We start from the raw sequence: 57350 nt of genomic DNA on the forward strand, positions 1-57350 counted from the left end.
CCGGCGATGGCCGAGAATGACCGGGATCGCCCGAGCCGCTGCACCATTTGATGAATCAACAAGGACCTCCGTTATGAACATCCTTCGTTCCGCGTTGCTGGCGCTTGCGATTGCCAGCGGCCTCGTCGCCGCGCCTGCCGCGTTCGCGAAACCGCCCGTGCCGCCCGCCGTCGCGCCCACGGTGGCCGTCGGTCCGCAGTACGATACGACGCACGTGTGCGTGGCACCGGAAGACTTCGACCGCTTCACCGACAGCTTCGTCGCGACATTCGGCGGCAGCAAGTCGAAGCAGGGCGTGTTCCAGGTCACGCCGACACCGAGCCAGACGATGTCGCAGCTCGTGTTGACGCCCGTCGGCACGATCTCGGTGTTCGGCTTCAAGACACCGATCCCGTATCCGTTCTGCGCGGAGCGCACCGGCTATCTCGTCACGGACATGGACGTCGCGGTGAAGTCGGCGCGCGAGCACGGCGCCGACGTGATCGTCGACACGTTCCCGGATCCCATCGGCCGCGATGCGGTCATTGCATGGGCGGGCGGCGTGAAGATGCAGCTCTACTGGCACACGCAGGTGCCGAACTACGACGCGCTGCAGACGATCCCCGAGAACCGCGTCTACGTGTCGCCGCAAAGCGTACGCAAGTTCGTGCACGACTTCGTCAAGTTCTCGAAGGGCAAGGTGGTGTCGGACAACCCGAAGGCGCCGGGCGTCGAGATCGGCCGGCCGGACGACACGTACCGCCGCATCCGCATCGAGTCGGGCTTCGGCAAGATGACCGTGCTCGTGACCGACGGCCATCTGCCTTACCCGTTCGGGCGCGAGATGACCGGCTACGAAGTGCCCGATCTCGTCGCGACGCTGAAGAAGGCCGAAGCCGCGGGCGCGACCGTGCTCGTGCCGCCGTTCGCGGCGGATGGGCGCGACGCTGCACTCGTGCAGTTCCCGGGCGGCTATGTCGCCGAGATCCACGCGAGCGTGGCGCGATGAAGCACGAAGACACGATCCTTGCCGCGGTGGCCGGCTTCGTCGATACGCTGAGCTTCGTCGCGCTGTTCGGGCTGTTCACCGCACACGTGACCGGCAACTTCGTGCTGATCGGCGCGGGCATCGCGGGCTTCGGCCAGGGTGTCGTGCTGAAGCTCAGCGTGTTTCCCGCGTTCGTGTGCGGCGTGATCGCGGCGAGCCTGATCGCGCGGTCGATGTCCGGGCGACCCGCGTGGCAAGGTGCGCGCGCGCTGCACGCGGTGCAGGCCGTGCTGCTGCTCGGCTTCTGCGCGGCCGGCGTGTGGGCGACGCCCGTCACGCAGCCCGACGCCTTGCCGGCGCTCGTGGCCGGCATCGTCGGCACGTTCGCGATGGGCGTCCAGAACGCGCATCCGCGCGTGATTTCGCGCGCGGGCGGCGTGCCGAATACGGTGATGACCGGCAACGTGACGCAAGCGATCCTCGACGTCGTCGACCTGCTGTCGGCCGGCACGTCCGACTCCGCGCGCGCGGCGGCACGGGCGCGCTTCGGCAAGATGCTGCCGGCGATCGTCGCGTTCGCGCTCGGCGCGGCGGGCGGTGCGCTCGGGTTCCGCCATGTCGGATTCCTGGCGCTGCTCGTACCCGTCGGTGCGCTTGCGATGCTTGCACTGTGTGCGGCGCAATCGGCCGGGCCCGCCGCGCAGGAACGCGCATGATCGCGCGGGCGCGGGGGCGGCAAGGGAGGCGCCACGGCCGCCGCTTCGAGCGGGCCGCGCGCGTATCGATCGTCGCGGGCCTGCTGCTCGCGGGCACCGACGCGGCGTTCGCGGAAACGGCCGCGACATCCACGTCGACATCGACATCCGGTGACGCAACCGCCTCGACCTGCACGGCGAAGCGGCCGACGGTACTGTTCAACCGCTGGCAGGAAGACTGGTCGGTGCTGGCGAATCCGTGCGTGCCGCGCGCGCCGCTCGACGGGCTCAAATACGTTCCGCTCGGCAATGATCCGGCATCCTATCTATCGCTCGGCGTGAACCTGCGAGAGCGGCTGGAGACCAACGACGCGCCGCTGTTCGGGATCGGCTCCGCGCAATCGGACACCTACCTGATCCAGCGCGTCGAAGTGCATGCCGATGCGCATCTGGGCCAGCACTGGCAGTTCTTCGTGCAGTTGCAGGACGACCGCGCATTCGGCAAGAACACGATCTCGCCGGTCGACAGGAATCCGCTCGATCTCGAACAGGCATTCGCGACCTACACGGGCGCGCTCGGCGGCGGCACGTTCAAGTTCCGCGTCGGCCGGCAGGAAATGGCATTCGACTTGCAGCGCTTCATTGCCACGCGCGACGGTCCGAACGTGCGGCAAGCGTTCGATGCTGTGTGGGCCGACTACGAATATCGAAAGTGGCGCTTCATCGCGTATGCGACGCAGCCCGTGCAGAACCGCACGGTGTCAGCGTTCGATGACGTGTCGAACCGCGACCTCACGTTCAGCGGCGTGCGCTTCGAGCGGCAGTCGGTCGGGCCGGGCGACCTGTCGGGCTACTGGTCGCGCTACAACCGCAGCGACGCGCGTTTCCTCGATGCGAGCGGCCCCGAGCATCGCGACGTGTGGGACCTGCGCTACACGGGCACGCAGGGCCGCTTCGACTGGGATTTCGAGACGATGCTGCAGACGGGGACGGTCGGAAACGACACGATCGGTGCGTGGGCCGTCGCCTCGATCGCCGGCTACAAGCTCGATGCGCCGTGGTCGCCGCGCATCGCGCTGCAGTTCGATGCGGCATCGGGCGACCGGCATCCACACGACGGCCGCGTCGGCACCTTCAATCCGCTGTTTCCGAACGGCTATTACTTCACGCTGGCCGGCTATACGGGCTATTCGAACCTGATCCACGTGAAGCCGTCGGTGACGCTGAAGCCGTCGCCGAACCTGTCGCTGCTCGGTGCGCTCGGCTTCCAGTGGCGTGAGACGACCGGCGACGCCGTCTATCAGCAGCCGAACGTCGCGGTGCCCGGCACGGCAGGCAAGGGCGGCCTGTGGACGGGGATGTACGTGCAGCTGCGCGCGGACTGGACGATCGCCGCGAACCTGATCGGTTCGGTCGAGGCCGTGCACTTCCAGGTCGGCGACGCGATCCGGCAGGCGGGAGGGCACAACGCGGACTACGCCGGCGTCGAGCTGAAGTACGGTTGGTGACGCCGCCGAGCGGCAACCGCGCGCGTATCAAAAAGGGCGGCCCGCGGGGCCGCCCTTCGTTCGTCCGGGCCGGCAGCGCGGCCGGCCCCGTTCGCCGCGATGCCGTTACAGGTTCGGCGACAGCGCGAGCGCGTTCGTCAGGTCGCCCATCGGCTGCGCGCCGTTCGCCTTCAGTGCGTCGTCGCGCTGCTGCAGGCCCGCGAGGCGCGGCAGCGAGAAGCGACGTGTGATGAAGCGCAGGATCGAACCCGTGTCGTACTGCGTATGGTCCACGAAACCCTTCTTCGCGAACGGCGACACGATCAGCGCCGGAATGCGGGTGCCGGGGCCCCAGCGATCGCCGCTCGGTGGTGCGGCGTGATCCCAGAAGCCGCCGTTTTCGTCGTACGTGACGACCACGACCATGTTCTTCCACTGCGGGCTGGCCTGCAGGTGCGCGATCACGTCCGCGATGTGCTGATCGCCGGAGGTGACGTCCGTATACCCCGGGTGCTCGTTCAGGTTGCCCTGCGGCTTGTAGAACGTGACTTGCGGCAGCGTGCCCGCGTCGATCGCCTTGATGAATTCCGCGCCGTTCGCGCCGCCGTCGAGCAGGTGCTGCGCGCGGCTCGCGGTGCCCGGTGCCTGGTTCGCGTAGTAGTTGAACGGCTGATGGTGCGGCTGGAAGTTCGGCGTCGAGAGGTCGGCGCCGTAGATCACGTTCGACGTGCCGTTCTGGCTCGCCTGCAGTGCCTGGCCCCATGCGCCGCTGTACCATGCCCACGACACGTTGGCATTGGTCATCAGGTCGCCGATGTTGGTCGCCGTCTGTGGCGGCATCGTCGAGGGATTGGCCGGGTCGGCGAGCAGCGGGTCGCCGCCCGTGGCGGCCTTGTTGCCGCTCGGCTGGTACGCCGGCTGCATCGTGTTGACACCGTAGAAGTCCGGCGTCAGTGCGCCGTCGTTGACGAACTTCGGCGGGCCGCTCAGCGCGGATGCCGGAGAGTTCGCGGCGACCGCCAGCGACTTGCCGTCGGCGTTCAGGACTGCGATCTTGCCGGCCGCCGGGCTCTTGTCGGCGTTCGCGTAGAACGGCGCGCACGCGCAGATCAGGTACTGGTGGTTCAGGAACGAGCCGCCGAACGCGCCCATGAAGAAGTTGTCGGCGAGAACGTATTGCTGCGCGATCTTCCACAGCGGCAGCTTCGACGGATCGGGCGTGTAGTGGCCCATGGTCAGGCCGCCCGCATCGGTCCATGCGGCATACATGTCGTTCTTGCCGCCGTCGATCTGCATCTGGTCCTGGTAGAAGCGGTGCACGATGTCGCGCGTCGCGATGCTCATCGACTGGTTGAAGCCGTTGGGATCGTCGATCGCGAACGGGGCGTTCGGCAGGTTCGCCGTCATCGCTTCGGTGACCGCGGGCGTGATGCCGGTTGCCGTCAGACCACCCCAGATCTTCGGCAGCGTCGCCATCGTCGAGCCGTCGCGATCCTTCTGCACCGAGTTCGCAGCCGTTGCGTTCTGCAGACCGTTCGCGCCCGGGAAGTTGCCGTAGAGGTTGTCGAAGCTGCGGTTTTCCGCGTAGATCACGACGACGTTCTTCACGGCCGACAGGCCTTGCTGCGTGACATCGTCGCCGCCGCAGGCGGTCAGGCTGAGCGCGGCCGCGAGGGCGATCGGCGTGTAGCGAATCCAGGCGTGCTTCTTCATGCGATGTTCTCTCTCTTTCGTCGTTTGTCGCGTGTGGGAACCGGGTGGGCGTCGGGCCGGAGCAGGAACCACGGGGCACCGACCGGCTGCGCGCATTATCTGGAACCCGTTTGACAGCCGGGTGTAGGGGCGCTTTCAATTGACTGTCGGTCGAACGTCATGCACCGGTCACGGAACTGACATAAGCTCCGGCCGATTGCCCACCGCTACAAGAAGAACGACGATGCACAGCCTTCTGAAGTCCCTCGCGTTCGCGCGATCGTTGGTCCCCGCCGCGGCGACGCTCGCGCTGATGGGCGGGCTCGCGCCGCTCGCCGGTTGCGACGCGCGGCCCGGCGCGAACGCGCAGGCGGTCTCCGTCGTGTCGGCGGCGCAAGCCGCCCCGGCCGCGCCGGCGGTCGCGCCGGCCAGCCAGCCGCAGACGCGCGCGCAGGTATTCGAGGGCGTGAAGCAGATGACGGCGCTCGGCAAGCAGTTGTTCTTCGATCCGTCGTTGTCCGGCTCCGGCAAGCTCGCATGCGCATCGTGTCATAGCGTCGAGCACGCGTTCGGCCCGCCGAACGCGCTGTCGGTGCAACTCGGCGGCGACGACATGCATCGCATGGGCTTTCGCGCGGTGCCGTCGCTGAAATACGTGCGCGGCATTCCGCCATTCACCGAGCACTTCCACGATTCGCCCGACGAAGGCGACGAAAGCATCGACGCGGGCCCGACCGGCGGATTGACCTGGGACGGTCGCGTCGACACGCGCGATGCACAGGCGCGCATTCCCCTCACGTCGCCATTCGAGATGAGCAGCTCGCCGGCGCGGGTCGCGCAGGCGGTGCGTGCCGCGCCCTATGCCGACGCGTTCCGCCAGGCGTTTGGCGATCGGGTCCTCGGCGACGACCAGGCGACTTTCGGTGCGGTGCTGCGTGCGCTCGACGCATTCCAGCAGCAGCCGGCATTGTTCGATCCGTACACGAGCAAGTACGACGCGTATCTGGCCGGCCACGCGCAGCTCACGCCCGCCGAGTTGCACGGGCTGCAACTGTTCAACGACGAGAAGAAGGGCAACTGCGCGAGCTGTCACGTGAGCCAGCGCACGCTCGAAGGCGGCCCGCCGCAGTTCAGCGATTTCGGTTTGATCGCGATCGCGGTGCCGCGCAACCGCTCGCTGCCGGTCAATCGCGATCCGCGCTTCCACGATCTCGGCGCGTGCGGCCCCGAGCGCACAGACCTGAAGGGCCGCGACGAATTCTGCGGGCTGTTCCGGACACCGTCTCTGCGCAACGTCGCGTTGCGCAAGACGTTCTTCCACAACGGCGTATACCACTCGCTCGAGGACGTGATGCGCTTCTACGTCGAGCGCGACATCCATCCGGAGAAGTTCTATCCGGTCGTGCACGGCAAGGTGCAGGTGTACGACGACCTGCCGAAGCGCTACTGGCCGAACATCAATCGCGAGCCGCCGTTCGACCGCAAGCGCGGCGATGCCCCCGCGCTGAACGCGGCCGAGATCAAGGACGTGATCGCGTTCCTGAACACGCTGACCGACGGATATCAACCGGCGGCCACGTCGGTCGCGCGCTAGAACACGGGCCTTGCGGCACGCATGCTATGCTCGCTGGCTGACGGGCGTGGTGCGTGCCGGAGCGCCGGCCGTGCGCCACGCCGTTCGATCGAACATCCAAGGAGAACAACACATGTCGATGCGTGCATCCCTTTCCGTCGTCACGCGCATGCTGGCCGGCGCCGCGTGCGCAGCCGCGATGCTGCCCGCCCATGCGCAAAGCAACCTCGGCTTCCTGAACGACACGCCGCTGACCTACTTCAGCAAGACCGACCGCGCGTCGCTGGCCAAGGCCGTCGTGCAGGTGCGCGACGAAGGCAAGGACGGCGAGACCACCACGTGGCAGAGCAGCGGTCGCGGCACGCAGATCGACGCGAAGCTCACGCCGTCGACGTCCGAGAACGACGGCAAGACCTGCCGCGAAATCGCCACCGACATTTCCGCGAAGGGCCAGACGATGACGCTCAAGCCCGTCTATTGCAAGACCGCCGCGGGCAAGTGGCAGCTGCAGAAGCGCTGAGCGCACGAGCAATGAAGCGCAGCGGTGCGCCGCGCACGGTATCGTGCGGCGTCGTGATTCTCGACGGGGCAGGTCGCGTGTTCCTCGCGCACGCGACGGACACCACGCACTGGGACATCCCGAAGGGGCAGGGCGAGCCGGGCGAAACGCCGGCCGACGCGGCGCTGCGGGAGCTACGCGAGGAAACCGGCATCGAACTCGCGGCGGCGCGGCTGCTCGATCTCGGCCGCTTCGCATACCGTCACGACAAGGACCTGCACCTGTTCGCGGTGCGGGTCGCGGACGACGAGATCGATCCCGCGCACTGCACGTGCACGTCGCTGTTCCCGAGCCGTCGCGACGGCTCGCCGATTCCCGAGATGGACGCGTATCGCTGGACCGCGCCCGGCGACGTCGACGCGTATGCGAGCCGCAGCCTCGCGCGGCTGTTTCGCACGACGCTGTCGCTCGCGGATCTGCACCGGCGGCTGGCGGGGGCGTGAGCGCAGCCACTTCGATTCCGACGATCCCGCGCATGCAATAAAAAAACCGGCTCGAAGGCCGGTTTTTTATCGTCACGCGACGCCGGTTCGGAGCCGCGCGCCGCGCATGGAGCACGCCGTCAGGCCGGCTTGCCCCAGCTGTCGCGCAGCCCGACGATCCGGTTGAAAACGGGCTTGCCCGGTTTCGAATCGACGCGGTCGGCGACGAAATAGCCGTGACGCTCGAACTGGAGGCGCGTTTCCGGCGCGACGTCGCCGGCGCCCGGTTCGACATAGGCCTGCGTGACCTTCTTCGAATCCGGGTTCAGCGCCTCGAGGAAGTTCGCACCGCCGGCGTCCGGATGCGGCTCCTTGAACAGCCGGTCGTAGATCCGCACTTCGGCCGCCTGCGCATGCTTCACGCTGACCCAGTGGATGTTGCCCTTGACCTTGTAGTTGTTCGCGCCTTCGGTGCCCGACTTGCTGTCCGGGAAGTAGTTGCAGTGCACGGCCGTCACGTTGCCGTCGGCGTCCTTGTCGAAGCCCGTGCACTCGATCACGTAGCCGTAGCGCAGGCGCACCTTGTTGCCCGGGAACAGGCGGAAATAGCCCTTCGGCGGGTTCTCGACGAAGTCCTCGCGTTCGATCCACAGCTCGCGCGAGATCGGGAACGTGCGCACGCCGCGCTCCGGGTGATGCGGATGCACGGGGGCCGTGCACGCTTCCTCGAGGTCTTCCGGGTAGTTGTCGATCACGAGCTTCAGCGGATCGAGCACGGCGACCGAGCGCGGCGCCTTGTCGTCGAGGTCGTCGCGCAGCGCGCCTTCGAACACGCTCATGTCGATCCACGAATCGACCTTCGTCACGCCGATCCGCTCGCAGAACAGGTGGATGCTTTCCGGCGTGAAGCCGCGACGGCGGATCCCGACGATCGTCGGCATGCGCGGGTCGTCCCAGCCTTCGACGTGGCCTTCGGTGACGAGCTGCAGCAGCTTGCGCTTGCTGGTGATCGCGTACGTGAGGTTCAGGCGCGAGAATTCGATCTGTTGCGGCAGCGGACGCGTGAACATGCCGGCGTCCGCGAGCTCGTTCAGCACCCAGTCGTACAGCGGGCGGTGATCCTCGAACTCGAGCGTGCACAGCGAGTGCGTGATGCCTTCGAGCGCATCCGAGATGCAGTGCGTGTAGTCGTACATCGGATACACGCACCATGCGTCGCCGGTGCGGTAGTGATGCGCGTAGCGGATCCGGTAGATCACCGGGTCGCGCATGTTCATGTTCGGCGAAGCCATGTCGATCTTCGCGCGCAGCACGTGCTCGCCTTCCTTGAACTCGCCGGCCTTCATCCGGCGGAACAGGTCGAGGTTTTCCTCGGGCGAACGATCGCGGAACGGCGAGGGCTTGCCGCCTTCGGTCAGCGAGCCGCGGTTCGCGCGCATTTCCTCGGCGCTCTGGCTGTCGACGTACGCCTTGCCGCGCTGGATCAGCAACTCGGCGAATTCGTACAGCTTGTCGTAGTAATCGCTCGCGAAATACTGGTGATCGACCGCGTCCTTGCGCCAGTCGAAGCCGAGCCAGCGGACCGCGTCGACGATCGAGTCGACGTATTCGACGCTTTCCTTTTCCGGGTTCGTGTCGTCGAAGCGCAGGTGGCACACGCCGCCGTAGTCGCGCGCGACGCTGAAGTTCAGGCAGATGCTCTTGGCATGGCCGATGTGCAGATAGCCGTTCGGCTCGGGCGGAAAGCGCGTCTCGACGCGGCCGCTCCATTTGCCGGTGCGGTTGTCGTCGTCGATGATGTTGCGGATGAAGTTGGAAGCCGCGGGGGCGTCGTTGCGTTCGGTGCTCATGCGGTTGGCGTCAGGTTGTGTCGGCGCGTCGCGCCGGTTTAATCCCGTAATTCTACCTGAGCGGGGTCCGTCCCGCGCGGGTTGCGCCACCGGGCGGGGCATTCACGGTGCGGAACCGCAATATCTCGATTGTGTGTCGGCTGTAACACGACGTAAATCGGATTGCCCGGCGCATTCGGCGTTTCCTATGATGGCTTTACCGATTCAATGCCGCCATTCGTATTTTTTGCTGGCGGGAGGACACCAACAATCATGATGAAGAAGACCACTTTTCTCGTTCGTACCGCGGTAATCGTCGCGGCCCTGTCGCAACTCGGCGCATGCGCGATGACGCATACGCAGCGTAACGCCGGTATCGGCGCGGCCGCGGGCGGCGCGCTCGGCTACCTGATCACGGGCGGCCCGGTCGGCACGGTTGCCGGCGCCGCGGCAGGCGGCCTGGTTGGCGCCGGCGTGCGCTGATCGAAGCCGGCGCGCGTGAGCGCCGGCCGGCCGTGACGGCGTTGCCGCCTCACGGCCCGTTCTTGCTTCGCACATCCATTCCGCGATTCGACAGGCAGCATCAGGGAGGAGCGGGTGTGCGACACTTCGTCGACGTCACATAACATAACCACTTCGTTCGTCGACGAACCATTCATGAGCGATTCTCTCGTTTTCGTGCTGCCGGGCTACGGCAACTCCGGCCCGCTTCACTGGCAAAGCCGCTGGGAGCGCGCCGACGCGCGCTTCGTGCGCGTCGCGATGCCCGACTGGGACCGTGCGTTCCGCAACGGCTGGTGTCTCGCGCTCGACCGCGCGGTCGAGGCCGCACCGAGCCCCGTGACGATCGCCGCGCACAGCCTCGGCACGTTGACCACCGCGTGGTGGGCGACCCGCTACGCGCGGCCGGCCGCGCTCGCGAAGGTGCGCGGCGCGTTGCTCGTCGCGTTGCCCGATCCGGCCGGGCCGGCGTTTCCGGCCGACGCGCACGGTTTCGGGCCGGTGCCGCATGAGCGGCTGCCGTTTCCGACCTGCGTGGTGGCAAGCAGCGACGATCCGTACGGCTCGATCGCGTTCGCGCGCGGCTGCGCGCACGCGTGGGGCAGCGCTTTCCATGACCTCGGCCCGCGCGGCCACATCAACGCGGACAGCGGGCTCGGCGACTGGCACGACGCGCGAGGCTGGCTCGATGCGCTAGCGGCTAACCGCTAACCGGCGGTCCATCGATCCCGCGAGCGTCCGCCTGCGCCCGGGTAAGCCGCCGCGTGCACCCGGAGGCGCCGCGGCGCGCTCGTCCGGGTCGGTTCAGATCGCCTGCTTCGCCTTCAGCGCCGCAATGCGCGCCTCGTCGTAGCCGAGCATGTCGCGCAGTACGTCTTCCGTCTGCGCGCCGAGCAGCGGCGGGGCGGTGCGCGCGTCGGGCGGCGTCGCGCTCATCCGGATCGGATTGCGCACGAGCTTCACGTCCGCGCCGCACGGGTGCGGCAGCGACACCTGCATCCCGCGCGCGACCACCTGCTCGTTGTCGAACACCTCATCGAGTTCGTTGATCGGCCCGCACGGCACGCCGGCCGCTTCGAGCGCGCCGATCCAGTCGGCCTTGCCGCGCGTCTTCACCATCTCCGCGAGGATTGGCACCAGCGTGTCGCGATGGCGCACGCGCGACGGGTTGGTCGCGAACCGTTCGTCGTCGGCCAGCTCGGGCCGGCCGCCGGCCTCGACGAACTTGCGGAACTGCCCGTCGTTGCCGACCGCGACGATGATCCAGCCGTCGCTCGTCTGGAACGTCTGGTACGGCACGATGTTCGGGTGCGCGTTGCCCCAGCGCACCGGCGGCTTGCCGCTCGCGAGGAAGTTGGTGTTCATGTTCGCGAGCAGCGCGACCTGCACGTCGAGCAGTGCCATGTCGATGTACTGGCCTTCGCCCGTGCGGTCGCGGTGCGCGAGCGCGGCGAGCACCGCGATCGTCGAGTAGAGGCCCGTCGCGAGATCGGCGATCGCGACGCCGGCCTTCTGCGGGCCGCCGCCCGGCTCGCTGTCGCGCTCGCCGGTGATGCTCATGAAACCGCCGATTCCCTGGACGATGAAGTCGTAGCCCGCGCGGTGCGCGTACGGCCCCGTCTGGCCGAAGCCCGTGACCGAGCAGTAGACGAGATCGGGCTTCACCGCACGCAGCGATTCGTAATCGAGCCCGTACTTCTTCAACTGCCCGACCTTGTAGTTCTCGAGCACGACGTCGCTCTGTGCCGCCAGCTCGCGCACGATCTGCTGGCCTTCCGGCGTCGCGATGTCGACCGTCACCGAGCGCTTGTTGCGGTTCGCCGCGAGGTAGTACGCGGCCTCCGCCGTATCGGCGCCGTACGCATCCTTCAGGTACGGCGGCCCCCAGTGGCGTGTGTCGTCGCCGGCGCCGGGGCGCTCGACCTTGATCACGTCCGCGCCGAAGTCGGCGAGCGTCTGCGCGCACCACGGGCCCGCGAGCACGCGGGTCAGGTCAAGCACGCGGATATGGCTCAGGGCACCCATCGTCGAATCGTCTCCTTTCATGGCTCGCCCGGCCGGGGCAAGGCGGATTGGCATGCCGAGCATCTTAAGGCGAATCGGCCGCATGGGTGGCCCAAGCCGGTCGTCCGCCGCGCCGGGCCGCTGCCGTCTGGGGCGCCGATCTGTATCGTATAATCGATCGTTTACGATATTTGCCCGCCGTGCGTCCGCGAGGACGGCCGGCGTTTGAAGCCGTCTCAGCCAGACATTCCCCGCACGCCATGAAAGCTGCCGAAATCCGCGAGAAATTTCTCAAATTCTTCGAATCGAAGGGCCACACGATCGTCCGCTCGTCGAGCCTCGTGCCCGGTAACGACCCCACGCTGATGTTCACGAACTCGGGCATGGTCCAGTTCAAGGACGTGTTCCTCGGCACGGACCCGCGTCCGTACTCGCGCGCCACCACGGCGCAGCGCAGCGTGCGCGCGGGCGGCAAGCACAACGACCTCGAGAACGTCGGCTACACGGCGCGCCACCACACGTTCTTCGAGATGCTCGGCAACTTCTCGTTCGGCGACTACTTCAAGCACGACGCGATCAAGTTCGCGTGGGAGCTGCTGACCACGGTCTACCAGCTGCCGAAGGAAAAGCTGTGGGTCACCGTCTACCAGGAAGACGACGAAGCCTACGACATCTGGGCGAAGGAAGTCGGCGTGCCGACCGAGCGGATCATCCGCATCGGCGACAACAAGGGCGCGCGCTACGCGTCGGACAACTTCTGGACGATGGGCGACACCGGCCCGTGCGGCCCGTGCACGGAAATCTTCTACGACCACGGCCCGGACGTGTGGGGCGGCCCGCCGGGGTCGCCTGAAGAAGACGGCGACCGCTACATCGAGATCTGGAACCTCGTGTTCATGCAGTTCAACCGCGACGCGCAGGGCAACATGACGCGCCTGCCGAAGCAGTCGGTCGACACCGGCATGGGCCTCGAGCGTCTCGCCGCGGTGCTGCAGCACGTGCACAGCAACTACGAGATCGACCTGTTCCAGAACCTGATCAAGGCCGCCGCGCGCGTGACCGAGATCAGCGACCTGAACAACAACTCGCTGAAGGTGATCGCCGATCACATCCGCGCGTGCTCGTTCCTGATCGTCGACGGCGTGATCCCCGGCAACGAAGGCCGCGGCTACGTGCTGCGCCGCATCGTGCGCCGCGCGATCCGCCATGGCTACAAGCTCGGTCGCAAGGGCTCGTTCTTCCACAAGCTGGTGGCCGACCTCGTCGCCGAGATGGGCGCCGCGTATCCGGAACTGAAGGAAGCCGAACAGCGCGTGACGGACGTGCTGCGCCAGGAAGAAGAGCGCTTCTTCGAGACGATCGAGCACGGGATGTCGATCCTCGAGGCCGCGCTGGCGGATGTCGAGGCGAAGGGCGGCAAGGTGCTCGACGGCGAACTCGCGTTCAAGCTGCACGACACGTACGGCTTCCCGCTCGACCTCACGGCCGACGTGTGCCGCGAGCGCGGGATGACGGTCGACGAGCCGGCATTCGACGACGCGATGGCGCGCCAGCGCGAACAGGCGCGCGCGGCCGGCAAGTTCAAGGCCACGCAGGGCCTCGAATACTCGGGCGCGAAGACCACGTTCCACGGCTACGAGGAAATCGCGTTCGACGACGCGAAGGTCGTCGCGCTGTACGTCGACGGTTCGGCCGTCAACGAAGTGAAGCACGGCCAGGATGCGGTCGTCGTGCTCGACCACACGCCGTTCTACGCGGAATCGGGCGGCCAGGTCGGCGACCAGGGCGTGCTCGCGAACGCCGCGACGCGCTTCGCGGTGGCCGACACGCTGAAGGTGCAGGCCGACGTGATCGGCCATCACGGCACGCTCGAACAGGGCACGCTGAAGATCGGCGACGTGCTGCGCGCGGAAATCGACGCGCACCGCCGCGCGCGCACGCAGCGCAACCACTCGGCCACCCACCTGATGCACAAGGCGCTGCGCGAAGTGCTCGGCGCGCACGTGCAACAGAAGGGTTCGCTCGTCGACGCGGAGAAAACCCGCTTCGACTTCGCGCACAACGCGCCGATGACCGACGACGAAATCCGTCGCGTCGAGCAGATCGTCAACGACGAAATCCTCGCGAACGCGCCGGGCATCGTGCGCGTGATGCCGTACGACGAAGCGGTGAAGGGCGGCGCGATGGCGCTGTTCGGCGAGAAGTACGGAGACGAAGTGCGCGTGCTCGACCTCGGCTTCTCGCGCGAACTGTGCGGCGGCACGCACGTGCATCGCACCGGCGACATCGGCTTCTTCAAGATCGTCGTCGAAGGCGGCGTCGCGGCCGGCATCCGCCGCGTCGAGGCGATCACCGGCGACAACGCCGTGCGCTACGTGCAGGAGCTCGACGCCCGCGTGAACGAAGCCGCAGCCGCGCTGAAGGCGCAGCCGTCGGAACTCACGCAGCGTATCGCGCAGGTGCAGGACCAGGTGAAGTCGCTCGAGAAGGAGCTGGGCGCGCTGAAGTCGAAGCTCGCGTCGAGCCAGGGCGACGAACTCGCGCAGCAGGCCGTCGAAATCGGCGGCGTGTACGTGCTCGCGGCGACGCTCGACGGCGCCGACGCGAAGACGCTGCGCGAGACGGTCGACAAGCTGAAGGACAAGCTGAAGAGCGCGGCGATCGTGCTGGCGGCCGTCGAAGGCGGCAAGGTCAGCCTGATCGCGGGCGTCACGCCGGATGCGAGCAAGAAGGTCAAGGCCGGCGAGCTCGTGAACTTCGTCGCACAGCAGGTGGGCGGCAAGGGCGGTGGCCGTCCGGACATGGCGCAGGCAGGCGGCACGGAACCGGCGAACCTGCCGGGCGCGCTGGCAGGCGTCAAGGGCTGGGTCGAAGAGCGTCTTTGATCGGTATGGTTGATGACGCGGTGCGGTCGCACTAACCACGCCGCATCACACATCGCTTCGCATCAAAAACGACCCGATCGGCACGTTGTGCCGGTCGGGTCGTTTTGCGTTTACGGCGCTTGGGCAGTTGTTGCTTAATGTTTGCAATTCTTGACAGGAGGGGGGCAGCCTCAGTCAGCATCGCCCGCTTGCGGACCAGTGGCGTGGTGAATCACCAGATGGCCTACCGCGAAATTTACATTCACTCGAAGCTGATGCTTATCGATGATGTCTTCGTCACGGTGGGCAGTGCGAACATGAATCAGCGCAGTATGTCCGTCGACAGCGAGATCAACATCGCGGCGACGGGACACGAGTGGGCTTCGAAGCTTCGCGGACGCGTGTTTTCGTTGCTTTCTGGAGGGGCTACTTCAGGTAGTGGCGACCGAGATCGGGTGCCGGTGGTTTTTGATATTTGGGAGGGGCGAATGAAAGACAATCGCGATATCCAAAAAGCTGGCACCGAAAATTTGCAAGGGTTCATTTTGCCGTTCATCGATCGCCGTGCCGAGACGGTGTTGCACGCTCAGATCGATGTGCCGTCGTCAACCAACGCTTCCACGACTGTGTGATCGAGGCCATCTGATGTCGATAATAGCTGTTCTCAGAATTGTTCCGATTGCCATATGCCTGTTTGCGATCAATGTGCAGGCAGAGACGTCAACTCCATCGAACATCAAGTCAACTACTGCCATGTCAGATCTTCCGCGCTACGAAAAACTGCCGCTGTTCGATCCGCATCGAAAGAGCTTCACATGTACTTATCAAGCACAGCATGTGCCGCCGATCGATCCGCAGGCGGAGTTGTGGTTTCAGCAAGCGCTTGCGCTCGATGATCCCGACCTGTATTACCAGAAGCGTGACTACGCGAAGATCTATCAGTTGTACGTCCAGGCGGCTGAACGCGGGCATTGGAAGGCCATGCTCAATGTTGCCTCGCTGATTCGGAGTAACTATCCTGGCGTGCCTCAGCACGATTCTGAGATTGCGATTGAATGGATCGAAAAGGCGATGAAGCTGGGTGTGCCGGATGCCTATGACATGATGGGTGTCTATCACCAGAATGGCTTGGTCAAGGGCGGCGATGCGACCACCGCCTATGCGTTCTTCCAGCGTGCGGCAGACATGGGTAGTCCGTCGGCGATGGCATTTCTCGGAGAAAAGCTCGACGCAACGTATGACGATTCCGATGGGGAATTTTGGGGCAATTTGCCGATCGCGACTCAGATGCTTGAGTGCGCTATTGCGCAAGGTTACGGAGACGCCGCCGAAGAGTTGTCTTTTGTTTATGCACGTCCAAGAACGACAGACGCAAAACGACGCGCTCTGACGATGCTTCAAGAAGGGGTAAAGTTGGGAAGCGCAAAATGTGCAACGAAGCTGTCTATTGAATTTGACGGGTTCAATCTGACTAATGGTCGAAATCTTCCGGGCAGCATTGACAAAGCGCGCGCTGATAGGTATCGCGCACTAAAGGCCGCATTGGAGCGTTATCAAGGGCGTATGAGGCTCCCTAATCTTGATAAAGTCTTGCCGCTGCCGCCAGCAGCTCTTCCCAAGTGGGACGGCAATCCCAAAACGTTGCTCGATGCTGCGAAGGCCGTTACACCATCGCCCAAGTCGCAAAAGACCGCAGCGCTTGATGGCCGCGCATTTGTCCCGGATGGATATGCCGTTGCTCGATTGGAAGATGGTAATGGGCTGACCGTCACCGGCGACCAACGTGTACCAAAAACAGGCTACTGGCTGGCGTTGTACGGTTCGTCGGCTGAGTCTGATGCTTGGCTGGCAGCGCGTGCCGGACATCCGGAGCGTTTCGAGGCCGGGGAGCAGTTCGAACTCGCGACTCATGACTGGTTGTCGTCGGATCGCGTGCACTGGCATTACCTTGGCGAGGCTTTCCAGTTGCCGCCGCAACGAGCTGACTTCATTGCTCATCTTGTCGGTGCCGGAATGATGCGGGAAATTCCCGGGCAGCCGTCGCGAGTGCGATGTGCTGGAGAACGGTCATGCCCGGAAACTGGCATATGGGAAGGCCGGATTGCCGAGGCTCATCCCATGGCCAACCTCTATAACCGCTGGGATCAACAAGCTTTCATCGAGCAGGGAAGCCCTTTCCCTGCCCCGAGTGACCGCTTCATCGATATTGCGATGGAAGAGGTCCAATGGACGCATCTGGGTAACCCGAACGACGAAACCGGAATTCCAGGTATCCGCACGATCAGTGTGTAGTCAGAGGAGCGCAGCAACGGCGATGAGACGACGGGCGCGGGGTGAATATGCGGCTGCAGTGGGACGGTTACGTGCGGAGCCTGAGTATCGTCGCGACGTCGCTGGCGCTTTCAACGAACCCCGGTTCCAGGCAAACGCAGTAACTGCGGGTTGCGAGCAGTCGGCACGGCAGGCAATGCTGACTGCTTCAAACCGGCGTCGCCACGCTCGGCTTCACAGCATCCCCCGATTCCCGCGCGGCATCGCCGAGCGCATCGCGCAACGCGGCGAGCGCCGCCGACGCATAACCGTGCCGCCACGCGAGCAGCGTGTCGATCCCTTCGAGTTCCGCAATCGTATGAGCGGCGACGTTGCCGGTCTCGGGCTGAAGCTCGAGCACCGAGCGCGGCGCGACCGCGATGCCCGCACCGGCCGCGACGCACGCGACGATCGCGTGATACGAACCCAGTTCGAGCACGCGCGCGGGCTTCATCCCGTGCGCCGCATACCATCGCTCGACATACTTCCGGTACGTGCAGCCGCGCTCGAACGCGATCAGCGTCGGCAGGATCACGTCGCGCGGCGTGCGCACCGGCGGATGGCCGCGCGGCGTCAGCAGCACCAGATCCTCGCGGAAGATGGGCACCGTCTCGAACGTGTCGGGCAGCGTGTCCGGCTCGGGCGGCCGCGCGAACAGCGCCGCGTCGATCTCGAAGTCGCGCACCTTGTCGATCAGCCAGCCGGTCGTGCCAGTCACGAGCTCCAGCGACACGTCGGGCCACGCATGGTGATAGCGCGCGAGCACGGTCGGCAGCCGGCTCGCGGCCGTGCTTTCCATCGTGCCGAGCCGCAGACGCCCGCGCGGCGTGTCCTCGCGCACCGCATCGCGCGCCTCATCGGCAAGCTCGAGCAGCCGCTCCGCGTACGGCAGCAGCGTGTGCCCGGCCGGCGTCAGCACGAGCCGGCGGCCGTCGCGTACGAACAGCGCCGCGCCGAGTTCCTCCTCGAGCTGCTTGATGCGCGTCGTCACGTTCGATTGCACGCGATTGAGCTTCGCCGCCGCGCGCGTGATGCCGTTCTCGCGCACGACGGCCCGGAAAATCGCCAGTGCCGCCAGGTCCATGATTCTCTCTGTGCGATGGATGGATTCTCGATTATTCATTTTTGGAGAACATTCGGTCAAGCTACGATACGAGCAATCCGATTCCCGTTCCGGCCGTCGCGCAACCCGCGCGGCCCATGCCGCCATGTCCCGTTCCGATGCCCCGAGCGCCGCCGGCGTACACCTGTCCGATGACGCCGACCGTCGCGCCCGCGCGGCCGCGCTTGCCTGCATGATCGGGCTCGCGGTCGCGCTCGGCGTCGGCCGCTTCGCGTTCACGCCGCTGTTGCCGTTGATGCTCGCCGACGGCTCGATCGGCCTGAAGGCCGGCAGCTGGCTCGCGTCGGCGAACTACGCGGGCTATTTCGTCGGCGCGGTCAGCTGTGCTGCGGTGCGCGTCGCGCCGGCGCGGATGGTCCGCTTCGGGCTTGGCGCCACCGTGCTGCTGACCGCCGCGATGGGCATCGGCCATCTGCTGCCCGTGTGGCTGGTGGTGCGCTTCGTCGCGGGCGTCGTCAGCGCATGGACGTTCGTGTTCGTGTCGCAATGGGGGCTGCGGCGGCTCGCCGAGCTGCACGCGCCCGAGTGGAGCGGGGTGATCTACGCGGGGCCCGGGGTCGGCATCGTGCTGACGGGCCTGATCGGCAGCGCACTGGCCGGCCATCGCGCGGCGCCCGGCTGGCTGGGCTTCGCGGCTTTGTCGGCGGTGCTGTCGATCGCGATCTGGCGCACGTTCGGCAGCGCGCCAGTGCCGGCGGTGGCAACCGTATCGTCGGCCGCGCCCGTCCGGCATGCGGCGACAGACGCTGCACCGCACGACGCGCGGCGCCATCGCGCCGACGCCGCATGGCTCGTCGTCCTGTACGGGATGCCGGGCTTCGGCTACATCATCACCGCGACGTTCCTGCCGGTGATCGCGCGCGCCGCGTTGCCGGCCGGCTCGCCGTGGCCGGATCTGTTCTGGCCGATGTTCGGCGCGGCGCTGATCGTCGGCGCGATCGCGGCCGCGCGGCTGCCCGGCCACTGGGACAACCGGCTGCTGCTCGCCGCCGGTTGCGCGACGCAGGCGCTCGGAATCGCGGCGGGAATCGTGTGGCCGAATGCGGCGGGCTTCTCGATCGGCAGCGCGCTGCTCGGCCTGCCGTTCACCGCGATTACGCTGTTTGCGATGCGCGAGGCGCGGCGGCTGCACGGCGAACGCGCGGCCGGGCTGATGGGCTATGCGACCGCGTCGTACGGGGTCGGGCAGATTCTCGGCCCGCTCGTCGCGGCGCCGCTCACCGCGCGCTTCGGGTCGTTCTCGCCGGCGTTGTGCGTCGCGGCGGGTGCCTTGCTCGTCGGTGCCGCCGCCTTCGCGGCGACGGCCGCACGCGGGCGTGCGCAACCGCGCATGCAACCCTGACATCGTGGGGGCCGGATCGTCAGCAATGCGGGCAAACTCGCTAGAATGAAGCCTTTCCCGCGCCGGGCAGGCGTGCGCGGCGGCTTGCCGGCCGCCGTCGGCGCTTGCCAGATCCCCATCGATGACCATCGCCGAATACCGTTTTTGCCCGCGCTGCGCGCGTCCGCTGACCGAGCGCGCCGATTCCGAACACGAGGGCGGGCGCGTGCGCCAGGCCTGCCCGGACGACGAGTGCGGCTACGTCCATTGGAACAACCCGCTGCCGGTGGTGGCGGCGATCGTCGAGCTTGACGGCAAGATCCTGCTCGCCCGCAACGCGGCCTGGCCGGAGGGGATGTTCGCGCTGATCACCGGTTTCCTCGAGAACGGCGAGACGCCCGAGGACGGCATCGCGCGCGAGGTGTTCGAGGAAACCGCGCTGAAGGCCGAGCAGGTCACGCTGGTCGGTGTCTATGAATTCATCCGCAAGAACGAGCTGATCATCGCGTACCACGTGCGCGCATCGGGCACCGTCGCGCTGTCGCCGGAGCTGCTCGAATACCGGCTCGTCGAGCCGCCGTTGCTGCGCCCGTGGCGCGCCGGCACAGGCTATGCGCTGGCCGACTGGATGCGCGCGCGCGGCCTCGATTTCGAATTCGTCGATCGAGCGGGGCAGTGACGGGCCGCGCCGCTCCCGGCACGTCATCCGCCGCGCCGCGCATGGTCGCGACGCGGCAACCCGCCGTTTGTCGGTGTGCCGTCTCGCACGGCCACCGCGCGCCGTCCGCTTCGTCTTCTTCCTCCTGACCGCCATCACCATGTCCGACAAGCCGCAGCCGCGTTCGCGCGACGCCTATCGCCACTTCCTGCCGATCACGACCCGCTGGATGGACAACGACGTCTACGGGCACGTGAACAACGTCGTGTACTACAGCTACTTCGACACCGTCGTGAACGAATACCTGATCCGCGCGGGTGTGCTCGACGTCGAGCACGGGCAGACGATCGGGCTCGTGGTCGAGACGCAGTGCAACTACTTCGCGCCGCTCGTGTTTCCGCAGTCGGTCGATGCGGGGCTGCGCGTCGCGAAGCTCGGCACGTCGAGCGTGCGCTACGAGATCGGGCTGTTCGCGGCAGGGGAGGCCGCGCCGGCCGCACAGGGGCATTTCGTGCACGTGTACGTCGATCGCGGCACGCGCCGCCCGGTGCCGCTGCCCGACGCGCTGCGCGCGGCGCTCGAACCGCTCGCCGGCTGACGGGCGCGTGGCGGTGCACGCGTTCGCGCTCCAGGCGTTCAACGGCCTCAGCTACGGGTTGCTGCTGTTCATGCTGTCGGCCGGCCTCACGCTGATCTTCAGCGTGCAGGGCGTGCTCAACTTCGCGCATTCGAGCTTCTACATGCTCGGCGCATACATCGGATACAGCATCGCGGCCCGCGCGGGTTTCTGGCCCGCGCTCGCGCTCGCGCCGCTCGCGGTCGGGCTGCTCGGCGCCGGCTGCGAGCGCTGGCTGCTGCGCCGCGTTCAGCCGCACGGGCACACGAGCGAGCTGCTGCTGACCTTCGGGCTCGCATACCTGATCGGCGAGGGCGCGAAACTTTTTTGGGGCCTCGCGCCGCTGCCGGCCCCGGTGCCGCCGCTGTTCGACGGTGCGCCCGTGGCCGTGTTCGGCCTCGCGCTGCCGCGCTATCGGCTCTTCATGATGGCGATGTCCACGGCGATGCTGGTCGCGCTCGGCGTGCTGCTGCGCGCGTCGCGCATCGGGCTCGTCGTGCGCGCCGCGCTCACGCACCGCGCGGCCGTCGAGGCGCTCGGCCACGACGTGCCGCGCGTGATGACGGGGCTGTTCGGCGCGGGCACCGCGCTCGCGGCGCTGGCCGGCGTGATCGGTGCGCCGCTCGCGGTGATCGAACCGGCGCTGGCCGAGACCGTCGGATCGATCGTGTTCGCGGTCGTCGTGATCGGCGGGCTCGGCTCGCTCGGCGGCGCGTTCGTCGCGTCGCTCGCGGTCGGCTTCGCGCAGACCTTCGCGGCGGCCAGCGACACGTCGCTGCGCGACCTCGCGCAATGGTCGGGCGTCGCGCTGCCCGACAGCGTCGCTGCCGTGTCGATCGCGCAACTCGCACCGCTGGTCCCGTACCTGCTGCTCGTCGCGGTGCTGGTCGCTCGGCCGCGCGGACTGTTCGGCGAGCGTGTCGATGACTAGCCGCGCACGGGCCGGCGCATTGCGCTGGGTGATGTTCGCCGCGTGCCTGATCCTGCCGGCGTGGCTGTGGCCGCAGGGCGCGGTGCTCGGCTATCTCGCACAGACGGCCGCGCTCGTCGTGCTCGCGCTGTCGTACAACCTGCAGCTCGGCACGACGGGGCTGCTGTCGTTCGGTCATGCTGCGTTCGCGGGCCTTGGCGCATTCGCCGCCGCGCATTGGTTCAATCATGTCGGTGGCCCGCTGCCGCTGTTGCCGCTCGTCGGCGGGGTGGCCGGCGCGGGCTTCGGGTTCGTCGCGGGCCTGCTGGCGACACGCCGCGCGGGCACCGTATTCGCAATGATCACGCTCGGCCTCGGCGAGTGCGTCGCGGCCGCGGCGTGGAGCGTGCCCGCGTGGTTCGGCGGCCTCGGCGGCGTACCGATCGACCGCGCGAGCGGCACGCCGTTGGGCGGCTGGCATTTCGGCGCGGAAACGCAGGCCTATGCCGTGATTGCCGCATGGTGCATCGTCTCTGCGATCGCGATGCACGCGCTGACGCGCACGCCGCTCGCGCGGCTCGCGAACGCGGTGCGCGACAACCCGGCGCGCGTTGCCGCGCTCGGCACCGAGCCGCGTCACGTGCGGCTCGCAATGGTGACCTGCGCGTCGTTCTTCGCGGGCATTGCCGGCACGCTGACGCTGATCGACATAGAGATCGCCACGCCCGACAGCGTGTCGATGGCGCGATCGGCGACCGTGCTGATTGCTGCGGTGATCGGCGGCACCGGCACGTTCTTCGGGCCGGCGGCCGGCGCGGTGGTGTTGACTGCACTGAGCGTCGTCGTCGCGGGCGTGTCGCGCGCATGGGCGCTGTATCTCGGCGTGCTGTTCGTCGCGGTCGTCGCCGCCGCGCCGCGCGGGATCGCGGGCATCGCGCAGACGCTCGCGCGTGCGTCGCGCGGCGACACGCCTCCCGCCGAACGCTGGCGCGTGCTGTGCGGCATCGGCGCATGTGCGTTCTGGGTCGTCGCGATCGTCTGCGCAGCCGAACTCGGCTATGCATGGCGCTTCGCCCAGGATGGCGGCGCGGGCATCGCGTTCGGCGCATGGAGTATCGACGCCGATGCGCCGGCAGGCTGGGCCGTCGCATGCTCGGCGGCCGGCATCGGCACGTTGCTGTGGGGCTGGCGCGCACGGTTCCAGGACCACGGGCACGGCAAGCGGGAGGACAGGCGATGAACGGTAACGCGATCGCGCTGCACGGGATCGTGCAGCGCTTCGGTGCACAGACCGTGCTCGACGGCATCGAGCTGAACGTCCCGGCCGGCGAGCGTCATGCGCTGATCGGGCCGAACGGCGCGGGCAAGTCGACGCTGTTCGGGGTGATCGCCGGCGCGACGCGGCCGACGCGCGGGCGCGTCATGCTGCACGGCGTCGAGCTGCGCGGGCGCGGGCCGGTGGTGGCGAGCCGGCTCGGCATCGGCCGCAGTTTCCAGCAGACGAGCGCGTTCGCGCGATTGAGCGTGTTCGACAACCTGCGCTGCGCGGCGCTGCATGCGCCGGCCGAGCGGCGGCGCTGGTGGAACCGTCTGTGCGAATCCGCGTCGGTCGATCGCGCGGCCGCGCGCGTGCTGAGCGACATCGGTCTCGATGCGCGGCGCGACACGCCGGCCGGCGAACTCGGCTATGCGGAACAGCGCGCGCTCGATCTCGGCATCGCGCTCGCGAGCGGCGCGCGCACGCTGCTGCTCGACGAACCGACGGCCGGCATGAACCGCGATCAGGCGGCGCGGATGATCGCGCTGATTCGTGCGACGACGCAGGGCCGCACGGTGCTGATGATCGAGCACGACATGGACGCGGTGTTCGGCTTCGCCGAGCGCATCACGGTGCTCGTGCGCGGCGCGGTGGTCGCGACCGGCGTGCCCGACGCGATCCGCGCGGACGCGGCCGTGCGCGCCGCCTATCTTGGCGAGGGCGCATGAGCGTGCTGCTCGACATTCGCGGCCTGCGCGCGTGGTACGGGATGCAGCCCGTGCTCGACGGCGTCGATCTCGCGCTCGCGCCGGGCGAGACACTCGCGCTGCTCGGCCGCAACGGCTCGGGACGCTCGACGCTTGCGAAGGCCGTGATGGGGCTCGTCCGCGCTGCGGGCTCGGTGCGCGTCGCCGGCGCCGAATGCGCGGGCGCGCGCACGTTCGAGATCGCGCGGCGCGGTGTCGCTTACGTCGCTGAAAGCCGTGACGTGTTTCCGCTGCTGAGCGTGCGCGACAACCTGCGGCTCGGGCTGCGCGGCGTGCACGGCGCGGCCGAACGCCAGGCGCTCGACCGGTTGCTCGCGCGCTTTCCGCTGCTGGCCGCGCGGGCGGACGTGAAGGCCGGACGGCTGTCGGGCGGCGAGCAGCAGGTGCTCGCGCTGGTGCGCGCGCTCGCCGGCTGCCCGCGCGTGCTGATCGTCGACGAACCGGCCGAAGGGCTCGCGCCGCTCGCGGTCGACGAGGTCGGCGCGTGTCTCGCCGCGCTGCAGGCCGACGGCGTCGCGATCCTGCTGATCGAGCAGCGGCTGCAGCTCGCGCCGCGGCTCGCGCGGCGCGTCGCGGTGATGGGGCGCGGTCGGATCGTTCACGACGGCCTGCTCGACGGGCTCGGCGCCGATGTCGTCAGTGCATGGTTGAGTGCCGGCTGACCGTCCGTCCGCCGATTGTTCGGATAACTCCGCCAGTCAATTCGCGTCGAGCCGCTTTATCGCCGCCGCGCGAACCGCCAAGATTGCCAGCAAGGCTGGTGTGCGCCGCGACAGGCGCGATCGGCACCCATCCATCGAAAGTCTTCCGATTGAGGAATGAAATCATGAGCAAGCTGGCAAGCAAGGTAGCGATCGTCACGGGCGGGTCCAAGGGGATCGGTGCCGCGATCGCGAAGGCGCTGGCCGCCGAAGGCGCGTCGGTCGTGGTCAACTACGCGAGCAGCAAGGCCGGTGCCGATGCGGTCGTGAGCGCGATCGTCGAGGCGGGCGGCCGCGCGGTCGCGGTCGGCGGCGACGTGTCGAAGGCAGCGGACGCACAGCGCATCGTCGACACCGCGATCGAGACCTATGGCCGTCTCGACGTGCTGGTCAACAATTCCGGCGTGTACGAATTCGCGCCGATCGAGGCGATCACCGAAGAGCACTACCGCCGGCAATTCGACACGAACGTGTTCGGCGTGCTGCTGACCACGCAGGCCGCCGTCAAGCATCTCGGCGAAGGCGCGAGCATCATCAACATCAGCTCGGTGGTGACGAGCATCACGCCGCCCGCGAGCGCCGTATACAGCGGCACGAAGGGCGCCGTCGACGCGATCACCGGCGTGCTCGCACTCGAGCTGGGCCCGCGCAGGATCCGCGTGAACGCGATCAACCCGGGCATGATCGTGACCGAAGGCACGCACAGCGCGGGCATCATCGGTTCGGATCTCGAGAAGCAGGTGCGCAGCGAAACGCCGCTCGGCCGCCTCGGCGAGCCGGACGACATCGCGTCGGTCGCCGTGTTCCTCGCATCGGACGACTCCCGCTGGCTGACCGGTGAGCGCCTCGTCGCGAGCGGCGGGCTGCACTGACCGCGCGAGTCGGCGCGCGAGGCTACGCGCTCATCGCGAGCGCGTTCGCGCCGACATGCCAGCGCAGGCTTTCGACGACGAGTGCGTGATCGCATGCGTCGTCGAGCCCTGCGATCGTCATCGCGCCGACGATGCCGCCGCCGGCGAGCCGCAACGGCACGCCGCCGCCGTCGAGCGCATAGTCGACGTCCGACAAACCCTGCGACTGCAACGACCAGCCGGCGCGACGAAAGCGCGCGCCGACCTCGAGCGAACTGATGCCGAAACGGAACACCGTGTTCTGTCGTCGGCGGATCGCGTCGCTGTCGTTCGCGCGGCTGCCGTCCAGCGCGCAATAGAACAGCGGCGCGAATTCGCCGACGATGCCGACCGCGATCGGCAGCCCGCGGCGCACCGCGAGATTGACGGCGATGTCGCCGAGCCGGCGCGCGACGTCGGCATCGAAGTGCGACAGCATCGGAGTCGACGCGGTGTCGCTGAAGGGCGAGGGTGCGAAGCGGGGGAAGGTGGTCGCCATGGCAGTTCCGTGTCGTCGCAAATCCGGTTCACGCACGCGTTCTCGTCCTGCATCTCGCGCGCCAGCCGTCGATCGTTCAGCGCATCGATGCCGTCAGCGCCCGGGTGCCGCGTCGAGCATCCACTCGTGCGCGGGGTCGTTCTTGAACGCCCACGCGCGGCTCGGCCCGGCCATCACGTTCAGGTAATAGAGGTTGTAGCCATGCGGCGCGACCACCGGGTGATAGCCGCGCGGCACCATCACCACGTCGTGGTTCTCGACCGCGCACGCCTCGTCGAGACTGCGGTCGTCCGTGTACACGCGCTGAAACGCGAAACCCTGCGGCGGATCGATCCGGTGGTAATAGGTTTCCTCGAGCGACGTTTCATCCGGCGCCGCGTCGCGATCGTGCTTGTGCGGCGGATAGCTGCTCGAGTGGCTCGCGGGCGTGATCACTTCGACGACGAGCAGCCGGTCGGCGGCCGGGTTGTCGCCCATCAGGATGTCGCACACGTAGCGCGTGTTGGTGCCTTGCCCGCGCACCGCGCGCCGCATCCGTTCGCCGTCGAGGCGTTGCACGCGCTTGTCGCCGCTTGCGTAAGGCGCGGTGCACAGCGCGACTTCCGCATCGCGCGTCGCGACGAGCGTGACGGTCTTGCCGCCCGGCACGTACAGCGCATCCGGTGATACTTCCTCGAACACGCTGTCGCGCTTGCCGAGCGCATCGTAGGTCTCGCCGTCGACTTGCGCGCGCAGCGTGCCCGTGAGCACGACGACGCACAGTTCGCGCGCGCCGGTATCGAGCGTTTCGGTGTCGCCGGCCTTCAGGCGCAGCGCGCGAAAGCCGACGTGTTTCCAGCCGGCCGATTCGGGCGTCACGTTGCAGATTTCGCGGTCGGCGGATGCCTTGACCAGCAGGGGAGAAATCGTCATGGAACGGGGCTCCGCAATGGGGTGACAGCGGGGTGACAGGGCTTACGCGCTCAACCGGTCGACGATCGCGCGCAGCGATTCGTAGCCCTTCTTCGCATACTGATAGCTCGGCGCGACGGCCGGGTCCTGCTCGGCCTCGACCACGAGCCAGCCTTCGTAGCCGGCGTCCTTCAGCGTGCGCAGCGTCGCTTCGTAATCGAGCGCGCCGTCTCCCGGCACCGTGAAGGTGCCGTTGATCACGCCGTTCAGGAAGCTCCAGCCGCCGTTGCGCGCCTGCGTGACGACCTGCGGCCGCACGTCCTTGCAGTGCACGTGCACGACGCGCGACACGTGTTTCGTCAGCAGTGCGACCGGATCGGCCGCGCCGCCGAAATACGCGTGGCCGGTGTCGAACAGCAGGAACACCTTCGCCGGATCGGTCAGCGCCATCAGCCGGTCGACGTCGGCGGGCGATTCGACGTATGCGCCCATGTGGTGATGGTAGGCGAGCTTGATCCCGTAGGTCTCGAGCAGGTGCGCGCCGAATGCGTCGAGGCGTGCCGCATAGCGTCGCCAGGTTTCATCGTCGACGAAACGCGGCCGCTTCGCGACCGGCGTGTCGATGCTGCCCTGGATCGTGCCCGCGCATTCGCCGTACACCACGACCTTCACGTCGTTGAACTGCAGCTTCGTCATGTGCGCGCGGCAGCGCTCGATTTCGGCGGCGAGCGCATCGGCATCGCTCATGCCGGGTTCGACTTCCGCAAGGAAGCCGGAATACCAGCCCGACACGCATACGAGCCCGAATTCGGCGAGCTTCGCCTTCAGCTCGGGGCCCGTTTTCGGAAACTTGTTGCCGAGCTCGAAGCCCGCATAGCCGATTTCGGCGCCTTCCTTCAGCGCCGTCTCGAGCGGCGTCTCGCCGCCGAGCGACGGCAGGTCGTCGTTCATCCACGACAGGGGATTGATACCGATGCGAACGTTCCAGCTCATGACTTGCTTCCTTGGTTCGAATGTTGTTGTCGCGACGCGCAGGATTGAAATGGAACGCGTGTCAATGCCGCTGCCGGGTCTTCGCGTCGAGATACGCGCGATGCGCATCGCCGACGCCGGCGCGTGCGGACACCTGCGGCACCGCGACGTCCCACCATGCGCCGCCGTCCGCGGTCGTGCGCTCGTGCGTCGTGTCGATCACGATGACCTGGCTCGTCTTCGCCGCGCGCGCACGCTTCATTTCGCTGCGCAGCTCGCCGACGTCGCGCACGTGCACGGCTTCGGCGCCCATCGCGCGCGCATGCATCGCGAAGTCGATCGTCGAGCGTTCGCCGCCCTCGGGCACACAGTCGTCGAGCATGTTGTTGAAGCTCGCGCCGCCGCAGTTCAGTTGCAGCCGCTCGATGCAGCCGTAGCCGCGGTTGTCGAGGATCACGACGATGATCTTGCGGCCGAGCATCACGGACGTCGCGAGTTCAGCGTTGAGCATCATGTACGAGCCGTCGCCGACGATCACGATCACTTCGCGCTCGGGCCGCGCGAGCTTCGCGCCGAGGCCGCCCGCGACCTCGTAGCCCATGCACGAGTACGCGTAGTCCATGTGATAGTTGCCCGGCACGCCGCTGCGCCACAGCTTGTGCAGCTCGGCGGGCAGCGTGCCGGCCGCGCACACGACGAGATCGTCGCGCGCGCTGTCGCGCCCCGCATCGGCCGCGGAGTCGCGCACCGCGCCGATCACTTCCGCGTCGTACGGCAGCGTGTCCTTCGGCACGCGCGTGGTCAGCTCGGTCACGCGCGCGTTCCACGCGGCGGCCTGGTCGCGGTTCGCGGCGGTCCACGCCGCATCCGCCTGCCAGCCCGCGAGCGCGGCCGACAGCTGGCCGAGGCCGGTGCGCGCGTCGGCGATCAATTGCCGGCCGCGTTTCTTGCCCGCGTCGAACGGTTGCACGTTCAGGCTCAGCAGCGTCGCGCTGCCGAACAGCGCGTGCGAGCCGGTCGTGAAGTCCTGCAGGCGCGTGCCGACCGCGAACACCACGTCGGCCTGCGCGGCCGCGCGATTCGCGGCGGGCGAGCCCGTCACGCCGATCGAGCCGAGGTTCAGCGGATGGTCCCACGCGAGGCTGCCCTTGCCGGCCTGCGATTCGGCGACCGGCACACCGTGCGTGTCGGCGAACGTGCGCAGCGCGTCCCATGCCTGGCTGTACAGCACGCCGCCGCCGGCGACGATCAGCGGCTTCTTCGCGGCCTTCAGCACGTCCAGCGCGTCCGCGAGTTCGAGCGCGTCGGCGGGTGGCCGGCGCATCCGGATCACCGGCGGCGCGAAGAAATCTTCCGGCCAGTCGTACGCGAAGGTCTGCACGTCCTGCGGCAGCGCGAGGCACACGGGCCCGCACTGCGCGGGGTCGGTCATCACCTGGATCGCCCGCGGCAGCGCGACGAGCAACTGTTCCGGCGACGTGATCCGGTCGAAGTAGCGCGTCACCGGCCGGAAGCAGTCGTTCGCGCTGACGTCGCCCTGTTCGAAATCCTCGACCTGCTGCAGCACCGGGTCGGGCAACCGCGACACGAACACGTCGCCGGGCAGCAGCAACAGCGGCAGCCGGCCGACGTGCGCGAGCGCGGCGGAGGTCAGCATGTTGGTCGCGCCGGGGCCGATGCTCGACGTCGCGGCCATCATCCGCTGGCGGAAATTCGCTTTCGCGAACGCGACGGCCGCATTCGCCATGCCTTGCTCGTTGTGCGCGCGGAACGTCGGCAGCCGGTCCTTTTCGGCGTGCAGCGCCTCGCCGAGCCCGGCCACGTTGCCGTGCCCGAAAATCGCGAACACGCCGCCGCAGTACGGCAGGATTTCGGTGCGGCCGTCCGGCTGGACGACTTCGGCGCGCAGGGCGGCCAGGTAGCGCACGAGCGCCTGGCTGACGGTCAGTCTCACGGTGGTGGTCATCGTCTGTCGATCAGGAGGGGTCGGGTGGTCATCACGGATATCTGCATCAGGCTGCTGCCTCGGCGCGTGCGGCGGCACGGCGGCCGAGCCAGGCGTCGACCAGCTGCGCGAAATTGCCGGCGACTTCGTCGATCAGCGCCTGGTCGTCGATCCGGCCGGCGAGCCAGTGCAGGGACGCGTCGGCCCACAGCGTACGGCCGACCATGAAGCCCTTGACGATCGGGTTGGTGGCCGAGCGGAAGCTGTCGACGAGGTACTGCAGCGGCTGGTTCAGCCCGAGGATCACCGCGCCACGGCAGTACGGATCGCGCTCGGCTACGAGCGTTTCGAGCCGCGCCCAGCCGTCGGCGCTCATCGGCGCGAGCTTCCACCACTCGGGCATCACGCCGAGGTTGTAGAAGCGCGCGACCGTGCGCAGCACCGCATCGTCCTCGGTGCCGGCCGGCGTGACCGCGCGCGGCGGAATGATTTCCAGCAGCAGCTCGTTGCCGCTCGCGCGCGTGGCTTCCCACAGCTCCAGCACGCGCTGCTCCTGTGCGACGCGCAGGTCGACGTCGTCGTCGGGGTGGTAGTGGACGAGACACTTCACGACCTGCTCGGTCGGCCAGTGCGTGAGCGACGAGCCGACCGAGCGCGTATCGTCGAAGCACAGCGGCCGCGAGCCGGGCAGCTCGACCGGGCGGCCGACCCACCAGCCGCGGCCGGTGGCCGACGCGAGCGCCTCGCTGCCGTACGCGCCGCCGTCGATCAGCACGCCGACATGGCCTTCGATATGGCGATCGCGTTCGACCTGTTCGGCCGCGCGCACGAGCAGGCGCTTCAGCGTCTTGATCCGCGCCTCGTCCGCGCCGGCCTGCACCGCGAGTTCGTAGAACTGGCTGCGATGGTCGAATGCCATCACGCACAGGTCGTCCCATTCGCGGCGCGGCACCGTCACGCGATGCAGGTGCGCGAGCGTGCGATCGGCGTCCACCCGCGGATTGCGGCTGCCGCCGAACCAGTGCGCGAGTTCGGCCGGCGTCGGCATCGCGGCGGAACACGCGTGGCGCGACACGACGATCGCGCCGCACGCGTTCGCGATGCGCGTCGATTCCGCCCAGTCGCGCCCGCGCAGCAGCCCGGACAGCAGCCCGGACAGGAACGCGTCGCCCGCGCCGAGCACGTTCAGCACTTCGACGCGTTCGCCGTGGAAGGTCGGTGCATCCTCGATGCGCGCGGGGATGTCGCCCTCGATCACGCAGCAGCCGAGCGCACCGCGCTTGACCACCAGCGCCGCGCCGCTCGCACGACGCACGGCTTGCAGCGATGCGATCAGGTCGTGCGGCACGCCGCCCGCGATCAGGAATTCCTCCTCGGTGCCGACCAGCAGGTCGAACTCGCCGAGCACCTGCTGCAGCTGCCGCGTGACCTGCGCGTCCGGCACGTAGCGGTTCTCGCCCGCGCCGCGCGGTGTCAGCCCCCACAGCACTGGCCGGTAGTCGATGTCGAGAATGCGCACGACACCGTGGCGGCGCGCGTAGCCGAGCGCGGTCAGCGATGCCTCGCGGGTGCCCGGCGTCGACAGATGGGTGCCGGTGATCGCGAGCGCGCGGCAACCGGCGATGAAGTCCTCGCGGATCTCGTCGGCGCGCACGGCCATGTCCGCGCAGTTCTCGCGCACGAACAGCAGCGGGAACGTGTCGCGATCCTTCAGACCGAGCAGCACCAGCGCGGTCAGCCGTTCCGGATCCGTCTGCAGCTGGCTCGTGTCGCAGCCTTCGCGCTCGAGCGTCTCGCGCACGAAGCGGCCCATCTGCTCGTCGCCGACGCGCGAGATCATCGCGGTCTTCAGTCCGAGCCGGGCGACGCCGAACGCGACGTTGCCCGACGAGCCGCCGAGATACATCTGGAAGCTGCGCGCGTCTTCCAGGCGGCTGCCGTACTGTTGCGCGTAAAGGTCCACGGCGACGCGGCCGAGGCAGGCGAGATCGATGGGGCGGTCAGTCGGAAAGTTCAACGGGCTCATATCACGTATCACGCTCGCGGCCGGCGTTCGACCTTGCCGGCGGATTGGGGACCGATCCAGCGACGGATCTTCGTCGCATGTCGCGACACGACGCGAATGCGCCTGCCGCAACGACTCGGGCTACGGAACGGAGTCTAGACTTTTTGGAAATCTAGTTCCCTAGGTGAAATCACGTAGAAATAAATTTCCAAATTTTCGACGAAGTGATCTACAGTTTCATCCGGATGCTTCAGTCCGTTATCGGACTCGGCCCGGCGGCGCGCAACGCGCCGTTTTCCGCCCCCGGAGATGAGGAGACAGAGTGATCATGAAGACCAAGCTGATGGCCGCCGCGGCCGCCGCGATCCTGGCCATGCCGCTCGCGCATGCCGAGAAGATCGGCGTGACGATGGCATCGTTCGACGACACGTTCCTGACGATCCTGCGCAACAGCATCGCCGATTCCGCGAAGAAGGACGGCGCGACCGTGCAGATCGAGGACGGCGGCAACGACGTCGGCAAGCAGTTGAGCCAGGTCCAGAACATGATCGCGCAGAAGGTCGACGCGATCATCGTGAATCCGGTCGATACCGACGCGACGCCGAAGATCACGAAGATGGTGGCCGCCGCGAAGATTCCGCTCGTCTACGTGAACCGCAAGCCGGTCGATTTCGACAAGCTGCCGGCCGGCGTCGCGGTGGTCGCGTCCGACGAGAAGCAGTCGGGCACGCTGCAGGCGCGCCAGGTGTGCAAGCTGCTCGGCGGCAAGGGCGACATTCTCGTGCTGATGGGCGAGCTGTCCAACGAGTCGGCGCGTGCGCGCACCAAGGACATCGAGGACGTGATCGCGACCAGGGACTGTTCCGGCATGAAGATCGTCGACAAGCGCGAAGGCAAGTGGAGCCGCACGCAAGGCCAGGACATCACGATGAACTGGCTGAGCTCCGGCACGAAGTTCGACGCGATCATCTCGAACAACGACGAAATGGCGATCGGCGCGATCAACGCGCTGAAGGCCGCGCGCAAGCTGACGCCGAGGACGGTCGTCGCAGGCATCGACGCGACGCCGGACGGGCTCGCGGCGATGAAGAGCGGCGACCTGAAGGTGTCCGTGTACCAGAACGCGGCCGGGCAGGGTGCGCAGGCCGTCGCGACCGCGCTGAAGCTCGCGAAGAAGCAGCCGGTCGACCGCTACGTGAACGTGCCGTTCGAGCTCGTCACGCCGGAGAACATGAACCAGTACGCGAAGCACTGACCGGTTTTTCCGCTGAACTGCGCGAGCCCGGCGCGTCCGGGTTCGCGTGTGACTTTCGAGGAACGTCCATGTTTACAGCCAGGATGGCGCGCTCGATGGCCAGCGAAAGCGCGCCGGCCGCCTCGTTCGCCGCGTCGGGTTCGTCCGGTGCGTCCGTCGACGATTGCCTGCTCGAGGTGCGCGGCGTCGGCAAGTCGTTTCCCGGCGTCGTCGCGCTCGACGGCGTGCAGTTCCGCGTGCGCCGCGGCACCGTGCATGCGCTGATGGGCGAGAACGGCGCCGGCAAGTCGACGCTGATGAAGATCATCGCCGGCGTCTACACGCCCGACCAGGGCGAGATCCTGATCAACGGCGAGCCGGTCGTGCTGAGCGGTCCGCTCGACGCGCTCGATCGCGGGATCGCGATGATCCACCAGGAACTCAACCTGATGCCGTACATGACGGTCGCGGAGAACATCTGGATCCGCCGCGAACCGAAGAACCGCTTCGGCCTGATCGATCACGCCGAGCTGCGCCGCCGCACCGCCGCGCTGTTCGAGCGGCTGTCGATCGACATCGACCCCGAAGCCGACGTGCGCACGCTGACGGTCGCGAGCCGCCAGATGGTCGAGATCGCGAAGGCGGTGTCGTTCGACTCGGACGTGCTGATCATGGACGAGCCGACCTCCGCGCTGACCGACAAGGAGGTCACGCACCTGTTCCGGATCATTCGCCAGCTGCGCGAGCAGGGCAAGGGCATCGTCTACATCACGCACAAGATGAACGAGCTGTTCGAAATTGCCGACGAGTTCTCGGTGTTCCGCGACGGCAAGTACATCGGCACGCATGCGTCGACCGACGTCACGCGCGACGACATCATCCGGATGATGGTCGGCCGCGAGATCACGCAGATGTTTCCGAAGGAGGAGGTGCCGATCGGCGACGTCGTGCTGGCCGTGAAGAACCTCGGCGTCGACGGTGTGTTCCGCGACGTCAGCTTCGAGCTGCGCGCGGGCGAGATTCTCGGCGTCGCGGGCCTCGTCGGCTCGGGGCGCTCGAACGTCGCGGAGGCGCTGTTCGGCGTCGTGCCGGCCACCTCGGGCGAGATCCGGATCGACGGCAAGCCGGTGCGAATTTCCACGCCCGCGCAGGCGATGAAGCACGGGATGGCGTTCCTCACCGAGGACCGCAAGGACACCGGCTGCTTCCTGAATCTCGACCTCCTCGCGAACATGGAAACGGCGGTGCTCAGCAACCGCTACGTGAAGTTCAATTTCGTGCGGCAGGCGCAGTTGAAGCGCGACTGCGAGGAAATGAGCCGGATGCTGCGCGTGAAGACGCCGGGGCTGCACGAGGAAATCCAGAACCTGTCGGGCGGCAACCAGCAGAAGGTGCTGATCGGCAGATGGTTGCTGACGCAACCGCGCATCCTGATCCTCGACGAGCCGACGCGCGGGATCGACGTCGGCGCGAAGGCCGAGATCCACCGGCTCGTCAGCGCGCTCGCCGCCAAGGGCGTCGCGGTTCTGATGATCTCGTCGGAAATGCCGGAAGTGCTCGGCATGAGCGACCGCGTGATGGTGATGCACGAAGGCCGGATGACCGGCATCGTCGAGCGCAAGGACGCCGACCAGGTCCGCATCATGGACCTGGCGTCGCGCTGAGCCGCAACAAGCATGGAGACAACTGAAATGGGCAACCTGAACCCGGTCGCGGACGCGCAGTCCATGACGATCAAGACGCGGCACGCGAAGTGGCCGCCCGAACTGAGCATCTTCCTCGTGCTGGTGGGCATCAGCCTGTTCTTCGAGGTGATCGGCTGGCTCGTCGTCGGCCAGAGCTTCCTGTTCAACGCGGAGCGGCTCGAGATCATCGTGTTGCAGATGGCCGTGATCGGCATCATCGCGGTTGGCGTGAACCTCGTGATCATCACCAGCGGGATCGACCTGTCGTCGGGGTCGGTCGTCGCCGCGGCGGCCGTCGTGTCGGCCAGCCTCGCACAGGTGTCCGATTTTCCGCGCGCGGTGTTCCCGCACCTGACCGACCTGCCGGTGATCTGGCCGGTGCTGGCCGGCGTGTGCGTCGGCCTGCTGGTCGGCCTCCTGAACGGCTCGCTGATCGCGCTGACGGGGATCCCGCCGTTCATCGCGACGCTCGGCACGATGGTTGCCGCGCGCGGCTTCGCAAAGTGGTTCACCAACGGGATGCCGGTGTCGATGCTGACCGACCAGTTCGCGGCGATCGGCGCGGGCGCGAACCCGGTGATCATCTTCGTCGTGGTGGCGGCGATCTTCCACGTCGTGCTGCGCTACACGCGCTTCGGCAAGTACACGTATGCGATCGGCGCGAACCGCCACGCGGCCGTCGTGTCGGGCATCAACGTGACGCGCCACCTGGTGTTCGTCTATGCGATCGCGGGCCTGCTGAGCGGGATCGCGGGCACCGTGACGGCCGCGCGTGCGATCTCCGGCCAGTCGGGCATGGGCGTGATGTACGAGCTCGACGCGATCGCGGCCGTCGTGATCGGCGGCACGTCGCTGTCGGGCGGTCTCGGGCGCGTGACGGGCACCGTGATCGGCGTGCTGATCCTCGGCGTGATGACGTCGGGCTTCACGTTCATCCGGATCGACGCGTATTACCAGGAGATGGTCAAGGGCGCGATCATCGTCGCGGCCGTGATCGCCGACCAGTATCGCAACAAGAAGTCGCGGCGCTGATCCGCCACGGCCGAATACGCAACCTTCCGGGAAGAAGATGAAGATCGCTCTGGATCCCTACATGATTCGCCACCTGCCGCTCGACCGGCTGCCGCACGCCGTCGCCGAGCTCGGCTACGACCAGATCGAGCTGTCGCCGCGCAGCGACTTTCTCGACTGGTGGGTGATGCCGCGCGCGACGCGCGAGCGCATGGCCGCGTTCCGGCACGCGTTGCGCGCAAGCGGCGTGGGCCTCGCGTCGCTGCAGCCGATGTACCGCTGGGCCAGCCCGTTCGACGACGAGCGGCAGTGGGCCGTGCGCTGCTGGAAGAAGGCGATCGAGGTCGCGCTCGAGATGGAATGCCCGCTGATGGTGTCCGAATTCGGGCGTGGCGCGTCGCCGGAGCGCTCGGTCGGCGAACGGCCGGGCGCGAACCCGAAGGAGCTGTGCGAAGCCGCGTGGTTCCGTTCGATGGACGAGCTGCTGCCGATCCTCGAGCGCGAACGCATCGTGCTGTCGGTCGAGCCGCATCCGGAGGACTGGATCGAGCAGCTGCAGCCGGCGATCGACATCGTCACGAACATCGGCTCGCCATCGCTGAAACTGTCGTACATCGCGCCGCACACGTTCTACTACGGCGACGACATGGCGGCGATGATCGCGGCGGCCGCGCCGATTCTCGCGCACGTGCGCGTGGCCGACACCTTCGATCACCGCAAGAGCAGCCAGCTACGCTACATCGTGAACCCGCCGGGCTCGAACCAGGTCCGCGTGCACCAGCATCTCGACATCGGGCAGGGCGAGATCGACTGGGACATGTTTTTCGGCGCACTCGGCAGCGCCGGTTTCGACGGCGTGATGTCGTCGTGCGTGTTCGCGTGGGAGGACCGCGCGGAAGCATCGTCGCGCTACATGCGCGACACGATCCGGCGCTACGTCGAGCGCCATTTCGAACGGGCGACCGCACGCTGACCCGCCTGGAACCAATGCTGACCGGCGCGGCACGGGCCGCGCCGTTGACGAACGAACGACTGGAGATATCCGGATGACCTTGCAAATCGGCGTGATCGGCTGCGGCGCGATCGGCCAGGACCATATCCGCAGGCTCACACGCACGCTGTCCGGCGCGCGCGTGGTGGCCGTCAACGACATCGATCCGCTGCAGGCGCGCGAAGCGGTGACGAAGTACGGGCTCGACGCGGAAATCTACGGCGACGGCCACGAGGTGGTCGCGGCCGCCGACGTGCAGGCCGTGCTCGTCACGTCGTGGGGGCCGACGCACGAAGCGTTCGTGCTCGACGCGATCGCGCACGGCAAGCCGGTCTTCTGCGAGAAGCCGCTCGCGGTGACGGCCGACGGTTGCATGCGCATCGTCGAGGCCGAGGTCGCGCACGGCAAGCGGCTCGTGCAGGTCGGCTTCATGCGGCCGTACGACGAAGGCTATCGCGCGCTGAAGCGCGTGATCGACGGCGGCGAGATCGGCGCGCCGCTGATGCTGCATTGCGCGCATCGCAACCAGTCGGTCGGCGAGCGCTATACGACCGACATGGCGATCACCGACACGCTGATCCACGAGCTCGACGTGCTGCGCTGGCTGCTCGGCGAGGACTACGCGAGCGCACAGGTCGTCTACCCGAAGAAGACGCGTCATGCGAGCGCGCATCTCGCCGATCCGCAAATCGTGCTGCTCGAAACCGCGAGCGGCGTGCGCATCGACGTCGAGATCTTCGTCAATTGCCAGTACGGCTATGACATCCAGTGCGAGGTGGTCGGCGAGAACGGCATCGCGAAGCTGCCCGATCCGCCCGCGGTCGGGCTCAAGCATGCGGCGCGGCAGTCGGTCGAGATCATGACCGACTGGAAGGAGCGCTTCATCGCGTCGTACGACGTCGAGCTGCAGGCGTTCATCGACGGCGTGCGACAGGGCGCGCTGACCGGCCCGTCCGCATGGGACGGCTATGCGGCGGCGGTCGCGGCCGATGCGTGCGTGCGCGCGCAGCAGAGCGGGGTGGTCGAGCCGATCGCGATGGCCGAACGTCCGACGTTTTATCGCGGCTGAACCGGCTGAACAAGCTGATACCGGGCCGCGTGTTCATGCGGCCACGCTCGCGGCCGCGCGCCGCTTTCCTGATGAACCGACCGACATGACGATGAAGATTGGCTGCGCGCCCTGCTGCTGGGGCGTCGACGATGTGAAGAACCCGCACCTGCCGCCGTGGCGGCGCGTGCTCGCCGAAGCTGCGGAGGCCGGCTATTCGGGCATCGAGCTCGGCCCGTACGGCTACATCCCGCTCGAGCTCGACGTGGTGAGCGCCGAGCTCGAACGGCAGCGCTTGAGCATCACCGCCGGCACGATCTTCGACGACCTGGTGTCGCCGGAGAATCTGCCGAACCTGCTGCGCCAGACACGCGAGATTTGCGCGCTGATCTCGCGCTTGCCGAAGCTGCCGACGCAGCCGGGTCAGCGCCATGCGGCGCCGTACCTGGTCGTGATGGACTGGGGGCACGACGAACGCGACTACGCGGCCGGCCATGCCGATCGTGCGCCGCGCCTGTCCGACGAGCGCTGGGCGCGCATGGTCGATCACATTCGCGAGATCGCGACGATCGCGCGCGACGAATTCGGCGTGCGCGCGGTGATCCATCCGCATGCGGGCGGCTACATCGAGTTCGCGGACGAGATCGACCGGATCGTCGCCGATATCGCCGCCGATACGGTGGGCCTCTGTCTCGACACCGGCCACCTGTACTACTCGGGGATGGATCCCGAGACGTGGCTGCGCCGTCACGCGGCGCGGCTCGACTACGTGCATTTCAAGGATATCGACGCGGCCGTGTACCACGCGGTGATGGGCGAGCACATCGCGTTCTTCGCGGCGTGCGCGCGCGGCGTGATGTGCCCGATCGGCAACGGCGTGCTCGACTACCGTGCGATCCGTCGCGCGCTCGACGACATCGGCTATGCGGGCTACATCACGATCGAACAGGAGCGCGATCCGCGCAATGCCGGCACGAGCCTGCGCGACGTCGCGGCGAGCCGCGCGTTTCTCGCGTCGGCCGGATTCGCGTAATCGGCCTCGGCCCGACATTCTGAACACTGAACACGAACAGGAACAACACAATCATGATCGACGGACAGATTCTGCTCGGACATTCGATTCCCTGGGGCATGGTCGGCGGCGGGCTAGGCAGCCAGATCGGCTACAGCCACCGGTCGGCCGCGTTGCGCGACGGCAGTTTCCGGCTGGTCGCCGGCGCATTCGACATCGATGCCGAGCGCGGCCGGCAGTTCGGCGTGAAGCTCGGCGTCGACGCCGAACGTTGCTATTCCGACTACCGGACGATGTTCGAGGCCGAGGCGAAGCGTGCCGACGGCATTCGCGCGGTGTCGATCGCGACGCCCAACAACACACACTTCGAGATCTGCCGCGCCGCGCTGAACGCCGGGCTGCACGTGGTCTGCGAGAAGCCGCTGTGCTTTACGACCGACGAGGCCGAGACGCTGCAGCGGCTGTCGGTCGAGAAGAACCGCATCGTCGGCGTCGCGTACGGTTATTCAGGTCACCAGATGATCGAGCAGGCGCGCGAGATGATCGCGCGCGGCGATCTCGGCGAGATCCGCATCGTGCAGATGCAGTTCGCGCACGGCTTCCACAGCGAGGGCGTCGAGGCCGCGAGCGCGGCCGCCCGCTGGCGCGTCGACCCGAAGTTCGCGGGCCCGAGCTACGTGCTCGGCGACATCGGCACGCATCCGCTGTACATCTCGGAAGTGATGGCGCCCGAGCTGAAGATCCGCCGTCTGATGTGCTCGCGGCAAAGCTTCGTGAAGAGCCGCGCGCCGCTCGAGGACAACGCGTTCACGATCATGGAATACGACACGGGCGCGATCGGCTACGTCTGGTCGAGCGCGGTGAACGCGGGTTCGATGCACGGGCAGAAGGTGCGCGTGATCGGCTCGAAGGCGAGCGTCGAATGGTGGGACGAACATCCGAACCAGTTGCGCTACGAAATCCAGGGGCAACCCGCGCAGGTGCTCGATCGCGGAATGGGCTATCTGCATCCGCACGCCTTGCGCGAGGACCGCATCGGCGCCGGGCATCCGGAAGGGCTGTTCGAAGCGTGGTCGAACCTGTATGCGCGTTTCGCGCTCGCGATGGACGCGGCCGACCGCGGCGACGCGCAGGCATTGAAGCAGATCCGCTTTCCGGACGTCCACGCGGGCGTCGAAGGCGTGCGCTGGGTCGAGAACTGCGTGCGGTCCGCCGATGCGGGCGGCGTGTGGGTCGACTATCGTTGAGCCATGGACGGCCGATGCGCGGCATCGGCCAGCGGCGGCGGGTGTCGGCGTCCGCGTCGGTAGACGCCCTAATCTTTACGGCACGGCGAGCGCGTTGGAAAATCGTTTCCATTACCGCCGTGGAGCGTGTGCAGGTGATGATCGAGCGCGTGGGAGCGAGCGTGCGGCGCGGTCCGTGCCGCAAACGTGATTAAATTCGCCCTTCATGCATGTGTACAGGTGAGTCCCGGGCGGCGTGCGTCGGTATCGCGCGCGCATCGGGGCCGTCAACTTCGCGCTATCCGATGAGTTCATCCGAGAAACCTCCCGCCACCGTCGAGCAGTTCCTGCAGCATCTGACGCAGGAGTACGACGGCCTCAGCAATCGCCTGAAGGTGATCGCGCGTCACGTGGAAACGCATCGGGACCAGCTTGGCCTGGAAGGCATCCAGTCGCTCGCGGAGGCGTGCGGGGTCCAGCCGTCGGCTGTCGTGCGGTTCGCGAAGCATTTCGGCTTTTCCGGCTTCTCCGAGATGCAGAGATTGTTCCGCGAGGGCCTGGCCCAGCAGATCGCGCCGGGCCGCGCGTACAACCTGCGATTGCGCGACGTGATCGAATCGGGCTCGTCGAGCCTGCAGCCCGAGCAGATTGCCGACGAATTCATCAAGGGCAGCATTGCCGGGATGCAGCAGTTGCGGCAGACGCTCGACCCGCAGGCGCTCGCACAGGCCGTCGACCTGCTCGCCGACACGCAGGCAATCTGGATCGCCGGCTCGCGCCGCGCGTTTCCGATCGCCGTCTATCTCGACTACGCGCTGCAGCACACCGACAAGCGCATCGGCCTGTTCAGCGCGCTCGGCAGCATGCATCTCGGACAGATCCGGTCGGTGCGCGAGGGCGACGTGATGATCGTGATCTCGTTCATGCCGTATGCGGACGAGACGGTGCAGGTCGCGCAGCAGGCCGTGCAGCGCGGCGCGCGCCTGATCGCGATCACCGACAGCCGGATGAGCCCGCTGGCGCGGGAGGCGGAGGTGACGCTGATGGTGCAGGACAGCGCGACGTTCGGATTCCGTGCGCTGACCGCGACGATGGGCCTCGCGCAGAGCCTGTTCGTGGCGCTCGCATATCGGCTCGAGTTGTCGTACCTGCCGACCGCCGACGGCGCGCACGACACGAAGGCCAGCTGACGCCGGCCTTCCGCATGCGTGCCGCCCGCGGGCACATCCTGCGGGCGGTCACATACCGCCGTGCTTACTTCGCGGTCGGCATCGCGAACTCCGCGCCCTTGCCGATGCTCGACGACCAGCGCTGCATCACCGACTTCTGGCGCGTGTAGAAGCGCACGCCTTCCTCGCCGTATGCATGCATGTCGCCGAACAGGCTCTTCTTCCAGCCGCCGAAGCCGTGCCATGCCATCGGCACCGGGATCGGCACGTTGATGCCGACCATGCCGACGTGGATGCGCCGCGCGAATTCGCGTGCGATGCCGCCGTCGCTCGTGAAGCACGACACGCCGTTGCCGAACTCGTGCGCGTTGATCAGGTCGACCGCTTCGCCGAAGTCCTTCACGCGTACGCAGCCGAGCACGGGCCCGAAGATTTCTTCCTTGTAGATGCGCATGTCGGGCGTCACATGATCGAACAGCGTGCCGCCGGTGAAGAAGCCCGCCTCGCGGCCCGGCACGCGCAGCCCGCGCCCGTCGACCACCAGCTGCGCGCCTTCGCTGACGCCTTGCTCGATATAGCCTTCGATGCGCTTGAGCGCTTCGCCGGTGACGATCGGACCCATCTCGACTTCCGGCGACATCCCGTCGCCGATCACCAGCTTGCGTGCGCGCTCGGCGACCGCCGGCACGATCTTGTCGGCCACGTCGCCGACCAGCACCGCGACGCTGATCGCCATGCAGCGTTCGCCCGCCGAGCCGTACGCGGCGCCGATCAGCGCGTCGACCGCCTGCTCGATGTTCGCGTCGGGCATCACGACGAGGTGGTTCTTCGCGCCGCCGAGCGCCTGCACGCGCTTGCCCGACTGCACCGCGCGCTGCTGCACGTAGGCCGCGATCGGCGTCGAGCCGACGAAGCTGACGGCCTGCACGTCCGGATGGTCGAGCAGCGCGTCGACCGCGCCCTTGTCGCCCTGCACGACGTTGAACACGCCGGCGGGCAGGCCGGCCTGCGTGAGCAGGTCGGCCATGAACAGCGCCGCCGACGGGTCGCGTTCGCTCGGCTTCAGCACGAACGTGTTGCCCGTCGCGAGCGCGACCGGGAACATCCAGCACGGCACCATGCACGGGAAGTTGAACGGCGTGATCCCGGCGACGACGCCGAGCGGCTGGCGCATCGTCCAGTTGTCGATGCCGGTGCTGACCTGGTCGGTAAAGTCGCCCTTCAGCAGTTGCGGCACGCCGCATGCGAATTCGATGATGTCGATGCCGCGCGCGACTTCGCCCTGCGCGTCGGAGAACACCTTGCCGTGCTCAGCCGTGATGATCGCCGCGAGCGTGTCGCGGTGTTCGTTCATCAGCTGCAGGAAGCGGTGCAGCACGCGTGCGCGGCGGATCGGCGGCGTGGCGGCCCAGGCCGGGAACGCGGCGTAGGCGGACGCGACGGCCTGCTGCACCTCGTGGTCGCCGGCGAGCGCGACGCGGCGCACCGCGCGGCCGAGCGCCGGATTGAGGACGTCCTGGAAGCGGCCGCTGCGGCCGGCAACGGGCGCGCCGTCGACATAGTGGCCGACGTCGGTGTCGGACGTGTAGGCGGGAACCGGGTTCATCGTGTCTCCTGAGGATGGGGGTGGACGGAACCTAGTCTAGGCAAAGCGGCGGGGCGGGAGAAGGCCGCTCAGCTTGATTCACTGTTCAGAATTCTGAATAATCAGCGAATGAATCAGCAAAATGTCCAGGCGCTCTGGCCGCACATCCATTCGCTGACGGTGCTGGCGGCGGCAGGCAGTTTCACCGCCGCCGCGCAGCGGCTCGGCATCAGCAAGGCCGCGATGAGCCAGCGTATCGCCGATCTCGAGAAGGCGGCCGGCGTGCCGCTGGTGCGGCGCACGACGCGCAGCGTGCGGCTCACCGATGCGGGGCAGACGCTGGTCGACAGCACGCGCGACGCGTTCGAATCGATCGGCCAGCATTTCGCGCGCGTGAAGGACCTGGCCGGGGAACCGCGCGGGCTGCTGCGCGTGACGGCGCCCGTCGCGCTGGGGCGACAGCAGATCGTGCCGCACTTGCCCGATTTCCTGCGGCAGCATCCGGGCGTGCATATCGAACTCGACCTCTCCGACCTGCTGCACTCGCTGACGCAGGAAGGTTTCGACCTCGCGATCCGCCATACGACGACCGCGCCGCAAACCCACGTCGCGTGGAAGCTGTGCGACACGCGTTCGTTGCTCGTCGCGAGCCGGGACTACCTTGACGCGCGGGGCACGCCCCGCCACCCGAGCGAACTCGTCGACCACAGCTGCCTGTGCTACCTGCGCGACAACGAACCGGCGGCCTGGAGCTTCGAGCCGGACGGCCGCCGGCGCCAGCGCGTGAGTGTGCCCGTGCGCGGCAGCTTCGCGGCGAACAACAGCGAGGCGATGCGCGAGGCCGCGCTCGGCGGGCTCGGCATCGCGCTGCTGCCGGATTTCAGCGCGCGCCGCGATCTCGACGCCGGCCGCCTCGTCGCGCTGCTCGACGGCTGGCGACCGTCGGGCGCGTTCGGCGACCACATCTTCGCGATCCGGCCGTACAGCCCGGTCGTGCCGAGCGCGGTGCGCGCGCTCGTGCGGCACCTGCGCGAGCGGCTCGCGGGCGGTTTCACGGGCGCCTGACGGGCGAGGGCGGGCGCGCTGCGGTAAAATCGCCGCTTCCTCCCGCGCCCGTGTGGCGCGTCATTCGAAGGTCGACAGCCGATGCAGATTCACAAGGAAGTGGATGCGCGCGGGCTCAATTGCCCGTTGCCGATCCTGCGCGCCAAGAAAGCGCTCGCCGATATGGAGAGCGGGCAGATCCTCAAGGTGCTCGCGACCGATCCGGGCTCGCAGCGCGATTTCGCCGCGTTCGCGAAGCAGACGGGTAACGAGATCGTCGAAGTGACGACCCAGGACAAGACGTTCGTGTTCCTGATGCGCCGCCGCTGACGGCCCGCATCACGCGCCGCTCGCGGCACCCGCCCAGGCTCATGTTCCATTGGAAAGCGCTCACCTCTGACAATTCTTAAACCTCGTCGCACGGGCGGCTGCGTATACTGACCCGGCCGGTCGTCCGTCTCGGACGGATGCATCGGCCACGGTATGTCATACGAGGCTGGCACGGGGGCCATGCCTGACGCTACCGTCGTACAAACGGGGAGAGGACATGTCCTTCAGACCAGGGACCATTCGAAGTCCGTCCGCAGCGGAATGCATCGCGCCCGCCCGCGCGGCGGGGTTGAGCCGGATCGAGCTCGACCCGCAACAGGATCGCCACGCGCGTGCCGCGCTGGAGGCGTATGCCGATTCGGCGGCGGCCGAGATGCCGTGGCTGGCCGAATCGCTCGACGAACAGCTGCGCGGCGCCGGGCAGGATGACGGCGCGGGCCTCACGTATTGCGGCGCAACGATCGAGCGCGTGTTCGATCTCGCGCAGACATGGGCGGCGAGCCAGCCCGACTATGTGGCGCCGGCGTGGGAGCGCGTGCGCGGCCAGCTGGAGCGGATGCTGGGGCAGCCCGTGCTGGGGCAGCCCATGCTGGGGCAGCCGGAGGCGTTTCCGGTCGCGCGGGTGCGGCGTCTGTCGACCGACGATCCGGCCGAGCCGATGGCCGGCAAGGCCTGCGCCGACTAGGTGCGCGAGCGCGCGACGGGAAGGATTATTCGAATAAAGGACCGTAGTGCGCGCAATTTCTTAGCGTATTTCATACTACTATGATGAAATCGCCGGTTCGTCCGTGCCCCGTTTTTGAGATATTCGCCGGGGTGCCGTGTCGCGCAGGTTGCGCGCTCGGCAAACGACGGCTCGCCGGCCGGTGTCGAAGGCGCGCGGGGTGAGCGCGGGGAGCTGAACTGGACGAATCGATTTCGATTTGCGGGGTGCTATGAGAATTGCTGTACTGGATGACGATCCGGCCCAGACGGATTTCGTCAGTCAAACGCTGACGGCCGCTGGCCACACATGCTATGCGTTCAAGGAAGGCAAGGCCCTGAAGAAGCGCTTGCAGCGCGAGACGTTCGATCTGCTCGTGCTCGACTGGAACGTGCCGGACATGTCCGGCGAGGAAGTGCTCAAGTGGGTGCGTGCGAACCAGACGGAGCACAGCCTGCCCATCATCTTCATGACGAGCCGCGACGACGAGGCGGGGATCACCCAGATCCTCAACGCCGGCGCCGACGATTACGTGGTCAAGCCCGTGTCGGGCCCGATCCTGCGCGCGCGCATCGGCTCGCTGCTGCGCCGCGCGTATCCGGTCAACGCGGAGGCGACCGTTCGCGAGTTCGACCAGTTCCGCTTCGACGTGAATCTGAAGCAGGCGTATGTCGGCGACAAGGCCGTGAGCCTCACGCAGAAGGAATTCGAGCTCGCGCTGCTGCTGTTCCAGCACCTCGACCGACCGCTGTCGCGCGCGCACATTCTCGATCTCGTGTGGAAGCAGGCGACCGACATTCCGTCGCGCACGATGGACACGCACATCTCGATGCTGCGCACGAAGCTCGGCCTGCGGCCGGAAAACGGCTATCGCCTCGCGCCGATCTACGGCTACGGCTACCGGCTCGAGCGGGTCGGCCAGGGAGAACCGGAGTGACCCAGCGAATCACGCAGCGCACGGCGCGCTTGCGCACGGCAGCACTGCATGCGACGTGCGCGATCGTGTTCGCGTTCGCGGCACAGCAGGCCGTCGCACAGCCGCCCGCTGCCGTGGGCAAGACGGTCGTCTACCGCACGCATGCCGGCGACACGCTCTACGACGTCGCCGCGCGCTACCTGCAGGGCCCGGACGACTGGCAGCTGCTGCAGCAGATCAACGGCGTGCCTGCGCCGAAACACCTGCAGCCCGGCATCGCGCTGAAGCTGCCCGTCGCGCGCCTGCGCAAGGAAAAGCTGACCGCGCGCGTCATCGCGGTGCAGGGCACGGCCGAGCGCGCGTCCGGCGACGCGTACGCGCCGCTCGTGAGCGATGCGACGCTCACCGAGGGCGACCGCGTGCGCACCGGCGCGAACGGTTTCCTGACGCTCGAACTGGCCGACGGCACGCACATGAGCCTGCCGCCCGACAGTCAGCTCGATCTGAAGACCCTGCGCCGCACCGTGCTGACCGGCACGCTCGATCGCGAATTCGAACTCACGCGCGGTTCGGTCGACAGCGAAGTCACGCATCTGAAAAAGCGCGACGACCGCTTCCAGATCCGCTCGCCGTCGGTCGTGGCGGGCGTGCGCGGCACGCGGTTCCGCGTGAACTACGACGCCGCCGGCAACGCGGCGACGCGCGTCGAGGTGCTCGACGGCACCGTCGGCGTCGCGGGCAAGCAGCAGTCGGCCGACCCGACGCTCGTGCATGCGAATTTCGGTAGCATCTCGACATCGTCCGGCGAGGTCGGTGCGCCCGTGCAACTGCTGCCGGCGCCCGCGCTCACGCATCCCGACAAGGTGCAGGACGAGTCCGATCTGACGTTCGACATCGCGCCGCTCGAGCATGCGCACGCCTATCACCTGCAACTTGCGCGCGACGCGGGCATGCTGGAGCTGTTCAGCGAGACGCGCACCGTCTCGTCGCGCGCGGTGTTCCGCGAGGTGCCGAACGGGACGTACTTCGTCCGGATCGCCGCGATCGACGACAACGGCCTCGAGGGCATGCCGCACATTTACGCGTTCGAGCGGCGCCTGATGGGGCTCGACGCGACCGCGTCGCCCGGCCCGAATGGCTATGAGTTCCGCTGGTCGCCGAATGGCGCGAGCAAGGATGCACGTTATCGGTTCGTGCTGTCGCGCTCGAAGGACCTGAGCGCGCCGGTCGTCGACCAGATGGGCCTGCAGGCGCGCAGGATCACGGTCGCGCACCTGCCGCCCGGCGACTACTACTGGGCGGTGACGGTCGAGGAGTTCGAAGGCGGCAAGTTCTATCAGAAGACGAGTCCGGTCAGCGCGTTCACGTTGTCGCGCTGAGCCGCGGCGCATGAAAACCGACTCCGTTTCCCCGCGGCGGCATCTGGGCCGCCGCTTCCTGATCGAGTGGATCGCGATCGGCTGCCTCGGGATCGCGGTGATCCTCGCGTGCGCGTTCGGCCGGTTGTCGTCGAGCGTCGACGGGCTCATCTACGACCGGCTGCTGATGCTGCGCAGTCTGCCGTTGTCGCCCGATGTCGTCGTCGTCGACATCGACAACCAGAGCGTGTCCGCACTGGGCCGCTGGCCGTGGCCGCGCAGCGTGCACGCGCGGCTGCTCGACACGCTGGCGCGTGCGCGGCCGGCCGCAGTCGTCTACGACGTGCTGTTTACCGAGCAGTCGCCGGAGGATCGCGCGTTCGCGGACGCAATGTCCCGTGTGCCGACCTTTCTGCCCGTCTTGCTGAGCCCCGAGCAGGCGGACGGCACGCGCACCGTCGATCCGCCGGTGGCGGAGCTGTCGGCACGCACGATGGGGCTCGGCCACATCAACCTGGAAGTCGATCCCGACGGTATCGTGCGCAGCGTCGCGCTGTACGAAAGCGACGGACGCGTGCGCTGGCCGCAACTGATGGTGCCCGTCTATCGTGCAATTCAGGCCGGCCGGCTGCATCCGGTCGGCGGTGCGCCCGGCGCGAATGCGCACGACCTGTCGCGCGACGCGACCGGCGAGGGCCGCTACCTGATCCCGTTCAGCCGCAACACCCCCGCTTATCCGACGCTGTCGTTCGACGACGTGCTCGAAGGGCGCGTGAAACCCGACGTGTTGCGCGGCAAGATCGTCGTCGTCGGCGTGACTGCATCGGGCCTCTTCGACCGCTTCGCGACCCCGGTGTCGGGCGACTTTGGCCCGCTCGCCGGCGTGTACATTCATGCGAACGTGCTCGACATGCTGTCCACCGGCAGCGCGATCCTGCCCGCGCCTCGTGACTGGCTCTTCGCCGCATCGCTGCTGCCGCTCGCCGTGCTGCTGGGCGGTTTCCTGATGCTGTCGCCGTGGCGCGCGCTGCTGCTGACGCTGAGCCTGGCCGCGCTGTCCGTCGTCGCGAGCCTGGCGCTGCTGTTCGAGGCGCGCGTGTGGCTGTCGCCCGCGCCGGCGGTCTTCGGGCTGATCGCCGTGTACCCGATCTGGAACTGGCGGCGCCTGGAAATGACGATGTCGCACCTGCGCCGCGAACTGCAGCGGCTGGCCGACGAGCCGCATCTGCTGCCCGAGGCGCCGCGCACGCGCAGCGTCGGTGGCGACGTGCTCGAACGGCAGATCGCGCTGATGGCGCAGGCCGCGCAGCGCGTCCAGGACATGAAGCGTTTCGTGTGGGACAGCCTCGACAGCATGCCGGAGCCGATCTTGGTCACCGACCTGGCCGGGACCGTGCTGATCGCGAACCACGCAGCGAAGCGCTACGGGGCGCGCCTCGCGCTGCCGCTGGCGGAAGGGCGGCCGCTGCGCGACGCGCTCGGCGAGCTGACCTTCATGAAGACCGTCGACGGCAATGCCGAACACGACGTCACGATCCGTGAACACTGGCCGGCAGCGCTCGACCCGACGCTCGGGGCCGAAGACGAAGCGATGGCGCGCGGCATCGAGGTGCGCGATCGGGACGGGCTCGACCATCTGTTACGCTACGCCCCGTGTACGAATGCGCAGGGCCGCGTGACGGGCTGGATCGCCGGCCTCGTTGATGTGACGGAGTTGCACGCGGCCGAGCGGCAGCGCGAGGAGGCGCTGCATCTGCTGTCGCACGACATGCGCTCGCCGCAGTCGTCGATCCTCGCGCTCGTCGAGATCGAGCGCGATCGCGTCGAAACCGACGCGATGCGCGGGCTGCTCGCGCGGATCGAGCGGTATGCGCATCGTGCGCTGTCACTCGCCGACGAGTTCGTGCAGTTGGCGCGCGCGGAGTCGCAGGTGTACCAGCTCGAACCGACCAGCCTTGTCGACGTGCTGATCGACGCGAGCGACGAAGTGTGGCCGCAGGCGCAGGCGAAGCGCATCCGCATCGAGACCGACGTCGGCACCGACATGGGCTGGACGCGTGCCGACCGCTCGCTGATCACGCGCGCGTTCGTCAACCTGCTGAACAACGCGGTCAAATACAGTCCGTCCGACACGGTGATCACGTGTACGCTGACGGTCGAGCATGCATCGAAGCGGATGTTCTGTACGATTCGCGATCAGGGGTACGGCATCGCGCCGGAAGATCAGCGGCATCTGTTCGAGCGTTTCAAGCGATTCCATGCGGGCGAGCGGCCCGAAATCTCGGGCTCGGGGCTCGGCATGGCATTCGTGAAGACGGTCGTCACGCGCCACGGCGGCAGCGTGACGGTCGACAGCGAAGTGGGTGTCGGCACCGCGGTGACGGTGTCGCTGCCCGCGATCGACGAGCCGTCCGCCTGACAGGGCCGGGCAAGACGGCAGGCATTTGGGGGAAGTCATGAGAAAGGAATGGGCAGCGACCGCGCTTGCGGTGGCGCTGTTGACGGGTTGCGCCGGCGTCACGACCGGCGTGAGCGCGCTCGGGCAGCCGAACGCGTTCGAATCCGGTGCACACGACTACGATTTCGTTCGCACGGCCGCTCAGGCCGACGATGCCGAATACCGGCAGATCGAGACGCTCGTGCGCGACGAGCTCGCGCACCGCGGCTTCGACGCGCAGCGTGGCCAGGCCGCGCGCTACCGGCTGTCGATCGCGTATGCGACGCAGCCGGCGTCGATCGCGGCGACGGCCGACCAGTGCGGCGCGGCAAGCAGCGCGTGCGTGACCGTCGATGGGCCGGCGCCGTTCGCGCTACCGTTCGCGGGCCAGGTGTACCGCCACGTGCTGACGCTGCGTTTCGTCGACGCGAAGTCGGGCGCCGACGTCTATCGCGTGTCGGCGTCGATGCGCGATCGCGATGCGGGCACGCAGCAGGCCGCGCCGACGCTCGTGAAGAGCGCGCTCGCGAAGCTGCCGTTCGAACAGGGCGACGGCTGGCTCGTGAAGACGAAAAAAGACGACGCGGGCGCAATGCCGGGCGTCGTCTCGGTGAAGTCGGCCGCCACGCGCTGACGCGCCGGCCGTGAGGTGAGGGCGGGCCCGCCGCGCAGGCGAGGCCGGCCCGTGTCGCGTTCAGGCAGCCGGTTGCCCGTTGCAGCGCGCGCGCAGGTACGCGTCGAACTCGGCGCCGACTTCCGGGTGACGCAGCGCGAACTCGACGGTCGCCTTCAGGTAGCCGAGCTTGCTGCCGCAGTCGTAGCGCGTGCCCTGGTACTTGTAGGCCAGCACCTGTTCGTCGGCGAGCAGCGCCTGGATCGCGTCGGTGAGCTGCAGTTCGCCGCCCGCGCCCGGCTTCAGCGCGCGCAGGTGTTCGAAGATTCGAGGCTTCAGGATGTAGCGGCCGACCACGCCAAGGTTCGACGGCGCGACTTCCGGCGCCGGCTTCTCGACGATCGCCGACATCTTGACGATCGATTCTTCCCACTCCTTGCCGTCGACGATGCCGTACGACTTCGTCTCCGACGGCGGGATCTCTTCCACGCCGATCACCGAGCTGTGATAGTGGTCGAACACGTCGACCATCTGCTTCATCACGGGCGGGTTGCCGTCGAGCAGGTCGTCGGCGAGGATCACCGCGAACGGATTGTCGGCGACGAGCTTCTCCGCGCACAGTACCGCATGGCCGAGGCCGAGCGCTTCCGGCTGGCGCACGTAGAAGCAGTCGACATGGCTCGGCTTGATGCTGCGCACGAGCTCGAGCAGTTTCTCCTTGCCGCGCGCCTCGAGTTCGGCCTCGACCTCGTACGACTTGTCGAAGTGGTCCTCGATCGCGCGCTTGCTGCGCCCGGTCACGAAAATCATCTCCGTGATGCCCGCGGCGATCGCTTCCTCGACCGCGTACTGGATCAGCGGCTTGTCGACGACGGGCAGCATTTCCTTCGGGCTCGCCTTCGTTGCCGGGAGGAACCGCGTGCCGAGACCGGCAACGGGGAATACCGCCTTGGTGACTTTCAACATGATCGAACCTTTATTCCTGTAATCGACTTGTCAGACAGTCTATGTTCACGTTCCGATTATAGTGAACGCAAACGACCTTACCGTTTGTTACGCAGGCAACCGATCGAGTTGAGCGCGCAGTTTTTCCAGCGTGCTCTGGAATTCGGCGACACGCTTCTGCTCCTGTTCGACCACGGCCGGCGGCGCTTTCGCGACGAATGCCTCGTTGCCGAGCTTGGCGTTGCATTTGGCGATCTCGCCCGTCAGGCGCGCGATTTCCTTCGACAGGCGCTCGCGTTCGGCCGCGACGTCGATTTCCACTTTCAGTACCAGCTTGTTCGGGCCCACGATCGCGATTGGCGCGCCGTGCGCTGCCTGGTCGAGCGTCGCTTCGTCGGCCAGGATCTGCACTTCCGACAGGCGCGCGAGGGCCTGGACGTACGGCGCGAACGAGCGCAGGCGCTCGGCATCACCGGCCGCGAGCAGCGGCACCTTGGTTGCTGGCGACAGGTTCATCTCGCCGCGCAGGTTGCGGCACGCGTCGACGATCGCCTTCAGGTCGGCCGCCCATTGCTCCGACGCCTCGTCGATCTTCTGCAGGTTCGCGACCGGATACGCCTGCGTCATCAGCGACGCTTCGCCTTCGGCCTTGCCTTGCGGATAACGGCCGGCGAGCGGCGCGACCTTCTGCCAGAGCGCTTCGGTGATGAACGGGATGATCGGGTGCGCGAGGCGCAGCACCGTTTCCAGCACGCGCAGCAGCGTGCGGCGCGTTGCGCGCTGCTGTTCCGGCGTGCCGTTCTGGATCTGCACCTTCGCGAGTTCGAGGTACCAGTCGCAGTACTCGTCCCACACGAACTTGTAGATGCTGGTGGCGATGTTGTCGAAGCGGTAATCGGCGAAGCCCTTCGCGATGTCGGCCTCGGTGCGCTGCAGGAGCGACACGATCCAGCGGTCGGCCGCGGAGAAGTCGAGGTAGCCGCCGGGGCCGCAGTCGCCCGCGCCGCACACTTCCGGCTTGTCGGCGCCGCAGTCGTGGCCTTCGCAGTTCATCAGCACGAAGCGCGTCGCGTTCCACAGCTTGTTGCAGAAGTTGCGATAGCCTTCGCAGCGCGCGAGGTCGAAGTTCACGTTGCGGCCGAGCGTCGCCATCGACGCCATCGTGAAGCGCAGCGCGTCGGTGCCGAACGCGGCGATGCCGTCCGGGAATTCCTTGCGCGTCTTCTTCTCGATGGTGGCGGCCTGCTTCGGGTTCATCAGGCCCGTCGTGCGCTTCGCGACCAGCGTTTCGAGGTCGATGCCGTCGACGATGTCGATCGGGTCGAGCGTGTTGCCCTTGCTCTTCGACATCTTCTGGCCTTCCGCGTCGCGCACGAGGCCGTGCACGTAGACGGTATGGAACGGCACCTTGCCGGTGAAGTGCGTCGTCATCATCACCATCCGGGCGACCCAGAAGAAGATGATGTCGAAGCCGGTGACGAGCACCGACGACGGCAGGAAGTGCTGCAGTTCAGGCGTGTCGTTCGGCCACCCGAGCGACGAGAACGGCACGAGCGCCGACGAGAACCACGTGTCGAGTACGTCCTCGTCGCGCTTCAGCGCGCCGGCATAGCCCTTCGCGGCGGCCTGCGCGCGTGCCTCTTCCTCGTCGCGCGCGACGAACACCTCGCCGTTTTCGCCGTACCATGCCGGAATCTGGTGACCCCACCACAGCTGCCGCGAGATGCACCAGTCCTGGATGTTCTCGAGCCATTGATAGTAGGTGGTGGTCCAGTTTTCCGGCACGAACTTGATCTGGCCGTTGCGCACGACGTCGAGCGACGTTTCGGTGATCGACTTGCCCGGGTTGAACGTGCCTTCCGGCGCCGGCTTCGTCATCGCGACGAACCACTGGTCGGTCAGCATCGGCTCGATCACGACGCCGGTGCGGTCGCCGCGTGGCACCATCAGCTTGTGCGGCTTGACGGAGTCGAGGAAACCCTCCGCATCGAGGTCGGCGACGATCGCTTTGCGCGCGTCGAAGCGGTCGAGGCCGCGATACTGCTCGGGGCCATTGTCGTTGATCTTCGCATCGAGCGTCAGGATCTCGATCGGCGCGAGGTTGTGGCGCAGGCCGACCTGGTAGTCGTTGAAGTCGTGCGCGGGCGTGACCTTCACGACGCCCGTGCCGAACTCGCGGTCGACGTAGTCGTCGGCGATCACCGGAATCTCGCGGCCCGTCAGCGGCAGCGTGACGAGCTTGCCGATCAGGTGCGCGTAGCGCTCGTCTTCCGGATGGACCATCAGCGCGACGTCGCCGAGCATCGTTTCCGGGCGCGTGGTCGCGACGGTCAGCGAACCCGAACCATCGACGAGCGGGTAGCGGATGTGCCACAGGTGGCCGTTTTCCTCTTCGCTCGCGACCTCGAGATCCGACACCGCGGTGAGCAGCACCGGATCCCAGTTCACGAGGCGCTTGCCGCGGTAGATCAGGCCCTGTTCGTAGAGCGTGACGAACACGTCGCGCACGGCGGCCGACATCTTGTCGTCCATCGTGAAATACTCGCGCGACCAGTCGGTCGACGCGCCGAGACGGCGCACCTGGCCGGTGATCGTCGAGCCGGACTGCTGCTTCCACTCCCACACGCGCTCGACGAACTTCTCGCGGCCGAGGTCATGGCGCGATACGCCCTGTGCATCGAGCTGGCGCTCGACGACGATCTGGGTCGCGATCCCCGCGTGGTCGGTGCCGGGCACCCACAGCGTGTTCTCGCCGAGCATCCGGTGGTAACGCGCGAGGCCGTCCATGATCGTCTGGTTGAACGCGTGGCCCATGTGCAACGTGCCGGTGACGTTCGGCGGCGGCAGCTGGATCGCGAAATCGGGGCGTGCCGGATCGAATGCCGGTGCGGCGTAGCCGCGTTTTTCCCACTCCGGCCCCCATTGGGACTCGATGGTGTGGGGCTCGAAACTCTTCGCAAGCGTGCTGTCGCTCATGGTTGGAAATCTGCCGAAAAATGCGTGAATTGGATGCCGAATCTGACAATTATAAATGGATGCACATCGGCCAGCCATCGCTTGCCCGGGCGGGCCGGTCGCGGGGGCGCCGCAACGCGGGCGACGGCAGGCGTCGGAGCGGATCGGAAACGGCATCGCGCGGCCGACTTATAATGGCGGGTCCGCATTTTTCTCGCACGTCCGCTGCCGCTCCATGCCCGATCTGCTCGCCAATCTGAACCCTGAACAATACGCCGCCGTCACGCTGCCGAACGAACCGGCGCTGATCCTCGCGGGGGCGGGCAGCGGCAAGACCCGCGTGCTGATCACGCGTATCGCGTGGCTGATCCAGCAGGGTTACGCGTCGCCGGCCACCGTGCTTGCCGTCACCTTCACGAACAAGGCTGCGCGAGAAATGATGGCGCGGCTGTCGGCGATGATGCCGATCGACACGCGCGGCATGTGGATCGGCACGTTCCACGGACTGTGCAACCGGATGCTGCGCACGCACTGGCGCGACGCCGGCCTGCCGCAGACCTTCCAGATCCTCGACACGGCCGACCAGTTGTCGGCGATCAAGCGGCTGATGAAGGCGGCGAATGTCGACGACGAAAAATATCCGCCGAAGAACGTCCAGTACTTCATCAACAACGCGAAGGAGCAGGGGCTGCGTCCCGACAAGGTCGACGCGTCCGACAACTTCAACCGCAAGTTCGTCGAGCTCTACCAGGCGTACGACCAGCAGTGCCAGCGCGAGGGAGTCGTCGATTTCCCCGAGCTGCTGCTGCGCTGCTACGAGCTGCTCGCGTACAACGCGCCGCTGCGCGCGCACTACCAGGCGCGCTTTAAGCACATCCTCGTCGACGAGTTCCAGGACACCAACAAGCTGCAGTACGCGTGGCTCAAGATGCTCGCGGGCGGGGAGAACGCGATCTTCGCGGTCGGGGACGACGACCAGTCGATCTACGCGTTCCGCGGCGCGAACGTCGGCAACATGCGCGATTTCGAAGACGAATTCCGCGTGCGCAACCTGATCAAGCTCGAGCAGAACTACCGGTCGCACGGCAACATCCTCGACGCGGCGAACCAGCTGATCTCCAACAACTCGCATCGCCTCGGCAAGAACCTGCGCACCGACGCCGGCCATGGCGAGCCCGTGCGCGTGTACGAGGCGAGCACCGATGCGCAGGAGGCCGGCTGGATCGTCGAGGAGATCCGCTCGCTGATCAACTCCGGGATGTCGCGCAGCGAGGTTGCCGTGCTGTATCGCAGCAACGCGCAGTCGCGCGCGATCGAGCACACGCTGATGACGTCGGGCATCCCGTACCGCGTGTATGGCGGTCTGCGCTTCTTCGAACGCCAGGAGGTGAAGCACGCGCTCGCGTACCTGCGCCTGATCGACAACCCGAACGACGACACCGCGTTCGTGCGAGTCGTGAATTTCCCGACGCGCGGGATCGGCGCGCGCTCGATCGAGCAGCTCGCGGACGCCGCGCGCCTGTATGACTGCTCGATGGCCGCGGCGATTCCGTACGTCACCGGCAAGGCCGGCACGAGCCTCGGCGCGTTCGCGAACCTCGTCGCGAAGATGCGCGCCGAGACGCAGCAGATGAGCCTGCCGGAGACGGTCGAATACGTCGTGCGTGCGAGTGGCCTCGCCGATTTCTACCAGGGCGAGCGCGAAGGCCAGGACCGCCTCGAGAACTTGCAGGAACTCGTGAACGCGGCCACCGCGTTCGTCAGCGAGGAAGGTTACGGGCTCGATGCGCCGGCCCGCTCGATTCCGCTGCGCGCGGGCGCGATCGCGGCGCCGGAGCTTGGCGTGGACGCGGACGATCCGACGATCGACGTGCTCGATCCGGCGCCGCTCGGCGACCCCGCGCAGAACCCCGACACGATGACGCCGCTCGCGGGCTTCCTGTCGCACGCGTCGCTGGAAGCCGGCGACAACCAGGCGCAGGCCGGCCAGGACGCGGTGCAACTGATGACGGTGCATGCAGCGAAGGGTCTCGAATTCTCGGCCGTGTTCATCACCGGCCTCGAGGAAGGGCTGTTCCCGCACGAGAACAGCGTGCTCGAATCGGACGGTCTCGAGGAAGAGCGGCGGCTGATGTACGTTGCGATCACGCGCGCAAAGGAGCGGCTCTATCTGTCGTTCGCGCAAAGCCGGATGCTGCACGGCCAGACGCGCTACAACGTGCGCTCGCGCTTTTTCGACGAATTGCCGGAGCACGTGCTGAAATGGCTCACGCCGAAGGTCGAGGCGGGTTCGCGCTGGGGCGGCCGCTCGGACAACGCCGGCTGGGGGCGCGACTGGTTCGCGCGGCCGGGCGGCGGCAGTCGCGAGCAGGTCGTCGACGCGGCGGTCTCAGCGCCGCTGCCGGCGTTCGCGAACAAGCAGCGCGCGGCCGACACCGGCTTCCGCATCGGTCAGCAGGTATTCCATACCAAGTTCGGCGAGGGGACGGTCACCGCGCTCGAAGGCAACGGCGCGGATGCGAAGGCGCAGGTGAAGTTCAAGCGGCACGGCGAGAAGTGGCTCGCGCTGGCGGTCGCGAAACTGCAGGCGGTGGAATGATGAGCATCGACATGGTTCAAACGGTCTCGATGCGGCCGCTCGGCATTCTGGCCGCGTTGCCGGAGGAACTCGGCGACCTGATCGCCGCGATGCGTGCCGAAGGCGCGACGAAGACGATCACGCTCGGACGCCGCGATTATCACGTCGGCACGGTGCACGGCGCGGCCTGCGTCGTCACGCTCGCGCGGGTCGGCAAGGTGGCCGCCGCCGCGACGGTCAGCGCGCTGATTCACGTGTTCGATGTGTCCGGCATCGTCTTCACCGGCGTCGCGGGCGGCGTGTCGCGCACGGTGCGCGTCGGCGACGTCGTCGTCGCCGATCTGTTGCTGCAGCACGATCTCGATGCGTCGCCGCTGTTTCCGCGCTACGAGGTGCCGCTGCTCGGCATCACGCGGTTCGCGACCGATGCGGCGCTGACGGCTCGTCTGAAGGCCGCATGCACGCTGTTCGTCGCCGAGGAGGGCGCGCGGTTCGCCGAGCGTTTCGGGCTGGCGGGTGCGACGCTTCACGGCGGGCTGATCATCAGCGGCGACCGCTTCGTATCGAGCGAGCGGGAAGTCGTCGCGCTGCGCGATGCGCTGCCGGACGCGCTCGCGGTCGAGATGGAAGGCGCGGCGATCGCGCAGGTGTGCGCCGAGCACGACGTGCCGTTCGCCATCGTGCGCACGATCTCCGATACGGCCGACGATCATGCGACGCAGTCGTTTTCGCACTTCCTGTCGGCGATCGCGAGCAGCTATTCGTCTGGCATCCTCAAGCGTTTCCTGGCGCTGCATGCGACGACGGCGGCCTGAAGCCGCCGTCGCACTTTCCCTTCGAATCGAGCGGCTGTGGCACACATGCCGCGGCCGATTCGTCACGCCTTCTTGCGCCGGCTGCTTTCGAGGTTCGGCAGGAACACCGTCAGCACGCCGATCAGCGGCAGGAACGAGCACACCTTGTAGACGAACGTGATGCTCGTCGCATCCGCGAGCTGGCCGAGCACGGCGGCACCCACGCCCCCCAGGCCGAACGCGAAGCCGAAGAACAG

General features: G+C 67.5%; 49 protein-coding genes (1 of these 49 running past the window's edge). 36 read left to right on the plus strand and 13 right to left on the minus strand.

Annotated elements, in window-relative coordinates; translation table 11 throughout:
* Positions 1-73 precede the first annotated feature (73 nt).
* The 3 genes from ACV22W_RS26865 to ACV22W_RS26875 are packed head-to-tail and all read left to right on the plus strand — an operon-like array spanning position 74 to position 3170.
* Complete coding sequence (locus ACV22W_RS26865) at positions 74-988, plus strand: VOC family protein (RefSeq protein ID WP_448022554.1); 915 nt, start codon at positions 74-76, stop codon at positions 986-988.
* Positions 985-1683, plus strand: a complete 699-nt coding sequence (locus ACV22W_RS26870) for a YoaK family protein (protein ID WP_448022555.1) — start codon at positions 985-987, stop codon at positions 1681-1683. Before ACV22W_RS26865 ends, ACV22W_RS26870 begins: the two co-directional genes overlap by 4 nt.
* Positions 1680-3170, plus strand: coding sequence for an alginate export family protein (locus ACV22W_RS26875; protein ID WP_448022556.1), 1491 nt, complete (start codon positions 1680-1682; stop codon positions 3168-3170). Before ACV22W_RS26870 ends, ACV22W_RS26875 begins: the two co-directional genes overlap by 4 nt.
* Before the next feature lie 105 nt (positions 3171-3275).
* Here ACV22W_RS26875 and ACV22W_RS26880 read toward each other — a convergent pair whose 3' ends face one another.
* The gene (locus tag ACV22W_RS26880) at positions 3276-4862 is read right to left on the minus strand and encodes an acid phosphatase (RefSeq protein WP_059524061.1); all 1587 of its coding nucleotides are present in this window, start codon (positions 4860-4862) and stop codon (positions 3276-3278) included.
* Positions 4863-5085: 223 nt separating this feature from the next.
* Between ACV22W_RS26880 and ACV22W_RS26885 the strand changes: the two genes are divergently transcribed.
* The 3 genes from ACV22W_RS26885 (at position 5086) to ACV22W_RS26895 (ending at position 7416) form a co-directional block, all read left to right on the plus strand.
* Entirely contained in the window at positions 5086-6435 is a 1350-nt protein-coding gene (locus ACV22W_RS26885; RefSeq protein WP_448022557.1) for a cytochrome-c peroxidase, read from the plus strand.
* Between the two features lie 112 nt (positions 6436-6547).
* Positions 6548-6934 (plus strand): hypothetical protein, encoded by a 387-nt coding sequence (locus ACV22W_RS26890; protein ID WP_448022558.1) that lies wholly within the window; start codon positions 6548-6550, stop codon positions 6932-6934.
* 11 nt (positions 6935-6945) lie between these two features.
* Positions 6946-7416, plus strand: coding sequence for an NUDIX hydrolase (locus ACV22W_RS26895; RefSeq protein WP_448022559.1), 471 nt, complete (start codon positions 6946-6948; stop codon positions 7414-7416).
* A 119-nt stretch (positions 7417-7535) separates the two neighbouring features.
* Here ACV22W_RS26895 and ACV22W_RS26900 read toward each other — a convergent pair whose 3' ends face one another.
* Entirely contained in the window at positions 7536-9245 is a 1710-nt protein-coding gene (locus ACV22W_RS26900) for a glutamine--tRNA ligase/YqeY domain fusion protein (RefSeq protein ID WP_448022560.1), read from the minus strand.
* A 252-nt stretch (positions 9246-9497) separates the two neighbouring features.
* On the opposite strand from ACV22W_RS26900, the gene ACV22W_RS26905 reads away from it, so the two are divergent.
* On the plus strand, positions 9498-9707 hold the full coding sequence (locus tag ACV22W_RS26905; protein WP_006497729.1) for an ornithine acetyltransferase: 210 nt from the start codon (positions 9498-9500) through the stop codon (positions 9705-9707).
* Positions 9708-9881: 174 nt separating this feature from the next.
* Complete coding sequence (locus ACV22W_RS26910) at positions 9882-10436, plus strand: RBBP9/YdeN family alpha/beta hydrolase (protein ID WP_448022561.1); 555 nt, start codon at positions 9882-9884, stop codon at positions 10434-10436.
* 93 nt (positions 10437-10529) lie between these two features.
* On the opposite strand, the gene ACV22W_RS26915 is transcribed toward ACV22W_RS26910, so the two are convergent.
* Positions 10530-11750, minus strand: coding sequence for a CaiB/BaiF CoA transferase family protein (locus tag ACV22W_RS26915; protein WP_448022562.1), 1221 nt, complete (start codon positions 11748-11750; stop codon positions 10530-10532).
* 239 nt (positions 11751-11989) lie between these two features.
* On the opposite strand from ACV22W_RS26915, the gene alaS reads away from it, so the two are divergent.
* The 3 genes from alaS to ACV22W_RS26930 all read left to right on the plus strand — a co-directional run bounded on the left by alaS (position 11990) and on the right by ACV22W_RS26930 (position 16885).
* On the plus strand, positions 11990-14614 hold the full coding sequence (gene alaS, locus ACV22W_RS26920; protein WP_448022563.1) for an alanine--tRNA ligase: 2625 nt from the start codon (positions 11990-11992) through the stop codon (positions 14612-14614).
* A gap of 218 nt (positions 14615-14832) precedes the next feature.
* Positions 14833-15225, plus strand: a complete 393-nt coding sequence (locus ACV22W_RS26925; RefSeq protein ID WP_415877892.1) for a phospholipase D-like domain-containing protein — start codon at positions 14833-14835, stop codon at positions 15223-15225.
* 13 nt (positions 15226-15238) lie between these two features.
* Positions 15239-16885 (plus strand): DUF6396 domain-containing protein, encoded by a 1647-nt coding sequence (locus tag ACV22W_RS26930; RefSeq protein ID WP_448022564.1) that lies wholly within the window; start codon positions 15239-15241, stop codon positions 16883-16885.
* A gap of 187 nt (positions 16886-17072) precedes the next feature.
* Here ACV22W_RS26930 and ACV22W_RS26935 read toward each other — a convergent pair whose 3' ends face one another.
* Complete coding sequence (locus ACV22W_RS26935) at positions 17073-17987, minus strand: LysR family transcriptional regulator (protein WP_175916860.1); 915 nt, start codon at positions 17985-17987, stop codon at positions 17073-17075.
* Between the two features lie 124 nt (positions 17988-18111).
* Between ACV22W_RS26935 and ACV22W_RS26940 the strand changes: the two genes are divergently transcribed.
* The 8 genes from ACV22W_RS26940 to ACV22W_RS26975 all read left to right on the plus strand — a co-directional run bounded on the left by ACV22W_RS26940 (position 18112) and on the right by ACV22W_RS26975 (position 25129).
* Entirely contained in the window at positions 18112-19368 is a 1257-nt protein-coding gene (locus ACV22W_RS26940) for a YbfB/YjiJ family MFS transporter (protein WP_448022565.1), read from the plus strand.
* 121 nt (positions 19369-19489) lie between these two features.
* Positions 19490-20026: an NUDIX domain-containing protein gene (locus ACV22W_RS26945; RefSeq protein ID WP_448022566.1), complete on the plus strand. Its 537-nt coding sequence runs from the start codon at positions 19490-19492 to the stop codon at positions 20024-20026.
* A gap of 139 nt (positions 20027-20165) precedes the next feature.
* Positions 20166-20603: an acyl-CoA thioesterase gene (locus tag ACV22W_RS26950; RefSeq protein WP_059606502.1), complete on the plus strand. Its 438-nt coding sequence runs from the start codon at positions 20166-20168 to the stop codon at positions 20601-20603.
* Between the two features lie 13 nt (positions 20604-20616).
* On the plus strand, positions 20617-21552 hold the full coding sequence (locus tag ACV22W_RS26955; protein WP_448022608.1) for a branched-chain amino acid ABC transporter permease: 936 nt from the start codon (positions 20617-20619) through the stop codon (positions 21550-21552).
* Positions 21545-22771, plus strand: a complete 1227-nt coding sequence (locus tag ACV22W_RS26960; RefSeq protein ID WP_448022567.1) for a branched-chain amino acid ABC transporter permease — start codon at positions 21545-21547, stop codon at positions 22769-22771. Before ACV22W_RS26955 ends, ACV22W_RS26960 begins: the two co-directional genes overlap by 8 nt.
* Positions 22768-23517, plus strand: a complete 750-nt coding sequence (locus ACV22W_RS26965) for an ABC transporter ATP-binding protein (RefSeq protein WP_448022568.1) — start codon at positions 22768-22770, stop codon at positions 23515-23517. The genes ACV22W_RS26960 and ACV22W_RS26965 overlap by 4 nt, the downstream gene beginning before the upstream one ends.
* Positions 23514-24218 carry an ABC transporter ATP-binding protein gene (locus ACV22W_RS26970; RefSeq protein WP_448022569.1) on the plus strand — a complete coding sequence of 235 codons (705 nt, stop codon included), beginning with the start codon at positions 23514-23516 and terminating at the stop codon, positions 24216-24218. The genes ACV22W_RS26965 and ACV22W_RS26970 overlap by 4 nt, the downstream gene beginning before the upstream one ends.
* A gap of 164 nt (positions 24219-24382) precedes the next feature.
* Positions 24383-25129 (plus strand): glucose 1-dehydrogenase, encoded by a 747-nt coding sequence (locus tag ACV22W_RS26975; protein WP_448022570.1) that lies wholly within the window; start codon positions 24383-24385, stop codon positions 25127-25129.
* Positions 25130-25151: 22 nt separating this feature from the next.
* Here the strand turns inward: ACV22W_RS26975 and ACV22W_RS26980 are convergent, their stop codons facing one another.
* The 5 genes from ACV22W_RS26980 to ACV22W_RS27000 all read right to left on the minus strand — a co-directional run bounded on the left by ACV22W_RS26980 (position 25152) and on the right by ACV22W_RS27000 (position 31480).
* On the minus strand, positions 25152-25646 hold the full coding sequence (locus ACV22W_RS26980) for a heme-degrading domain-containing protein (RefSeq protein WP_448022571.1): 495 nt from the start codon (positions 25644-25646) through the stop codon (positions 25152-25154).
* Between the two features lie 93 nt (positions 25647-25739).
* The gene (gene iolB, locus ACV22W_RS26985) at positions 25740-26558 is read right to left on the minus strand and encodes a 5-deoxy-glucuronate isomerase (protein WP_448022572.1); all 819 of its coding nucleotides are present in this window, start codon (positions 26556-26558) and stop codon (positions 25740-25742) included.
* Positions 26559-26600: 42 nt separating this feature from the next.
* The gene (iolE, locus tag ACV22W_RS26990) at positions 26601-27530 is read right to left on the minus strand and encodes a myo-inosose-2 dehydratase (protein ID WP_448022573.1); all 930 of its coding nucleotides are present in this window, start codon (positions 27528-27530) and stop codon (positions 26601-26603) included.
* A gap of 61 nt (positions 27531-27591) precedes the next feature.
* On the minus strand, positions 27592-29475 hold the full coding sequence (gene iolD / locus ACV22W_RS26995) for a 3D-(3,5/4)-trihydroxycyclohexane-1,2-dione acylhydrolase (decyclizing) (RefSeq protein ID WP_448022574.1): 1884 nt from the start codon (positions 29473-29475) through the stop codon (positions 27592-27594).
* Positions 29476-29521: 46 nt separating this feature from the next.
* Positions 29522-31480 carry a bifunctional 5-dehydro-2-deoxygluconokinase/5-dehydro-2-deoxyphosphogluconate aldolase gene (locus ACV22W_RS27000; RefSeq protein ID WP_448022575.1) on the minus strand — a complete coding sequence of 653 codons (1959 nt, stop codon included), beginning with the start codon at positions 31478-31480 and terminating at the stop codon, positions 29522-29524.
* Between the two features lie 307 nt (positions 31481-31787).
* Here ACV22W_RS27000 and ACV22W_RS27005 point away from each other — a divergent pair, with 307 nt between their 5' ends.
* From ACV22W_RS27005 to ACV22W_RS27040, 8 genes are all read left to right on the plus strand, one after another.
* A complete protein-coding gene (locus tag ACV22W_RS27005; RefSeq protein ID WP_448022576.1) occupies positions 31788-32714 on the plus strand; it encodes a sugar ABC transporter substrate-binding protein in 927 nt (308 codons plus the stop codon).
* Positions 32715-32782: 68 nt separating this feature from the next.
* The gene (locus tag ACV22W_RS27010; RefSeq protein WP_448022577.1) at positions 32783-34357 is read left to right on the plus strand and encodes a sugar ABC transporter ATP-binding protein; all 1575 of its coding nucleotides are present in this window, start codon (positions 32783-32785) and stop codon (positions 34355-34357) included.
* Positions 34358-34384: 27 nt separating this feature from the next.
* Positions 34385-35410 (plus strand): ABC transporter permease, encoded by a 1026-nt coding sequence (locus ACV22W_RS27015; protein ID WP_040143986.1) that lies wholly within the window; start codon positions 34385-34387, stop codon positions 35408-35410.
* 37 nt (positions 35411-35447) lie between these two features.
* Positions 35448-36362 (plus strand): sugar phosphate isomerase/epimerase family protein, encoded by a 915-nt coding sequence (locus ACV22W_RS27020; protein WP_448022578.1) that lies wholly within the window; start codon positions 35448-35450, stop codon positions 36360-36362.
* A gap of 73 nt (positions 36363-36435) precedes the next feature.
* Positions 36436-37449 carry a Gfo/Idh/MocA family oxidoreductase gene (locus ACV22W_RS27025; protein WP_448022579.1) on the plus strand — a complete coding sequence of 338 codons (1014 nt, stop codon included), beginning with the start codon at positions 36436-36438 and terminating at the stop codon, positions 37447-37449.
* Between the two features lie 85 nt (positions 37450-37534).
* Positions 37535-38461: a TIM barrel protein gene (locus ACV22W_RS27030; protein ID WP_448022580.1), complete on the plus strand. Its 927-nt coding sequence runs from the start codon at positions 37535-37537 to the stop codon at positions 38459-38461.
* 53 nt (positions 38462-38514) lie between these two features.
* On the plus strand, positions 38515-39687 hold the full coding sequence (locus ACV22W_RS27035; RefSeq protein WP_448022581.1) for a Gfo/Idh/MocA family protein: 1173 nt from the start codon (positions 38515-38517) through the stop codon (positions 39685-39687).
* A 284-nt stretch (positions 39688-39971) separates the two neighbouring features.
* Positions 39972-40856, plus strand: coding sequence for a MurR/RpiR family transcriptional regulator (locus ACV22W_RS27040; protein WP_448022582.1), 885 nt, complete (start codon positions 39972-39974; stop codon positions 40854-40856).
* A 64-nt stretch (positions 40857-40920) separates the two neighbouring features.
* Here ACV22W_RS27040 and ACV22W_RS27045 read toward each other — a convergent pair whose 3' ends face one another.
* Positions 40921-42441, minus strand: a complete 1521-nt coding sequence (locus tag ACV22W_RS27045; protein ID WP_448022583.1) for a CoA-acylating methylmalonate-semialdehyde dehydrogenase — start codon at positions 42439-42441, stop codon at positions 40921-40923.
* Positions 42442-42549: 108 nt separating this feature from the next.
* Between ACV22W_RS27045 and ACV22W_RS27050 the strand changes: the two genes are divergently transcribed.
* The 7 genes from ACV22W_RS27050 (at position 42550) to ACV22W_RS27080 (ending at position 49842) form a co-directional block, all read left to right on the plus strand.
* A complete protein-coding gene (locus tag ACV22W_RS27050) occupies positions 42550-43485 on the plus strand; it encodes a LysR substrate-binding domain-containing protein (protein ID WP_448022584.1) in 936 nt (311 codons plus the stop codon).
* A gap of 81 nt (positions 43486-43566) precedes the next feature.
* On the plus strand, positions 43567-43794 hold the full coding sequence (locus tag ACV22W_RS27055) for a sulfurtransferase TusA family protein (protein WP_006753156.1): 228 nt from the start codon (positions 43567-43569) through the stop codon (positions 43792-43794).
* 217 nt (positions 43795-44011) lie between these two features.
* Positions 44012-44479 (plus strand): peptidase, encoded by a 468-nt coding sequence (locus ACV22W_RS27060; protein ID WP_448022585.1) that lies wholly within the window; start codon positions 44012-44014, stop codon positions 44477-44479.
* 250 nt (positions 44480-44729) lie between these two features.
* Positions 44730-45434, plus strand: coding sequence for a response regulator transcription factor (locus ACV22W_RS27065; protein WP_006402120.1), 705 nt, complete (start codon positions 44730-44732; stop codon positions 45432-45434).
* The gene (locus ACV22W_RS27070; RefSeq protein ID WP_448022586.1) at positions 45431-46792 is read left to right on the plus strand and encodes a FecR domain-containing protein; all 1362 of its coding nucleotides are present in this window, start codon (positions 45431-45433) and stop codon (positions 46790-46792) included. Before ACV22W_RS27065 ends, ACV22W_RS27070 begins: the two co-directional genes overlap by 4 nt.
* Before the next feature lie 10 nt (positions 46793-46802).
* A complete protein-coding gene (locus ACV22W_RS27075) occupies positions 46803-49190 on the plus strand; it encodes a CHASE2 domain-containing protein (protein ID WP_448022587.1) in 2388 nt (795 codons plus the stop codon).
* A gap of 37 nt (positions 49191-49227) precedes the next feature.
* Entirely contained in the window at positions 49228-49842 is a 615-nt protein-coding gene (locus tag ACV22W_RS27080; RefSeq protein WP_448022588.1) for a DUF4136 domain-containing protein, read from the plus strand.
* Between the two features lie 60 nt (positions 49843-49902).
* Here ACV22W_RS27080 and galU read toward each other — a convergent pair whose 3' ends face one another.
* A complete protein-coding gene (gene galU, locus ACV22W_RS27085) occupies positions 49903-50787 on the minus strand; it encodes a UTP--glucose-1-phosphate uridylyltransferase GalU (protein ID WP_448022589.1) in 885 nt (294 codons plus the stop codon).
* An 87-nt stretch (positions 50788-50874) separates the two neighbouring features.
* Positions 50875-53742, minus strand: a complete 2868-nt coding sequence (locus tag ACV22W_RS27090; RefSeq protein ID WP_448022590.1) for a valine--tRNA ligase — start codon at positions 53740-53742, stop codon at positions 50875-50877.
* A gap of 214 nt (positions 53743-53956) precedes the next feature.
* Here ACV22W_RS27090 and ACV22W_RS27095 point away from each other — a divergent pair, with 214 nt between their 5' ends.
* Together ACV22W_RS27095 and ACV22W_RS27100 are read left to right on the plus strand one after the other, a co-directional pair.
* A complete protein-coding gene (locus ACV22W_RS27095) occupies positions 53957-56320 on the plus strand; it encodes a UvrD-helicase domain-containing protein (protein ID WP_448022591.1) in 2364 nt (787 codons plus the stop codon).
* The gene (locus tag ACV22W_RS27100; RefSeq protein WP_448022592.1) at positions 56317-57114 is read left to right on the plus strand and encodes a 5'-methylthioadenosine/adenosylhomocysteine nucleosidase; all 798 of its coding nucleotides are present in this window, start codon (positions 56317-56319) and stop codon (positions 57112-57114) included. Before ACV22W_RS27095 ends, ACV22W_RS27100 begins: the two co-directional genes overlap by 4 nt.
* Positions 57115-57176: 62 nt before the next feature.
* On the opposite strand, the gene ACV22W_RS27105 is transcribed toward ACV22W_RS27100, so the two are convergent.
* Positions 57177-57350, minus strand: partial view of an MFS transporter gene (locus ACV22W_RS27105; protein WP_059524136.1) — the end only. Its footprint extends 1065 nt past the window's final position; 174 of the gene's 1239 nt are visible here — the last part of the coding sequence; its start codon lies off the right edge, out of view — the gene reads right to left on this strand; the stop codon is at positions 57177-57179.

The sequence above is a fragment of the Burkholderia sp. AW49-1 genome (assembly GCF_053427845.1).

Coding starts and splice junctions, on each gene's coding strand:
- ACV22W_RS26865 (WP_448022554.1), top strand. CDS start 74: ATGAACATCCTTCGTTCCGCGTTGCTGGCGCTTGCGATTGCCAGCGGC.
- ACV22W_RS26870 (WP_448022555.1), top strand. CDS start 985: ATGAAGCACGAAGACACGATCCTTGCCGCGGTGGCCGGCTTCGTCGAT.
- ACV22W_RS26875 (WP_448022556.1), top strand. CDS start 1,680: ATGATCGCGCGGGCGCGGGGGCGGCAAGGGAGGCGCCACGGCCGCCGC.
- ACV22W_RS26880 (WP_059524061.1), bottom strand. CDS start 4,862: ATGAAGAAGCACGCCTGGATTCGCTACACGCCGATCGCCCTCGCGGCC.
- ACV22W_RS26885 (WP_448022557.1), top strand. CDS start 5,086: ATGCACAGCCTTCTGAAGTCCCTCGCGTTCGCGCGATCGTTGGTCCCC.
- ACV22W_RS26890 (WP_448022558.1), top strand. CDS start 6,548: ATGTCGATGCGTGCATCCCTTTCCGTCGTCACGCGCATGCTGGCCGGC.
- ACV22W_RS26895 (WP_448022559.1), top strand. CDS start 6,946: ATGAAGCGCAGCGGTGCGCCGCGCACGGTATCGTGCGGCGTCGTGATT.
- ACV22W_RS26900 (WP_448022560.1), bottom strand. CDS start 9,245: ATGAGCACCGAACGCAACGACGCCCCCGCGGCTTCCAACTTCATCCGC.
- ACV22W_RS26905 (WP_006497729.1), top strand. CDS start 9,498: ATGATGAAGAAGACCACTTTTCTCGTTCGTACCGCGGTAATCGTCGCG.
- ACV22W_RS26910 (WP_448022561.1), top strand. CDS start 9,882: ATGAGCGATTCTCTCGTTTTCGTGCTGCCGGGCTACGGCAACTCCGGC.
- ACV22W_RS26915 (WP_448022562.1), bottom strand. CDS start 11,750: ATGGGTGCCCTGAGCCATATCCGCGTGCTTGACCTGACCCGCGTGCTC.
- alaS (WP_448022563.1), top strand. CDS start 11,990: ATGAAAGCTGCCGAAATCCGCGAGAAATTTCTCAAATTCTTCGAATCG.
- ACV22W_RS26925 (WP_415877892.1), top strand. CDS start 14,833: ATGGCCTACCGCGAAATTTACATTCACTCGAAGCTGATGCTTATCGAT.
- ACV22W_RS26930 (WP_448022564.1), top strand. CDS start 15,239: ATGTCGATAATAGCTGTTCTCAGAATTGTTCCGATTGCCATATGCCTG.
- ACV22W_RS26935 (WP_175916860.1), bottom strand. CDS start 17,987: ATGGACCTGGCGGCACTGGCGATTTTCCGGGCCGTCGTGCGCGAGAAC.
- ACV22W_RS26940 (WP_448022565.1), top strand. CDS start 18,112: ATGTCCCGTTCCGATGCCCCGAGCGCCGCCGGCGTACACCTGTCCGAT.
- ACV22W_RS26945 (WP_448022566.1), top strand. CDS start 19,490: ATGACCATCGCCGAATACCGTTTTTGCCCGCGCTGCGCGCGTCCGCTG.
- ACV22W_RS26950 (WP_059606502.1), top strand. CDS start 20,166: ATGTCCGACAAGCCGCAGCCGCGTTCGCGCGACGCCTATCGCCACTTC.
- ACV22W_RS26960 (WP_448022567.1), top strand. CDS start 21,545: ATGACTAGCCGCGCACGGGCCGGCGCATTGCGCTGGGTGATGTTCGCC.
- ACV22W_RS26965 (WP_448022568.1), top strand. CDS start 22,768: ATGAACGGTAACGCGATCGCGCTGCACGGGATCGTGCAGCGCTTCGGT.
- ACV22W_RS26970 (WP_448022569.1), top strand. CDS start 23,514: ATGAGCGTGCTGCTCGACATTCGCGGCCTGCGCGCGTGGTACGGGATG.
- ACV22W_RS26975 (WP_448022570.1), top strand. CDS start 24,383: ATGAGCAAGCTGGCAAGCAAGGTAGCGATCGTCACGGGCGGGTCCAAG.
- ACV22W_RS26980 (WP_448022571.1), bottom strand. CDS start 25,646: ATGGCGACCACCTTCCCCCGCTTCGCACCCTCGCCCTTCAGCGACACC.
- iolB (WP_448022572.1), bottom strand. CDS start 26,558: ATGACGATTTCTCCCCTGCTGGTCAAGGCATCCGCCGACCGCGAAATC.
- iolE (WP_448022573.1), bottom strand. CDS start 27,530: ATGAGCTGGAACGTTCGCATCGGTATCAATCCCCTGTCGTGGATGAAC.
- iolD (WP_448022574.1), bottom strand. CDS start 29,475: ATGACCACCACCGTGAGACTGACCGTCAGCCAGGCGCTCGTGCGCTAC.
- ACV22W_RS27000 (WP_448022575.1), bottom strand. CDS start 31,480: ATGAGCCCGTTGAACTTTCCGACTGACCGCCCCATCGATCTCGCCTGC.
- ACV22W_RS27005 (WP_448022576.1), top strand. CDS start 31,788: ATGAAGACCAAGCTGATGGCCGCCGCGGCCGCCGCGATCCTGGCCATG.
- ACV22W_RS27010 (WP_448022577.1), top strand. CDS start 32,783: ATGTTTACAGCCAGGATGGCGCGCTCGATGGCCAGCGAAAGCGCGCCG.
- ACV22W_RS27015 (WP_040143986.1), top strand. CDS start 34,385: ATGGGCAACCTGAACCCGGTCGCGGACGCGCAGTCCATGACGATCAAG.
- ACV22W_RS27020 (WP_448022578.1), top strand. CDS start 35,448: ATGAAGATCGCTCTGGATCCCTACATGATTCGCCACCTGCCGCTCGAC.
- ACV22W_RS27025 (WP_448022579.1), top strand. CDS start 36,436: ATGACCTTGCAAATCGGCGTGATCGGCTGCGGCGCGATCGGCCAGGAC.
- ACV22W_RS27030 (WP_448022580.1), top strand. CDS start 37,535: ATGACGATGAAGATTGGCTGCGCGCCCTGCTGCTGGGGCGTCGACGAT.
- ACV22W_RS27035 (WP_448022581.1), top strand. CDS start 38,515: ATGATCGACGGACAGATTCTGCTCGGACATTCGATTCCCTGGGGCATG.
- ACV22W_RS27040 (WP_448022582.1), top strand. CDS start 39,972: ATGAGTTCATCCGAGAAACCTCCCGCCACCGTCGAGCAGTTCCTGCAG.
- ACV22W_RS27045 (WP_448022583.1), bottom strand. CDS start 42,441: ATGAACCCGGTTCCCGCCTACACGTCCGACACCGACGTCGGCCACTAT.
- ACV22W_RS27050 (WP_448022584.1), top strand. CDS start 42,550: ATGAATCAGCAAAATGTCCAGGCGCTCTGGCCGCACATCCATTCGCTG.
- ACV22W_RS27055 (WP_006753156.1), top strand. CDS start 43,567: ATGCAGATTCACAAGGAAGTGGATGCGCGCGGGCTCAATTGCCCGTTG.
- ACV22W_RS27060 (WP_448022585.1), top strand. CDS start 44,012: ATGTCCTTCAGACCAGGGACCATTCGAAGTCCGTCCGCAGCGGAATGC.
- ACV22W_RS27065 (WP_006402120.1), top strand. CDS start 44,730: ATGAGAATTGCTGTACTGGATGACGATCCGGCCCAGACGGATTTCGTC.
- ACV22W_RS27075 (WP_448022587.1), top strand. CDS start 46,803: ATGAAAACCGACTCCGTTTCCCCGCGGCGGCATCTGGGCCGCCGCTTC.
- ACV22W_RS27080 (WP_448022588.1), top strand. CDS start 49,228: ATGAGAAAGGAATGGGCAGCGACCGCGCTTGCGGTGGCGCTGTTGACG.
- galU (WP_448022589.1), bottom strand. CDS start 50,787: ATGTTGAAAGTCACCAAGGCGGTATTCCCCGTTGCCGGTCTCGGCACG.
- ACV22W_RS27090 (WP_448022590.1), bottom strand. CDS start 53,742: ATGAGCGACAGCACGCTTGCGAAGAGTTTCGAGCCCCACACCATCGAG.
- ACV22W_RS27095 (WP_448022591.1), top strand. CDS start 53,957: ATGCCCGATCTGCTCGCCAATCTGAACCCTGAACAATACGCCGCCGTC.
- ACV22W_RS27100 (WP_448022592.1), top strand. CDS start 56,317: ATGATGAGCATCGACATGGTTCAAACGGTCTCGATGCGGCCGCTCGGC.